This window comes from Methanosarcina sp. (assembly GCF_028693135.1).
In the GTDB taxonomy this organism is placed as follows: domain Archaea; phylum Halobacteriota; class Methanosarcinia; order Methanosarcinales; family Methanosarcinaceae; genus Methanosarcina.
The window spans coordinates 1-46,978 of the sequence record NZ_JAQUVZ010000025.1; the positions used below are offsets into that span (position 1 = coordinate 1).

Consider the following 46,978-nt stretch of genomic DNA (forward strand, 5'->3'; position numbering starts at 1 on the left):
GGTTTCCCATCATGTCCTTGTCTGTCGGGACAAACTCTCCCTTGAAGTCAAGCCCGTACTTCTGCTTGAGCTCCATTGCCTTCATGGGGATCTTCATAAGGTCCCAGTCGTCCTGGGTGCACTTTTCCCCTACTTTTGCCCTGTCGTAAAATTCGTAGCAATCGAATGATTTTGTGAATGTCATGTTCTTCGGCCTCCTCAGGATTATTTCATAACATCAAGTGCAACTTTTGCAGCTTCTGCAGCATTTTCTGCAGTTGCGTCTGCTCCGATTTCCTCGATCCACTTTTTGGATACTGGAGCTCCTCCGAACATGCACTTTACGCTGTCCTTGAGGTTTTCTTCCCTGAGCCTGTCCATGAGGTCTTTCTGGCCGAGCATCGAGGTGGTCATGAGGGCTGAGCCTACAAGGAGAACCTTTTGCCCTTTGTGCTTAGCAGCTTCTTCAACAACGGTTTCATTAAGGACATCTACTCCGAGGTCAAGGATCTCAAATCCGTTTGCTCCGAGCATGGTGGTGACAAGGCGATGTCCTATGTCGTGGATGTCTCCTTCTGCAACAAAGGTGATTGCAAGTCCTGTTTCTTCTCCTTCTTTCCTTGTTTTTGCAAGTTCAGGGGTAAGGACTTCCATTGCATTGTTCATTGCTTTTGCAGACATCATAATCTGGGGCAGGAAAATCTCGGCGGCTTCAAACTTGTCCCCGACAATCTTCATCCCGAGGGACAGGCCCTGTGTAATAATGTCAATAGCTGGAATTCCTGCGTCGAGGGCTTCCCTGGCTAATTGTGCAGTGCCTGCGATGTTCTGGTTTACGATCGCATCACGTAACTTATCAAAAATCTCGGTATTTGTCATCCCATCATCACTTCTTTCTGTTTTATTGTTTTTTGTCCGGTAATGAGATCTTCTTCATTTGCCTGCTGACGGAATCTATTTACCTATTTATTGCATATATAATTTTCTATAAATCGTTTTCTGTATGGGTATATATATTTATCCCTTAATGGATGCGAGATTTAAGGTCCAAATATATATAAAATTTGGTTGAGAGTTTTTTGGAACCCGGGCAAAAAATCCGTAAAAAAATAGAAATATTTTGCAACGAAAAAGATAATAATAAAATTTGATTACCTCTGCCTCACCTGAATAAGGAAATAAACAAAATGAATGCTGCAATGTTTAGCAAAAAACCAAACACGCTTACTGTAAGTCCTGCCTTTGCGGTCGCGTCCTGACCCTGTTTCAGGCGGGATCTGGCGAGGATGATGCCTGCAAGAGCAAAGGGTATTGCAAAGGATGTAAGAAACAGGTTCCCTATTCCGAACCAGAATGAAATAGAAAAAATTACACTGATCAGCCCGAATGCAAGGCTCAAAGTCCCCTTATTCCCTGAAATGCTACTAATTTTGTTCCCTCCTGCCCGAAAATCATACACTACTCATTTAGCAAACCATGAATTCAGAGGTGAAAAGATCAGGTTTACGATTTATTCTTCAATTTTTACCCCGATTTTATCTCCCTCAAGTTTCCATTCATACCGCTTCAGTTCCAGTGAATCGTTCAGGCATTTCCCTGTCCTTACATCAAATCTTCTGCCGTGACAGATACACGTGAGGGTGAACTCTTCCAGCCTGCCTGTATCCATAGGGCATCGGGCATGAGGACAGAGGTTTGAGAAAGCATGGATCTGCCCTTCCGCCTTAAGGAGAAGCACATTTCTTCCCCCGGGTTCAACGTGCAGAAGCTTTCCTTCTTTCAGGCTGCTTTCTTCAGTTGCATAAAACCAGGGAGGCTCAAAACCAGAAATCGAGCCCTTTTCAGGCACATTTTCAGAAGGCATATTACCAATCACCAGATACCGGAATTATGAGATTAAATTTATTCTTTATTTCGTCTTGATCCGGAAGTTCTTTTCAGTTCTTTTTTACATAATTAGAGGCTGGCTGCCTGTATAAGTTTTGCTGAAATCAGACAAGATGAATTAAGAAATAAGAGAGGGTAAAAAGAGTAAATAAGTAAAAAAGGAAATAAAAAAATGAAAAGAGAATAAAAAAGAAAAAGAAACAAAAAGAAAAAGAAAAAGAGAATTTAGATTTTTGAATTTAATGTTTAATGGAGATTTCCATCCTCATTGAGGATTTTTAAAAGCTCAATTATCGAGTAAGATGCCCTGGTAATTCCCATGCTGCGTTTGTCCGTATCCGTGCCTGCGATGTAGAGATTTTTGACAGGAGTCCGGATATCCGCAAATTTTCCGTTAATTGTGACTGCGGCTTTTTCGGGGACCATAATCTGTTCATGCTGCATATCGATGTGTTTCTCGATATTTGGAATGGCACGGGAAATAGTGGCATAGGCTTTTTTGAGCTCATGCTCTTCAGTCTTATCCTTGTCTATTACAAAGGAAAACCCTACCAATTGCCGGTCTTTTGGAGCAAGGGAAGGATCATAGTTGCTGATGGGCATTGCCCAGTATGCAAAGTCTTTAAACCAGATCTCAGAGCCTGTATAGTTGAACTCAGGAAGTTCTTCCTTCAAGCCAAGCCAGATGGTCAAGCTTTTAGTATGCACGATTCCTTTAAGTTCTTCTTTATAAGCCGGTGGTAGTTCCTTTACAAGCCCTGGGAGCTCGGTTGCAAAGCCTGTATAGATAACAAGATCGGCTGGATAGATTTCATCAGCTTCCACACCCGCGATTTTTCCATCCTGCACCAGGATGCTTTTTACTTCGCACTCCTTTTTTATTTCTACTGTTTCCGGAAGAGAATACAGGATGGCATTCAGCAGAGCTTTCAAACCTTTTCTTGGATATCCCTGGGAATAGTTTACCTTGTTTGTAGCAAGCCTCTCAAGGGATGTGAAAGGCCGGGCAACTCTATCCATGCGGGCCTGCAGAGAAGCATGTAGATGGTATGGAAGGATCGAAGATAGAATGGACTCGGCGGACTGGCGTTTTTTTGGCTCGATCTTTCCGATCATGGCATCAAACTGCTCCTGCGTAATGCTGTCCCTGACAAAACTGCTGCCAGAAAGAATACGCTGGGCAGAGGTCTCTCTCATTGACTTGCCAGAAAGAAAACCTGAGATTGTATCCACAAAGTCATAGGTGTCTTTGCAAAGATTTTTTGGAAGGAACTCATAAACTGACTGGTCCGAAAGATCTACTCCGAAAGTTGAAAGGGTAAGGGCTTTCGTAAGGGCCTGTGAAAGGATTAGCCTGTCCTTCCTCGGAAGCACATCAAAAGTCACGAAGTCCTTAAGGTTCGAAGGGACTTTGGTAAAAGTATTTTCAGTCCGGACATAGTAGTGCCCGTATTCCTCAAATACAGGCAGGAAATCAAAGTAATTATCAATCAGCCTCGGGAGGGGACCTTCAATCAGATGAGTTATTGCATGTGCTCCAGTATCCACCTGATACCCGTCTACCATGTAGCTGTTGCAGTTTCCCCCAAGATACCGTTCTTTCTCAAGAACAAGGACTTTCTTTCCATGCTTGGAAAGTGTCAGCGCAGCCAGAAGCCCGCTTACGCCAGCTCCGACAACAATTACATCATGTTTCTTCATAAACCCTCAGCAGGAAACCCCTGAGTCTTTAGCTCAGGGGAGGAATGCGTAAACTTTCCCATCCTGCTCTGTTGAATTAGTGTTGTTGTCCTGGCCTTCAATCGTTCACAAATTTTCTTCACGTTAACACTATCTGATATTTTGTTTCCAAACATATCCGAAATAGCAAAGAATCCGGAAGACCTTTTGCCTTTGACAAACCCCATTCCCTTACTCGTTTTTACAAGATCGAATTTTCTCAGGTTGAACAGTTTCCCGGTAGGTATTTTCTTTTCGGATCTTTTTCCTGTCCTTTGCTGGTAATCCCCCTTGCTAACGTTTCTTTTTAGAAAAACAGACTTTTCTACCTCTACTTTCTGATCGTCCCTGCAACAAATAGCAACAGCATCAAAGTAATGTGTTTTTATCAACTTCAATATCTGCTCTCTCCTGTACTTGGTTTCGTACCCGAAAGTCTCTGCAAAATTCCAGTCAGATTTCCGGATTTGGGATTTGATGATCCCGATTTCAGTTGCATTTTTTGTTTTTGACTTTTTCCCTGAAAGTTTGAATTCTCCATTGTGCAGGGCTTTGTGACAGGTTTCACAGAGCGTAATCAGGTTTTCCGGTGTATCTGTCCCCTTCTGTGACCTGAAAACGATGTGATGGCAATGCAGCCGGGAATCCTTTGACTTTCCCATGCAATGCTGGCATGTGTAGCCGTCCCGGTCCAGAACGTAAGCTTTGACATTGTAGAAGCCTTTAAGGTCCCCTTCCTGATACCCAACCCCGGAAACCTCCGGATTTGTTATTTTGTGAATATCAAAGGAAGCAAGTTCTACCTTCCACTTGATTACAGGAAGCAGGGATTCCACAAATATCTTTTCTCGGAAATGAGCTTCAAGTTTGCTTCGAATAGAAGGAGCCAATCTTCCTTCTTTCTTTGAATTTCCCCGGTTATCAAATCTTGCGGGTCTGTATCTTGTTTTTCGACCTCTTCTGGTTCTCCGGTACATCTTCCGTTGTTCCATCTTTTTTGAAACGTTTTCTCTCAGGTAGATTTCGGACTGATACAACACTTTTCCGTTAGCAATGGCTGCACAGCCCACTACCTTAGAGCCGGTATCCATCCCTGCAGTTACAGGTTGAGTATAGCCACTGCTTCCGAAAAGTAACTTGATTGTGAATGGCGTATTTCTAACAACTTTTGCCTTGCCTGCTTGCAGTAGCTTTCTGGCTTTTGAAGGTTTACAGGGCATCAGTGGTTTTTTGTTTTGATTAATTACGAAAACTAACATATAGTTTTCCTCCGAAGAGTTATGCGTATCCGAATTGTGGACTCCAACTTCGTGAAGTTGGAGTGTTACAGCGTAGATGGAAGGACTTCAACTTCGTGAAGTTGGAGTGTTACAGCGTAGCTGGAACCAGTCAATTCAGGAATCCGTCCTCCTCTCGATCTGATATGGAAAGGTTTAACGATGCAAGCACTGTCCCTACCTCTCAGGACTGTTTAACCGGCATCCTTAGAGCCTTAAACTGAGGCGACATTCAAGGGTAACTATGTATTCTTTCCTATCGTTTACCGATTTTCCGTTCTCCTGATCGGTGATCTGGTCAACTAGGGCTTGTTAGACAAGCCCCTGAGTTTTAGCTCAGGGGTAGTTGACTCCCTAAACTACCTCTATTTTTTCCAGCGAATCAAGTTTTCAGTTAACGCAGTTCATGCGCCATATAATCTGAACTCACAACAGGATTTCATAAACCCTCAGCAGGAAACCCCTGAGTATTTAGCTCAGGGGTAGTTGACATGTGTTGAACATATCCTAACAAAAGTTATTTTTGAAACTTAACGCATTACTTTTAACAGGGGATACATTTGGAATTTCATGATCTGTAATTTATGATCTAACGAAGTTATCTTTAATTTATTATTTTTATGTGTAGCTATCCTGTAGAGTAGTATAGAGAAAAAAATAGTATTTATAATTAATAGTCCACATGATAAAGATTGTTAAAAAATGGCTTGTTTTTTTGCTGGTATCACTTTGTTTTAAATATGTTTTTAATATGGTACGTTTTTTAGTGCTTAACTTTCCCCTCAGGTATAGAAAAAAAGGAAAAAGGTAGATATAGGTGTGGATGCCACACAATTTATTGTTGAACTTATCCCATAAATCAAAATTTGTTTTTTTAACTCTCGTTTTTGAGTAATTGAGTTTACTCTCGGCAGGTCGGCATTAGATTTTGAGACATTTTACTGATGGTGTTTCCCATAAATTATATAAATATGCATTTGGTTTGAAACTGGTTAACATATGATCCAAATCTCACAGAATATAACAATAACCGTGTGTAAGTGCATATCAGCACATATATGATAGAGTCAGCAACACATTTGAGCTGCCATTTCCAGCTCAATTAATAATAAATAAAAAGAGTCGTTTTTTAGACATGTCTGCGGAAAATAGGCCACCAAAGTTACTTCATGGATACCATTATCCCTAGAAGGCTGACAGCCACTGCAATTATAGTTATAAAAACAATCAAAGCTGAACTATCGTTCTTAACCCGTTCATTGCTCTCATAATCCATATTACTAAATATACAGCCATACTTAAAAAAACTTTCGCCAGTTGAAGGGGGCTGATTATTTAATAATAGAATTCATGAGCCTTTTTTATACCTCTGCTAACCACAAAATTCATTTGTTTACTTATTGTATTTATTACAATATTCTTATTGAGTTCTATTTTTTAGAGAATCCAATACTAAGGTACGGGAGCTATGCGGCTCCATGGTCTGGTTACCTCTTAGTGTAAAGACCAAAATGAAAGAGATCTTGAAGGACAACAACTGGAGAATTAAAAAGTTCATTGATTCGGATAGTTCGATGTATTTAGAAGTTACTGAAAAGGAGTCAAAGGAAGTGTGACTTTCTTTACAGGATTGCATACATGATAAATCAAAATGATTCCCAATAACTCGCTTTTTCCTCTCAAGGAGGCGCTTTTCATTTCTTGAAGAATGAATTTCGAGTACCCTTCCCCTGTCGAGGCAAATGAATGCACGGCAAAACAGTTGGTCGACCTGATTTGGTCTATCTGATATTTTCTCTTGCAGTAACATGCAGCCTGATAAAGCTCAATTCTGTTGCTATTTGAGGGGAATTCAGTTACAAGGACCGAAGGGACAACGACCTGAAGCTTGTTTTCCAGAATGAAATGCTGTACAGTCTATTCATGGAATACCTTGAAACCTGCCGCAAGCTTATGGATCTGGGTATAGAAAAATAAGGCATTCCCTGCCAGATATTATTCCCCTAAGAAAAATTTACTCCAGAAAAAGGAAGAACAAAAACAAAAACAACCAGAAAGTTCAGTATAAAAAAATTACTGCAAAAAGTGAAATATACTATAAACCTCAATACAAACATACTTATTTATTTTAAAAAGATGTATGTTTAATAAGACGGAATGAGGAAACATGTCACTAAAGATATTCCATACATCGGATCTTCATCTTGGTATGAAGTTTTCTGGATATCCAGATGTACAGTCTATGTTAACTGAAGCAAGATTCACAGCTTTGCAAAATCTTGTAGATAAAGCGAATGAAGAAAGGTGTGACCTTTTTGCTGTAGCTGGTGATCTCTTTGATCGTGTCTATGTTGACAATAAAGATATAATTCGGGCTGCTCAAATGCTTGGAGATTTTCATGGAAAGCTTGTTGCTGTGCTTCCTGGAAATCACGACTTTATAACCACAGGAACTAATGATCTATGGAATATCTTTGAGGAGAACACCGGGGACAATGTAAAAGTTCTCACAGAAAACAGTGCTGAAAATTTAGACCATTACAATATCGATGGAATTCTTTATCCTGCGCCCTGTTATGCAAAGCACTCAAAGGAGAATTGTGTTGGGTGGATCAAAGAGAATAAAATCGAGGATGATTCGAAGTATCACATCGGGATCGCCCACGGCAGCCTTGATGGCGTATCTCCTGACCCTGATAGCAATTATTTCCCCATGACCCATGAAGAGCTTGAGAATATGGGGATGGACATCTGGCTTCTGGGCCATACTCATATCCAGTACCCTGAAAATCCGGGAAGCATGGACAGGATATTCTATTCCGGAACACCTGAACCTGACGGTTTTGACTGCAGCCACGAAGGAAAAGCCTGGATCTTGGAACTGGATGATTCGAAAAGAATACATCCCACGGCACTTTCCACCGGAAAATATCGATTTTTGCATGAGGAAATTGAACTTGGACCTTCCTGTGACCTCGAGCAGTTGATAAAAGCTTCGCTGAAAGGAAATTACGGGAACACACTGCTCAAGCTAAAACTCAAGGGAAGCCTGGCGATCGAAGAATATGAAAAGCTCTCTCAGGTAGATGATTTCCTTCCGGAAATATTCCATCCTATCATCGATGACGATGATGTAGCTGAAATGATCGACCAGGATTTCATTGATAAGAATTTCACAGAAGGGTCATTTCCCCACAGGCTACTTTCAACACTTGCAGAAGATGAGGACAACTGGGAAGCTCTGCAAACGGCATATGAACTAATCTGTAAGGTGAGAAAATGAAAATTACAAAAATAACATTGAGCCCGTTTGGCTGTCTTGCCAACAAAAAGCTCGAGTTCAATGATGGGGTTAATGTCATAGAGGGACCAAACGAGACAGGGAAATCTACTATTTTTAATGCGATCCAGAAAGTCCTTTTTACTCCCTCAAAACTTAAGAAAAAAGATTTTGAAAAAGAAATCGAAAGGTGGCTACCTCTTGGGGGCGGAGATACTGTAAAGGTAGAACTGGAGTTTGAAAATGAGGGGAACAAATATACTCTTAAAAAGATGTGGGGCAACACTAACTCTTCCGAATTAACGTTACCAAATGGTGGTCTGGTCACAAAAGAGGATACTATTGCGGAGATGCTGGAACCGATGCTCCGTGCCAGGGAAGGCACATACAGATCGGTCCTTATGACCTACCAGTCCGGCCTTTCAAGAACCCTTGACGAGCTTGCCAAAGATGAAGATACGATTTACTCCCTTGGGGACATTGTTAGAAAGTCAATGCTGGAGACCGATGGAGTCCGTATCGATAAGTTCAACGCTGATATTAATGAGCTGCAAAATAACTATTTTGCCAGATGGAATGGTGAATTAAATTGTCCAGAGGATAAAAAAAGAGGCATCAATAACCCCTACAAACGAGGTGTCGGACAGATACTGAATGCATTCTACACAAAGGAAGCCGTAAGGGTTGAATTAGAAGAAGCCCGCATCTTTGAGCAGGAACTCGACAGAATCAATAAAGAGATAGCAGATCATGATAAAGCCATTTCCAGGATGCAGAGCTTTGTGGAAAAGAATGAGCCTATCGTGGATGGTATAAAAGAGCGGCAAACCCAGGAGGCGAAACAAAGCGCTCTTTAAATGGAAATTGACAGGTTAAATGAAGTTGCCAAAGACTGGCCTGCTGTTGAAAATAATATAAAAGTCCTTGAAAGTGAACTGATCGAGATCCAGAAAAAATTAACCGCAGTTCAGGAAGAAGAGAAGATTGCCAGGTCTCAACAGGAAAACAAAGATCTGATCCAGAAATTTGCCCGGGTGCAAGAGAAGAAAAAAGTCTTCGACGAAGCAAAGGAAAAGCTTGAATCTGTAAAGAAGCTGACCTCAGAAGAGCTTGAAAAGATCAGGGAAGCCCACAATAAACTGGACCGCCTTAAAGCCAGAATGGATGCCGGAAAGCTTGCTATCAAATTTGAGGCTAAAAAAGGCATGGAGATATCTGTCCGGAAAGACCTGGAAGCCCCGTCATCCCAAACAATTGCAGAAAATGAATCTGTCCAGTTCGAAGCCGGAGGAAGGCTCAGACTTGAGCATACAGATTGGAATATTGAAGTTACTTCAGGCGACAGCAATGTCGAAGAAGTAATAGCAGAATACGATTCAGCTGTGCAGGAAAATGCTGCTCTGCTCCAAAAGTACGATGTACCTTCACTGAAGGAGGCAATAACTGCCAATGGAATCTATCAGGAACATTTGAATGCGGTCAATTCTGCAAAATCCAACCTGAAAGGAGAACTGGGCGAAGATACATACGAGGGACTTGAACAAAAGATAAAACAGCTCGGTCCGGAAGTAGCGACCAGGGATATAGCCACAATTGTGGAAGAAAGATCAAGTTTCCAGAACAGTTCCAGAAACCATACTGAGAAATTAAAAGAACATAAGCAAAAGATCGCGGGTTACGTTTCAGCTCATGAAAGTAAAGAAAGTTTAATGGAAAAACTTGTAGAAAAGATGGCTGAAAATAAAGAGGTCGACAAGAAGATCAAGAAGCTTGCCCCCCTGCCGGAAGGAATCGATGATCCTGATGAGTTTCTTCAGGAATATCAAAAGACGAAAGTCAATCTCAAATCCAAAACAGAAACCAGGAACCAATTGCGGGAAAGTAGAGCCGGAATGGAAAAACCCGACATATCCTCCGAGGAACTCCAGGTCCTCCTGAAAGAAGCCGAAGATAAATTCCAGGCGGTCCTCAGAAAAGGCAAAGCTATTGAAAGGGTAATGCAGGTCACTTCACAACTCTCTGAGGATATGGATTCTGATACATTCGGTGATCTGAGAAAAGACATGGAAGAATATGTATCCCTGATGACCAGCAACCGCTACAACAGGATCGAGATGGACGACTGCCTTCCTGAAGGCTTTGTCCGCGACGACGGAGAACTCCTTACCTATGACCTGCTTTCTGCAGGAACCAAGGATGTCCTGTCCCTGGCTCTGAGAGTCTCAATGGCAGAGCATTTCCTGGGAGATGGCGGTTTCATGATAATGGACGATCCACTTGTCGATATGGATCCCGAAAGGCAAAAGAACGCAGCTGAATTGCTGAAACAGGTTGCGGAGAAAAAGCAGATACTGGTGTTTACGTGCCATCCCTCGCATGGGAAGTTACTGGAGGGGAGTCGGCAGGAAGTTTGAATTTATTATGTGGTGTATTGTAGATAGCGTCGGAAAAGTCCGTAATTTCCTAAAATTTGCCCAATTTGATCATTGTACATAAATTTAATAATTTCGCATGATGCCGATTTATTAATTTAAATTTCAATGACTGTGTGCGATAAGTTATAGATTTCAGACTTTTCCGACGCTATCATTGTAACTTTATAATATGCATTACTGACTTTTTGGATAGGCTCTTAATAGTGGCAATTTTCGAGAAAACCCCCCATGACGAATTTAATTATTTCCACTTGCAGATTCACTTAGTTTATTGTATTTTTCGATCGCTTCATCAGCCTCATCATATCTATTTAGCCTCATAAGTGATTGGCCTTTGAACAGGTACACTCCAGCGTCATTTTTTCCAAGGTCAATAGAAGTATTAAAGGATTCCAGCGCCTTAGAATAATTCCCTAGCATAAAAAGCATTAAACCCTTTGCGAAATGTAACACACCATCATTTTTATTCAATTTGATTTTTTCTTCTATATCTGGTAACGATTTTTTTGCATGCTGAACTGCATTATTGCAATTATCAAATTCTTTTTTGACATGTTCATTGTCTGGATTTAACTCGAAGACTTTTTTAAAGCATTGAAGTGCCATTGAGTGATCATACATTCCCATGAATGCACATCCAAGATTTAGCCATGCATATTCATGGTCAGGCTTGATACGAATAGCGTCCTGGAGGTCTTTAATTGCCCCATCATATCTCCCTTGTTCAAAATAGAGAACTCCTTTCTCATGGAAAGCATCGTAATCATTTTCATCGATAGATAGAGCAGAATCAATGCACTGTTCAGCTTTGTCAAATTCCTTTTTTCTGATAAGTATCTGAGCTTTTCCAACTAAAGCATCATTATTTTTTGGATCGATCTTTAATGCCTCACTTAATAAATCAAAAGCCTCATCATCTTTCCCCTTAGTGACATATTCCATTGCCTCCTCAAATAGTGCAATATCTCCATGTTTCTCTTTAAATGTCTTGTTAAATTCCTCCATATTTTCGGAACCGTAGATGAGTTCAATCACTGCATTCAGATGACTAACGGCTTCATGTCTAAGTTCAATCACCTCTTTTTTGCCCTTGACTTCTTTATGGAATACCTTATTTCGATAAGGAGCTAAAAAGGCACATGCCGCCTTTATAACTTTATATTTTTTCCCTACTTTTTCCTTAATGTGCTTATTCACAGAGTCTATGACGGGGTGTCCATTAATCCCATAAATATCAAATCTTTCCCATGTGCCGAGAGGAACTGACTTTTGCCTTTTAGAGTTCTTGGTTAGTTGGCCAGTTTTCAAATAATATGGGAGATCCGAATAGTACGCTTTTGGGATTCCGTAGTATTCATCTGTAGAAAATTCATCAAATACATTGGACCTAACATCAGTCCAGACCTCTTCATTGAGCAATATTTCCAATCCTTTTGCGTAATAGCCAAGAGGTGGAGAAAAGTCGAACTCTTCCTCTTCGTTAATACTCCTGTAGAGGTCAAGAGCTTCCCTTTCTGCAGTCTTTAGTGAGAGTCTTGCAGGACGACACTTCACACTTTCGAGGCTGAGATGTTCGTCAAGAAAGATTCCTAGGTCAATTTTTAATTTTTTTACCTCGGTGTTTTCCGGAGCAATTTTGAAGGCTATTTCTAAACATTTCCTTGCTTCTATAAGGTTCATTTTTTCAATATAAGCATCAGCCATTCTGTGCATAAGCATAGCACGTTCAAGTGTAGGTAGAGAATAGTAATATGATTTCTCTGCCTTCTGATAACATGAGATTGCGGCATCAAAGTCACATGCATCAGAATATAAGTCCCCTTTTCTGGAGGTAAATAGAGCTCGATTGTTTTCATCGAAATTTTTTTCATTTATTAATCTGTCAACAGCCTCAATTGCTTTTTCAAACCAACGTATTGAAACATATGCCGACACTGCATAATATGTAGATTCTTCAATCGGAAGATACTTCTCTATTTCAGGGGTTAAATCATCGAGTATTTTTACAATTTCTTCTTTTTTAATCCAAAATAGTTCGGAAACAACATTATTGAGTAATGTGCCGATTGTTCTTCCCAGTTCTTCATCCTTAAAAATTAAAGGAAATGAAGAAATTTCATCTCTTAGTGATTTTATTCCTTCGTCGTCATTTCCCTCCAAAATCAAACATATCCCAAGATAGCCGGCAGTAGATCGAACAAATTTATCTTTTTGCTGGTACTTTCTCTGATATGATTCAAAATACATCCTTGCCTTATCAAAGTCTTGAGTTTCAAAATGAGCCCTTGCAAGGAATATAGGTAGGTCTTCAGATGTACCTTCATTACAGTTTAAAAAAACAAACTTTTTGATTATCTCTAAGGCCCGCGTGAACTGGAATGAATTGAGTAAAGGTTCAAATTTTGATAATATGAAAGGTATTTTTTCTAATTGAGCTTCCTTTTTCAATATCTCAATATTATATTCTCCTGCTGTATTGACACATTTTTCTAAGAAAGTCAGTCTTTTATGTATATGATCCCAAAGTAGAGAATTGATGTCCCTCCTACCTAAAATTTCATTGAGAATCTCGTACTCTTCATTTGGATTAAATGTATTATGATATCCTATGGAGATTTCGAGGAGAAGTTTAGTTTTTTCATTATTGTTTAGCAATTTAAGGTCCTTTAAAACCTCCTTCATGCGTTTATTTGCTTCAATTTCATGCCCGAGATGGTAATCCATTTCTGCAATGTACTTTTTTACAAGGAGGGTAAGATATTGCGTTGAAAACTTAGTTTTCCTTACATGTAAGGAGGGTTGGAAGATAGAGTTGTTATTGTCAATATATTGAGAAATAATTTCATACGCAGCTTCATACCACCCTTTTGCCTCCTGATAGTTTTCCATATTTTTGCAACAGTATGCCATGTCATCAAGAAAGAAAAATCGATCGATATCCGATTTTACACGATTAAAGCAGTGATTAAAAAGTATGAATGCATCACTAAAATAACCCCCATCACACAGTACATTTGCAGATGCATCAATTTCTTCGATGGAAAGGGAAGAAAGATTATTTTCATCAATCTCAAATGTGTATTCTTTGTTTAGAATTGCAAGCTTTTCCTGCTCCTCTTTTGCCCCAAACCAAAATTCAGCTACAATAAAGAGAGCAGCGTTAGTGAACCTAATGTACTGTATAGATTCATGTTTTTTATTAGAATCTAGTAGTAAAAACTCAGATTTCTCCATCCAGGGAAAAGCGGGTGCATCAACCTCAAAATTAGTAGCGATAATATCTCGAGTGTCTTTTTGAAAGGAAACACATCTTAGTAAGGACATTTCATATTCTTTTCTCTCAGGATTTACATAGTAATCCGAGTATCTCAGATGGCGATAAATATAGTATTGGGATTCTTGATCACGTTTTCTATTAAACGATTTTCGGATGTGGTCAGTAGCCTCTATAAATGGCATTTTCCCAAAAGCATGATATGCCTCTATGAAATGGATTATTGTCCGAATTGCAGTTACTGCAACATCGTCCTGAATGCTGACCGCCTGCTTGTAGAGGTACTGGTAAAATTTTATGCTATTGGAATTGTCTATGGCTGTAATAAAAGTAGTAAAATCTTTCTTGTAGTATTCCACCTGGTTAGCGATAATCTCTTCTAATTCCTGATTCTCAATTATGTCAATTTCTTCAACGCCTGTGTAGAAAGTGGCGTTACTGCATGTAAAGTCACAAAATAATTTTGTTATGTATTTTTGGATTTTCTTAATTAACTCTTTATCTTGAGAGATGGATTCAAGGACGAACTGCTGGAATCCCGGGTCTCTTTGCATCCTGAACAGAAACAATTCATTTAAGTTATTTTCAAGGTTAAGAGCCTTTTTTTCTTCATCACTTTTTTCCCGGATAATATCAGCGAATGTAATACTTTTTTGTAATAGATGGGTTTCATAGAGAAAGAATTTCATTGCATCTTCAGTGATATGCATAGTAGATTTCCCCTATAATGAAGTCAATCAAATGCGATCAATTTGCCCAATTATACAGTCCACCACGCCGCTCGTATTTATCAACATTTACAATATTCTGAATTCCTTTATTAAGTACTTCGTCAAGACAGTATTTAGAAATAACTCTTCCTTCATTAATTATAACATTTCCAGCCGGCGTCACTATGAAATACGAATTCTCCATGTCGTCGGCGGATTCAAAAACCGGGGCATCTCCATTTTCAAGCCTGAAAAGTCTATGCCTATCTACAAAATATTCGAACTGTTCATTTGATATTGATAAATCAGCTAGAGCGTCATCATTCTCACCCCGAAGATGGAGCATCTGGAAGACTTTCCACCTTTCCGGATTTAAATTGCGGATGATTGGGCGCATGTTCTCAAGGTATGTCAGGCGGGTTACTGTGGTGTTTACTTTTAAATGAATGCCTGCTTCATGAATTTTATCGGCAATTTCGATGCAATGGGTCACGTGATCACCGTATCCTCTGCATAACTTTTCTTCAATAACGTCACTTCCAGAATCAACCGACAGACCAATCCAATCAACAAGTCCATCCATTTTATCGATAATTTTCCCACTCAAGAGATAACCGTTAGTTGTTATGGAAACCGTCATACCAAGGCTTTTAGCGTATGAGCAATAGTCCAGTAGTCTGGGATGCAGTAGAGGTTCACCTCCTGCAAAATTGATTTTTTCCATTCCCGCATCCTTGAGTTTCGATATAACTTTTTTTCCTTCCTGGAACGGAAGATGACATTCCCCCAGGTTTTTTGCAAAACAGAAACGACAGGAGTAATTGCAAACCGATATTAGGTGCCAGTTTACGGATTTGATTTTTGTATTCTTCATCAACAAAAAATTAGTTTCTATAAACTTAATTATTTTTTAGATTTTCCTGTTATTTAATAGATGTATTTATGAATTAATAGAGCATTATTTGACAACGAGACTCTTAAAGGAAATCAGCTATGACTGAAGGACACAAAATACACATAATGAGTGCAGGAGAAAATATACACAATACATTTCCCATAGCTGTCAATAATATTTCACCTGCTACAGAAGTTTATGTGATCGTTGAAAAAAGGGTTTATGAAGATTCAGATTACCCTAAAATCCAGGAAACCCGAAGAAAGATCAGAGAATCAATAAAACAATTGAAAACAATAGCTTCCCCCTTTGTAAAAAATGGGGTACACGAGATAGTCATCGAGGAAGATACCCTTGATTATATAAGGGATGTTGTTTTCAATATTTACAAAAAGAAGAGCGATGCTCAGTACTATTTCAATGTATCCGGGGGTACAAAAGCACTTTCAATCGGACTTTTCATGATGGCCTTGTGGATAGAGGCAATCCCATATCACGTAGACATGGAAAGTAAAGCAAAAACAATTGCAATTCCCAAGGTGCATATACACGACTTCCAGACTAACCCTAACAGAGTTAGGATACTTGAGATTCTCAGCAAGCAAAAATCGGGTACTATGCCAAGAAAAGAGTTATTCCGAGAGCTTTCAAAGCAATATATTCCTATAAGAGATACAGGAAAAGCTAAAAGGGAACTGAAAGACGGTGTTTTTAACTCCATGACCAAAGATCTTCTTAGATGGAAGCTTATTGGAGAGGAGTTCAGGGAGAAAAGCAAAAAGGAAAAGATATATTTCATCACCTCGGATGGTGAATTTACATTGAAGTTTGTTAACCTTTCTGAGAAATAAAATGAAACAGCTTCTGCAGCGCTTTTTAAACCAGAAAACCTGAAAAACGTAAAGTAGCTAAGAACGACTTGGTTTTTGACCGCAAAACTCCAATCCATTCCATCGTGATTTGAGCAAAAATCGAGTATAGAGAGTTTGTTATATATATCGAATGTTTTCACGGAAGGTAAGAGGAACCAATCTATTGAAAATTATGACACCTGATGCCGAAAATTCGTTTACTTCAGTGTGGTACAGACTAAGGTTCTCCCTGTTTTAATTCTTAATAATTGCTTGGAAAAATAACTTACAACTTTTGTTGACCGTACCTTACCTGTACTGCCTCTTTTGAGCCTGCAAAATATCTTGCTTTATCGACTCAGGCACATCTACTACCATGGTCTCAATACCAAACCTCTTTAAACATGCTCCATGCCAGCCATTGCCAGTAAATTTACGTGCAGCTTCCTTATCAACAAAAGCCAGTATTTTCTTAAATGACCCCCCTAAATGTTGTTCAAGAAAAAGCATTTTGAGAGCGTTGTTCATTATTTTATGAGTCTGTGCTGCTTTCGTCTCACCGATCCGTGCTGAGGCTTCACAAATGATATTGGGATCTCTTGAAAAACCTGTGACGACTACATAAGAGTCACCCACTGAAATTTTCTTCTCAGGGAAATTGTCTGGATCTAATCCGAGTTTGCGTGCGATTTCTTCCCTTATGTATTCATGAGCATGAGTCTGTTCCGAGGAATCTCCATCTTTTTTGTTGTTGCTTTGCATACACAGACCTCAAATCAATCTACCATAGCTTTCACTAAAGCATCTCGAACATCCGAGTAAAACTGAATATCAATTTTGGTTGCCATGTCATCGGAGAGGTCGAAAAGCTGACGACGACAAGACACGGGCATAAGCAGGGCAGTTGCACCTTTTTCTACAGCAATCTCTGCAATAGTCACAGGGTTATGGATAGGCTCAATGGAACCTCCCAAAGCAACCTCACCGGTGATGATCAAGCCGCCACGAACGCTCCTTCTTAACAAGGATGTACAGAGAGCAACCAAAGACGCCATTCCAAGCTTTGCCCCAGATTTTGAGACGTCAAAAGCGCGTAACTGGACTGTAAATTCATGATGGCGTGGATCTTTATCTCCCACCAGTTGCATAAATCGGGAGTAGAGGTTCTGTTCAGCATAGTTCACACTCTCACGAAAAGCTGGTGGAACCGGTTTGTTGAGGATTTTAACACCTGATCCTGGACCCTCATTTACTTCGATACGGTACAGCCCAGGGTGTTCGTCGATACTGCCAGGACTGAGAGCCCAAACCTGTCCTGGTTCCAAAGGATCTCCACCAATGCTATTTTCGCTCTGAAGCTCAGGTGTAGAAACGAACTTTTCGATTCCATCTGCTCCCAGGACATAGCTGAAATGAGTGTTCCGGAACTCTGCTGCACCGATCCTCTTTTGCTGCTCTTTAACACGGCGTCTGGATTCCATTGCAATCCGAACAGCCCATTCAAGTTCTTCTTCAGGAATGTCTGTGTCGCCTCCGGGATAGAGAAGTTTCAAAAGCCCGCTAACTGTCTTATTCACTGCATTAGTGTCACGACCGCTGAGTGCACCTCCATAGAACACACGGTTCTGGAGCAGAGACACTCGGCTCTGATTGCGAAGTTGGCTCCAACACTCCGAAAGGAAATCGCTGACCAGACCAAAGTGATCAGTGAGCAATTCCTTGTTGATCTTGGGCACATCCCATCCTGGCAGATAAGCATGAATACGATCCATGAAGGCAGTATCATCTCGGATTTCCGGAGGCATGGGACCAAAGAGATGGCTAACGCGTTGTTGGTGCTCAACATCTACCTCAAAATTACCGACCAAGACCATGCTTCCATCGGCACGGATACTCTCCTTGCCCCGGCTGAACTCACCGGATTCCATGTATCCTTTCATGATATTGACACCATCCTTCTGATCGAAGGTGATGCCAGAAATTTCATCAAAACAGACTACATCATACTGGCAGACAAGTCCACGCTGACCGTTGGAGTTATTCACAAACATCCTTGCTACTGTGGCTTTTCCGCCTGAGATCAGATGAGCATAAGGTGAAACTTGCTGGAATAGATGACTTTTTCCGGTGCCGCGAGGTCCTAATTCCACAAGGTTATAGTTGCGTTCTACGAAAGGTACCATCCTTAGCAGGACTGCGTTCCTGGCTCTTTCAGAAAGAGTAGCTGGTTCAATACCTATACTTCGAAGTAAAAAAACTTTCCAGTCTTCGGTGGAGAATTTTTTCCTGGCCTCAGCCATAAAGTTCAGGACATCTCTTTTAGATAACTGAATCTCTCGAAGGCTCTCAACTCCGAAAGGCCGTCCCTTGCTTTCCTGGGCAATAGCTGCATCATATTTGAGAGAAATCTCGGCGTAGAACCCTCCAGTTAGCATCCTTTCGTGTTCACTTACCAGCTCAGCACTGATCCGGGCATCTGTTAGCTGAAGGCTAGGGAGTGTTGCTACATAGGAGTCAGTTTTTGCGTCCAGGCGGGCAGTGATGAGATCGATGATCTTCACTTCACCATTTTCCCTTGCTCTGGACTTGAAAAGCTCTTCTTCTCCGGCCCTTACGGTTCGAGAATTGAGCTGACGCTGGACGATCTCAAGTCCCTCCTCAATCTCATCATTATCGATGCTCGCACAGTAACGCCCCAGAAGGAACTCCACGACATAGGTAGGTACTGGGAATTGACGGCTAAAAGTCCGTACAAGGTCTTTCCGGACCAGATATCCATCAAGAGATGAGGCTGCCAGCCTGTCTATCTGATCCAATTCGTTCATTCTTTACCTCCACCGATGACTGTATCAGTTTGGGCCACAAGCTCACCATTAGAATTGAGTAAAACGATGGTTGCACTGACTCCTTCCAGTTCTTCTTTTTCAACGACTACAGAAGCTGTTCCGTTATCTTTCAACGGCTTTACGCTCAAAATTACACTGGAAGATGAATCTCCTGGCTGCGTGCGAATATCAAGTCGTAAGTCGGAGAATTCACCATCAACTGTGACATAGCAACGTAATCCATTCCAAACGATGTCCGTAAATTCCACGGAAACAGCTGAAGCCTTGGATATTCCAGATGAAACGTTTAGCTCCAATGTCAGGCATTCCTGAAGGCTCAGGCCACCGTGGGCATATTCCATATTATTGCGGAAGCAACTAATGCCATCCGCCAGAGCGAAATATTGATTGGTGTTCCAGTACCAGGGATAGAGCCGCTCGCTTGTTGTGGCACCGGGTTTGATTGAGGCACAGCGGCCCCATTTGCTATCTGCCAGTACACTGGGTAAATCGGTCTTCGGCAAGCCACCTGGAAGCAGGAGCCATCCGTGATCGGTGACTATACGAACATTCTTCCATCCATTTTCAAGAAGGCGGATTATCCTGTCCTGAATCTCACTTAGCATGTTCTCAAGGTGTTTGGAGAGTTTCCAGCCCCTGTCGTGACCTTCATGATCGATATTGCCGAATTCGCACCAGGCATGGCTATTCCCATTACCATTCGATGACCGCTCAAGAATTTCCCACCCGGCATCGGTTAACAACTTTTTCAGATGGTAACCACCTTTGAGAGACTGACCCGTTTCAGCAACACAGGGCTCAAAGTCGGTGTTGGTATCTTCACCTTTTATCTTATCCTTCACCGGAGTCACAGCAGGCTTACCGGTTGCTGTAATGCTGGGGAGAGCTGCCCATGCTGTTTTTTCGTCCACCTTATATCCTTGAGAAGTAAGCATCTCCACAAGCCTTTTAGCTGTATCAAATCGAAGCCCATCCACAAAAAGGACGCATTCTCCATCTTTGTAATGAGGCGTTTTGCAGCTAGATGCACTACCACCCGGATACCCGGATTTTTCCACAACCTTTTGAAGGTATCTGGCGGAGTCTTCTGCCCATGGGGTATAGATGGACTGAATCACCTTCTTGACCACCTCGAAATCTTCCTCACTTTCCACGCAGGCAAGAGTTTTCATCACGGCATCATCTGCTTTCCAACCGGCATTCATGTAGCCGGCCATAAGGTCCTCAATGGTGCCTGCAGCTAGAGGGGTGGTTGTGGAGGAAGCAAGAACGGAGAGGTATTCCATAGCAAGTGCAAGCGGGGCTTCACTCAGCTCAGCCCACACCATAATGCGCCTTGATTTATGCTCATTTTCAAACTCTGAAAGCTTTTTACGGACCTCGTGAGGTGGTAAACCCGATAGAGTGCCCAGAGCTATGCGAAGTTTGTCTTCATTGTTTTCATTCCACTGTGGCCAACCATCAAATTTGCTTTCCCTTGCATACCATTGGAGTGTCCCAGTAGGGGGTTTGCATCTGCGGATTTGGACAGGTATATTTGGATAACGTTTTGGAGCTTCCCTATACCGGTCCCATACCGGATTCCAGGGCCCTTCATGATAAGCCAGTTTAGATGCTCCAATAAGAATTCCATCCTTTTCCGGATTAAAGGCGAACTGGGACTTGCAAATATCCACGAAAGCTTTCCATTCGTTTTTGCCATGTTCAGCGTGGAAGGTCTCCTCATGATCGAGCCATTGAAGAAGATCACGGACGGGGTCACCCCCGGTAAGCAGGGTATTAAAGTGGTCCTTGTCCAACCGTTTACCTTTGAGAAGTTCTACCTCTTCATCCAGCAGGGGATTAAGCGCCATTTGCATGGCATTCTTGGTGTCGTTGTCCAGAGCGACATCCAAGCCCAGGCCTCCCTGGTCAGATTTGAGGAACGCGAGGATGGTCCAGTCCTTGGCATTGACCTGCGACCAGATCACTCCAAGATACTGGAGTGCAGCCATGGGCTTTAGCTGGTCAGGACAGCTTTCCACAGCCCGCAGGTCCTGGCGGCTGAAGCCTGGCATGTAGAAAATAGGAATCTTGTCACTCTGCAGATTAACGTCATCAGCTTTGCCTGCGATCACACAGCGCAGCCAGATAGCGGGTCCTGTTCGCTTTTCCGGATCGTAATCGCCAAGGACAAAGAGCTCAGGCAGCTCATTCTGCAGGTGGGGTATCACAGCCTCCCACTGCTTGTCGCTGTCCGGCCATAGGATGCAGGCAGGAGCTACTTGTACATCTGAATTGTATACAGAAGCCTGACGAATACTTTTGATAAAATGTTCTATGAAACGCATTTATTCCTTCTCCTTCAGAGCAAAAAGGTTTAGCATCTGATCTAGTTGAGAAATAGAATCTTTATTTACGGATTTGATCATTTCGCTGCCTCCCTTGCCTCTCTCTTTTGTTGCAGACTCAGATGATAGTCATTGATTCTATCTCCTTCTTTGCCTTTATAGCTAGGATGCTTTTGAGGGTCGGGATTATACCAAGGAGCGGATTCAACATCCTTTCCTCTATCTTTATTCCAGTTGATGTTAGGCTTTTCTTTGAGAACGCCTGCACCTTTCTTTCCTACATCAGTCACGCTCATAAAAGGCCGAATGTTCATGCGTACTCCATCATTGAGGTCAGGGTCCCAGCCTATGGGCTGCTTTTCAATAGGTTTCCAGCGGACAAAAATATCATAGGGAGCTTCACCTTCAAGGATAAGTTCAAGTTTTTTCTTTAGGTTTTCAGCTGCATCAAGCTTCTCTTGTGAACCATCAACACCATTTGCTATATCCTGTTTCTGGCGGCTGATCCAGTCTCCTAAGTAGGTGTAAATCAGTGTTTCAAGCAATTTTTTGTCCAATTTGTGGTAGTTAACTAATGCTGCAAAACCATCTCTTAATCCGTCCCATATATGCCAGATAAATGGACGATGCTGGAAAATCTTACAATGCTGGGTAAAGAACTTCTCCCGTAGCCAGGTTTCCAATGGTTTATCCGCATGATCTGCTTGTTTTAGCAATTTCGAGAGCTTGTCATTGCTCCATGAATCACCATATGCGGCGGCTAGCAAGTTTAAGAGCTGATCAGCAGCTGAAGTCTCTCCCCGAACCGGCGGGATGCAGACAATTCCATCTTCATCAGCGTAGGAAAAAAGATCGTCGCATTTTTTAACCCAAGCTCTAGCTTCATCGGAGAGTTCCATATCCGCATCCAGCTCGGCGGGCCAGCGGTAGCCAAGAAGACGGGCTACAGCTACCTGTAAAGGTTCACCACTCTTGGCCGGATGGCCGTGGAAGATCCATTGGGTTGGGTCTTCGGAGTAGGGTTTAGGCAGGCCGTGTGGGTATTTTTCGGCGGCTACTTTTGTCCAGTGGTCGAGGTCGAAGGGAACTTTGACAAGTGTAGCATTGGTTACTTTTAGGCTTTGATCAATCTGCCGCACTGCTTCATTATATTCATAGCTTTGGCAATAAGCCCAGATGGGCAAAACTAAGCTTTGGTCTGCTGGGTATATTACTGCAATATTGGAATCAAATGTCGCACCAGTATAAAGGGAAACAGGTAATATTCTCATTTGGCTTATAGCAATACCCCATTTACCCCAAGCTCTATTTCCCCGCTGATCACTATCATGCAATTTTTCTCGACGGATCCAAGCATCTTCTCTTATATGACCTTCTTTCAGATCATAAAATAACACAAGCTCTTGACCACCAAATTGTTTGTTTTCCCCAACAGTAGTCTGTTGAAAAACCCAGAGTTCACCATACTCAATTATTTCCCAAAACTTTTTTTGAAATCGGGGAGAGTCTCCATTAAGTACACCTGCAAAACAATCTGAATATCGAGAGAGAAGTGTTTCAGAATCTAACTTATCTAACACCACTCTTGAATCTGGATTCTCCAACTGTTTTGCCTGTTCAACTCGCCTAATGTCCCAATTTCGAAGCGTTTCTGCCTTTTCGGCAGGCTGGCGAGGTTCGGCTGCATCGAGGCTAGAAATCATGGAGGGAGTAATATTGCCCCGACTGATGCTGATGAGAATAGCTTTTACCACTTCACCTGAAATAGTTTCAAAGGCCCCTGACCCCAATCGGGCAATCAGATTCCAAGTATCTTCTTTCAGCAGTTCTATGCGGAACTTCTTGTAGCTGTTTAAGAAAAACCAGTTCTGAGGCAGGACTATGGAAGTGCTGCCGCCTCTGGTACAGTATTCTAGGCAGCGGGCGAGGAAAACGGTGGCCAGGTCGTTCCTTGCTGCTGGATATTTTTCTTCGCAGTAATCCTTGAGAAGGTCGCTCTGCTTGCCACGGAATAAGTAAGGTACATTGGTGACTACCCAGTGGTATTTTCCGGCTAGAAGGATTGCCGCTTTCACAACTCCCTGAGCTACCACTCCCATTTCCGTTTTTTCGTCGTCTTTCTCTCCAGAGAGTACTCTGCTAAGAAGGGGTGCAAGCTCTTCCCATTTCATTTCTATGAGTGTACCCCTGAAAAGGCTAGCCTCTGGGTTAATCAAACTTCCCAGGACGGGGGCGTTTTTAAACTGTTTGTACAATTCTTCAAGGCCCATCCGCAGGTTATTGTTGTCGCCTGCGAGTTCCAGCCATTCTTCCTTTTTGGTGCTTATGGAAAGTCCCGAACATGCCATATGAAGTTCCGGAATAGTGCGATATCCTCCAGCTCCGGGGTAACGCCAGGCGGTAAGGGCAAGGGCAAAGGCTGCCAGTTCCACGCAGCGTTGGTCAATCTCCAATCCATGAAGGTTATCACGCAAGACTGCATCCACAGCTTCCTGGGCTGACAATCCCTCCATTTCCATCCTTATGGGCACAAGCATAAGGAAAGCAGCCACAAGGAAGTGGCCTGATCCACAGCAGGGATCGAGGGTCTTAAGTTCACTGAGATTTTCAGGCCATCCATCAAAAGTCCCTGCAGCAGGTGCCCATAAACCGTCCTCTATTTTGACGAAACGCAGATACTCCAATGGCACACCAGATAAAGACGCTTTTTGCCGAAGTCCCTCTTCACTGGTTGCAGTTTTAAAGTCTTCCTCGGTCAATTGACGTGCTGCCCACCAGGCTCCGAGCGAATTATCCAAAAGAAAGCTAACCATATATGGTTCTGTGAAGAGCTGTGTGACAGCAGGCAGTTCCCGAGCGCCTATTTTTACCTCAGATTTATTGACTTCATCTTTCTTCTTAGCCTGCCAGAACTGGTAAACCCAGCCCATGGAATCGGAAGCAGTGAATACCTCGGAAGGAAGGTTTGCCAGTAACCTTTCCAACTTCTGCTGATGTTCTGGTGGCAATATGAGCTGAAATACAGGTGAATCTGGTCGGAAGATCTGTGGAAGCATCCGGGCAGCGTAACGGGAAGCCAGTTCCCAACCGTTCTTTGCACCTTCATCAGCTGCTAGGTCTTCACATTCTTCGAGGGTTACAGCCACCGGATCAACTGGATCGGGATACATGAGCAGATTATTCTCTGCCAAGAATCGGGCAAAGAGCATACGGTGCCAATGTTCGTAAGCTACTTCTTCAACGAGACGTTCGATTTCCTGTGTTTCTGCCTTAGGGTCCCGCTGATCACCCAACTGGCGGCCGTGGGCACGCAGTTTACGGCGAAGTTCCTTCTGATCTTCAGTAAGATAAGGAAAAGGAGAAGCTTCACCAACACCAAGCTGCTCCAGTGATGCCCGAGCAGCGGCTTCGGCAATATCCCTGGCTTCCTTTACTGTTCTTTCGAGTTTGTTTCTCAATGTTTTTTCAAGAGGCTGCATTCTCAAATCCCCCTAATCAATTACCGAATCACAACTGGTCCCTTGCCCAGGGCTGTCTTGATCTGTTCTTTTACTTCCTGAATCCATGCCTCAATATCATGTTCGGTTTTGAAGGTGCGGCGTGGGAGATCGATAGTCTGCGTTTTCGGCTCAAGTGATTTGGCTGCCAGTTCTCTTGCTCTGGAAAACCGGTTGCTTAGGGCATCAATCCGATCGCTCCAAGAATTAATCGGGTACTTTTTCAGTGCCTTCAAAAGTTCATCGTGTGTGCCAACAGTAATTTCCGGGGCATCTGTAATATCACACTTAACCAGCAGTTGCTCGCATTCATCCTTAGGAAGTTCCTTCCAAGAGGAATCTGCTTCAAGCTGTTGTTTCTGTTTGTCCAGTTCATCTGCATAGCGCTTTTGTTGAGCCATCAACTCCTTGCGTAAAGCATCTTCAAGAGACTTAACAAGAGTTTGAATCAGGTCTGGGTCAGCCAGTAACAGGCGTTGATGTTCTATGGTTTCAGCCTGTTGACGTGCTTCCTTGGCAGCTTTCATTTCTCCAGCGTGCCGAAGTAGTTCCTGGAGACTTATCCAGGAAGGCCAGCGTCCCTCGATACGCTCAGCCAGGTTATTCCAAGAGTCGATAGCTTGTGTGAGTTCATCTTTACGATTATATAAAGAAAGAATCTGTTCGTTTCCGACGGTCAGGCGAATCTCGTCCAGTGATGATATGTTCGGTCGTTCAGGCCTGGGAGCTTCACCCCCGGCACTGTTGGCTAAATCCTTCATATTCTGAAGAAATTCAGGAATAACTGCTGGTTCTTCGCCCTGTTTGACCTGGCAGCCCAGCTTTTGAAGGAGTTTGCGGACCTGAATCCTCTGAAGAGTTGTCACCGTGGACGATTCTACTTTGAACATGACTTTGCCTATGGCTTTTCGTTCCAATTCCCTGTGATCAATACTCTGCCCGCGTTCGTCCTGTGCCCTTATGAGGCCTGCTACTAGAAGCACTTGGATTCCACCATCTACGGCGTCCCTCGACCACCCGAAGGTTTTGTTTTCAAAATTGCTGCGGATATCTACACCTTTCTTGCCTCCTGCAATAAATCCCATAATAGCCTTACATACCGAATTCGTAGCCGGTTCACCTTCGTAACCCACTGCTTTGAGAGCATCCGGTGAACCCTGTTTGGCTCGGTCATATACCTTTTGCCATCCAGTGTGGTCAGCAATTTGAAACTGAGGGTAGAGGCGCTGGAGGGAATTTGTAGCGGCTTCAAGTATCATACTCTGCAGGTCGCTTCCAAGGATCTCGTTCCCTCCAGCTTGAAATACACGGGTTCCAGAGAAAGCTTCATTCAGTAGTTCGTTTATCTTGCCTTCAGCGTTCTGCTTTGTGGTTTCCATAGCAGCACGAGCTTCGGTTCCTTCGGGTGTATTGGGTACACCTTTCTTATCTAAAGTGGAGCTGGCAGCCTTGTAATCCATGAGATGGTGACGCAAATCGTCAGCTGAGAGTTTAGGGATAAAAACGAAAACAGTAGGAGACTCGTTGCCCGCCTGCAGTGCATCTACACGGACGGATCTTTCGTCTTCTGGTCCCCAACCATCATGGATCCAGACACATATTTTCTCGTTGCTGTCTGGAGGCAACTGCGTATCAAATATTGGAGAAATATTACGTGGGACCTTAGAGACACCTTGTATAAGAGAAATCTTTTTGAAAATATCACCGAACTTACTGCGAATACGACCATCACGCTCCATATCGATACGAGTAGCCTCATTTGCTAGCTGGCTCCTCTGACTTAAGAATTCATCATTCCAAGCAGCACTCTCTTCGGTCTGAATGCGGTATTCATCCCCTACTCTTATCAATAATTCACATTTGTTCAGAAGACCTGGCAGCTTACTCCTCAAGTAACTGCTGCCCTGAGAGAGATCCTCCACCATCAAATCCGCAAGAGTATCAATAGTTGCCTTGATTCCAATTTCTTTATTACTTCCAGCAAGCCTATTGATAAAGAAAACTAAACCACAGGCTCTGGCCATAAGCCGTTCATCCTCAGAGCCCTCAATCCAGCTCATTGTTTTCGCATGCACCTTCGGGGGGATGCCCCGAGATGTCAGCAACTTGTCAGCAGAATCAAAGTAGAGATAATCAGCCGTGACAACATGTCCCAGTGCATCATCAAGCTGGGTCTGGATGACTTTGTGGGCTATGCTAAGCTGGTTACGAAGCTGACTGTCTGTACCTGTCTGGTCGAGCACTCTCAAGGTGTTTTCCCAGAAGCGGCGCCGAACCGGAAGGATTGGATAGTCCTGGGAAAAATACTGAATATCCTCCTCTCGGTGCCCAATAGTTGTCCCCGCAAGATGCCTGGAGATTTCCCCCAGATTGGTTTGCATCACTTGCTCAATCGTAGAAATGGCTTGGGGCTTCTTGGCCAAAATAACCTTGCGGATGACAGCATCTACATCGGAATCTGAAAGTTCAACACGAACCGTAAACCTGCCTTCCAGCTTTTTCAGGTTTGAAGTTCCGGTTACGGCTGTTTGCCCAGTCCCGATGAAAAGAAGCTTGCCACCAATGTTCTTACAGCAGGCTTCTACAGCTTCCTGAACATCCATAGAACGCTGACTGCTTTCGCTTATATACTGCTGAACCTCATCAAGTATAATAAGAGTAAGCGGGAACTTTCCCTCATTTGTCAGAGCTTGACGGATAGCTTTGATCATGTCATCGCTACTGATGTCCTTGACATAAGGAAAAAGATTCTTGAGAATTTCTGCGCAGGTCTCAGTTGATGCGAATAAATTGGGCTTGGATTCTATGAGCGCCGCATGAAGACCTTCAGCCACATATAAATTGTCCAGTTCCTCATCCCAATCGTACCCATTTTGCTCCACATACCCACGTACCGTCTCATAGATCTCTTCATTCTTCAGCCACATAACAAAGCGGGCCATAGGGTACTGCTCGGGGAGATCAACTGACTTAAAGACGATTCGGAGAAGTGCCAACCGGACGCTTTCACTTGAACCTGCTCCTAAGGTTCCGGAAGCTGCATGAAGTCCACCATACCTCTTTGCTTGGGTACTGAGTTCTTTTAGCAGGTCATTTATGTTCTTAGGGAGATCGGCAATACCGCGTGCAGTAGCCCTATCCTCAAAAGTCACATCTATCCACAGAGAGCGAAGCATTTTTACCAGGTGAGACTTCCCTGATCCATAGAAACCACTGACCCAAACTCCTGGTTGCTGTGCTTCATTGATATTTTTCAGGTAAGTCTCCAGAATATGCTCTAAACCCTTTTGATACTGTCCATCACAAACAAAGGTATCCAGCTCGTAACGGAGCACCTCCATAGCCTGGCGGGTCTTGTCATCATTTACGGACGCTACACCCTCGTTTACGAGCTTTATACTGGCCGGATCTTTCTGGTATATTTCCCTATTTTTCATCTATAATCCCCCTGAGGACTTCCATGAACTCTCTCTATTTCTCAATATCAAATTGAGTATTTGATAATTTGATTGATTTGTCTTTACCTTTGAGTATTTTGTAAGCTGTATCAATAATAAGTTTGAACTAAAGTAACTTAAATTCTACACTATGGTTTTCATTTTTCAGATAAACAATCATTTAATAGTAAACAAAGAAAGACAAAAATAAAATTTGTAATACATTAAGCTATTTCAAAGATTTTGTTGAAATATTTTATCAAAATTCCTTGTCTGCAGTAATTGATACTGCAAGGTAGTTCCATCCGTCATATCCATCGAGTAGACGGTAATTGTTGTTTTCGTAGCTCCCTGGGAAGAAAACCAACAGCCTGCCTTCAACAAGTGGAGCGAGCTCTTCCACAACAGCTTTTACCTTTAAAAAATCGAAAAGTGAGCCAACACCCATTAAAGCTACTACTGATCCTTCAGTTACCGCATTAGTCTCAAGGAACTTCTCAAACTCCTGCTTAATATAGACAAGATACCGATGCATCAGTCCATTAAGAAGATGGGGCTGCTGAAAGTATTTTTTTGCATAACGCTGTTTAGAAAGCCAATCAGCAAAGGTATCTGTTAGATCAAATAAGGCCCATCCATGATCTAACTTACTGGTCTCAATTTGAAACTCGTCAATAGATGCCCTCAAGCGAAGTTCGTCACTTTCATTATATACACAAAAAATGACACGCTGAGCCGCAGCTGCATCACTCCTCCATGGGATTGCAATACGACTGCTGTATGATTGTACAAGTCGCTTAATTTTGCTCACGAATCCACTCCCTTTCCTGCTCTGTAAGAAGATTTGGGAATAAAACTTCCATAACATCTCCTATCCGCTTGAATACTATCCATCCGCGACGAGATGCCTCTTCAGCCAGCTCAATAGAACGGTTTATAGAGCAATCAAGAAGACAGGCATACTCTGTCCTGAACAGCTCTTCTCCTCGAACTCCGGTTAGATATCCAAGAAATAGAGCGTAAGAAACAGATCCTGGAGTTGCACTGGCTCTGGAGCGTACCTTCTTTGCTTTTCCTATAAGATGACCGGACTTTGTCCATGTGGAATTAAGGTTCTGAGCCAGCGATTTCAGGGTTGCTTTGCTGAAACGGTCAGGAAATTTTTTTTCAATATATACTTCCAAGGTTTCACGATTGACTGTTTCTCCTTCCTTATGCTGCATAATGAAAGGTGCACTCATCCTAAGAAGCGCATCTCGTGAGTATGCACATATTAAAGCCAGAAGGGGTTGACCATCGGTATCTCGCTCCCAGAAATACCTGAGGGCTCGAAAAATAGTAATTGAAGAGTCGAGTGAATATAGTTCTACAAGGTGTTGACCTGTAAGCTTTCTTGTTTTTCCGGAGCGTTTACTGAGGCAATTGTCTTCCTCAATAGCTTTGATATAATCAATTTTGGAAGCAGACGGACTGCTAACATAGGATAGTAAAAGCTTTAGATCTTCCAACATCATTGTGCGGGAAGTATGTACGCCGCCTTTCTCAAACCGAAATCCAAAGCGGGATAAAGTGCTAATTTTAGATCGATCCATATTTACACATACTTTGTTGTTTTTTGCTTAGGGAAACCATTGGTTATTTTAATAAGTACATTTCCATTGCCAGAAGATCTTATACACAGGAATTATTTTTTGTTAATCAGCTTGGTACCTTATTTTGTTATACTAAGATACGAAAATATGCATGTTTACTTTACAGACACTTATTTTTCTATAAATTGAATTTGGATATTACGATTCGAAATACCTTTTGAATTAATATTTACAGTATGACTTTGTTGTTATATTTAGAACTTATGATTTTGTATTGAGAATATTTACTTAGTGGAGAGTGAGGAATTGATCAAATCTGACAAGATTAACACCTTTCTTGCGTTCGTGTAGAATTGAGTTCATCTTCATGAATACGATTTTCAGTAACTCTTCCTCACTACCAATATTTATATCAACACTAAATTCATAAAACTGTCAACAGTGATTTAACTTTTCAATAAGAGGCATACAAAATGAGTCTTTGGCTGGTAAGAGCAGGCGGACATGGTGAACAGGAACAGGTAGCCATAGAAGAAAACGTGATCACCATCGGCTGGAATGAGTTTTCAGGTTTTTCAAACTTAAAAAGAAAAGAGGACCTGACCGAAATCTACAGAAAAGAGTATCCAGGTGCCAGTAAGAATAAGGCTGGTAATGAAATAGGGCAGATCTGGAGATTTATCCACGACATTAAGAAAGGCGATCTGGTTGCTCTTCCGCTTAAAACAGAATCGTCTATAGCTCTGGGTGAGGTTGTTGGGGATTACGAATACAAAGAACTGTCTAATAATGTCAAACACATCAGACGTGTTAAATGGTTGAAAACGCTTCCAAGATCTGCTTTTGACCAGGACCTGCTCTACTCTTTTGGAGCCTTCATGACCGTGTGCAAGATCCAAAGAAATGGTGCCAAAGAACGTGTCTTGAAATTGTTACATGGAAACACAAAGCAAATTGAGAGAGAAGAAGCAGGTGAAGAGCTCCAGGAAGAGACCATCGATATAGAAGAATATTCCCAGGATCAAATTGTAAAATATATCGAAGCTAAGTTCAAAGGTCATGGTCTTGCAAGGCTGATTGATGCGATACTTAAAGCCCAGGGTTACGTTACAAGAGTCTCCCCTCCAGGTAAAGATGGAGGTATTGACATCCTTGCTGCTCCAGGTCCTTTGGGTTTCGACAGACCAAGAATCTGCATCCAGGTAAAATCGTCAAATGTGCCTGCAAGTGTTCAGGTATTGAGAGAACTTCAAGGTGTGATGTCAAAAGTAAGAGCTGACCAGGGATTGTTTGTTTCTTGGGGAGGCTTTAATTCTGAAGCAAAACAGGAAGCAAAGGATGCATTCTTCACGATAAGATTATGGGATCAGGGGAACATACTTCAAGAGATTTTTAAGTATTACGAACGGTTTGATGATGAGTTGAAGGCAGAGTTGCCATTAAAAAGAATATGGAGTCTGGTTATTGAGGAATAATTTTGGGCTGTTTCTTGAGAAAGGGAGATCAATAAGTTATGAAGTATTCTTTAAAAAGAAGATCAATCGCCGTATAACAAAATATTGTTACGCCGGCAATTCTTAAACAATAAAGCCCAAATTTGACAAATTCAACCAGTTTATAAAGAGACTGTCTTCTATTTTAACCCAATGTTTTCATTTTTTAGTCGGAAAGCCGATTTGACAGTTAACATAACCAAGAACACTGATATTAATTTTGACTGTCAAACTTGGGTTTCAGTAATATTTTTCAAATTGCCTTAGCGTTTGTTCAAAGATCTCGTCCCCTTTCGGAGTCTGCTCTTTACAATCTAATATTATATCTCTTTCATTCATATATTTTGGATTAGATTCCCTAAACACTTCTTGGTCACTATTAATTAGCCTCGATATAAATTCACAGAATGTTTCATATGATCTTGTTTGATCTTCATTAAGTTGTAAGATATTAACCATTTTATCTTTGACAAAATCATAATATGGCTTATAGGAGCCTTCATACTGGAATCGCATGTATTCTTCAAAGAATTCATCAATTTCGTGGTCATTAACCTTTGTAGAAATAAAATCGTGCAGAAACTTCTTGTAACATATTTCAGAATAAAGTTCAGGAAAACCTTCATTTATCTTTTCACTGGCTCTGTATCTATCATAAACTATAAAATGATAAAGTTCGTGGTAAAGAGCTTGATAGAACTTTGGGCTAAATACTAAATCCGATGAATCTTCAAGATCATACGGCATCATTATAAAATCTGATTCAAAAGAATAAGTTTCATTGTGTATATGGCATCCGTAGCCGCCCATTTCTTGATTGTTTATAACGTCATATTCTTTATCAAGTAAAAAAACTGGATATGTATCAATCGCTACTTTACACTTAATAGGTCTGTAAAAAGCATATCTTCCGCTAATTTGATCTCTTGTGCATTTCCTTCTGAGTTTATTAAACAACATCTGAATTTCGTTTATATTATTATACATTTCTTCAGAAGAGATTTGATTTATAAGCTCCAACTTTAACTTATTTATTTCTGAAAGTAAAGCATCAGAATTTGTATTTTTAAATTTTTTCCGGTGCTCGATAACCTCCTCTTTGGTACCGAAAATTACTTTCAAATCTCTTCTATAATCAAAACGATGTAAGTAATCCAAAGCAAAAGGTTCATGATGCCAATCATTTAAAAGGTTATTAACTATTGAAATTCCGCGACAAAAAGTGTGACAATCTCCTTCCTCTAATATTTTGTCACGTAAATTTCCAGTGATGGATATTTTAACTCTAGATTCTTTCCAATACCCCATCTGGTTATCAATTACGTTCCTTTCAATAACTGAACTTATTTTTGAGAAGGAAGAATTAGCCTCTAATTCATTTGAGGATATAAAATCCCCATTAAAGATTGATTTTGGAAAAATTCTAGAAGCAACAGTTGTAAAACCGTTCTCATCAATTGGAGCATCTGCATATGTACCTGGTAGACAGTTAAAGTTGTTTGCGTTTGGATCTATTTTGAATATGTCTATGCCCTCTTTACTTAAATAACGAATAAAATCATCTTTACTTATGTTACTAAATTCCGGTTTTTTAGATCCCCAGATTTGAAAGGATTGGTATAATTTGTCTATTTGAGTATTTACATCAAAAGCAAAAGTACAAGCCTCATGAAGAAAATTTTTAACTAGATTATCTTGTACTATGTGATTTTTGAGTTTGTATTTACCTTCTCCAACTAACTCAAAATCGGAATCGCGACTAAGTGTCGTTTTTATTGAAGTAATTTTTTCTATATTCTTTTTATAAAGACCTCTTTGGTTTATTATTTCCCTAATATCCTCATAATGAAGTGGCACTCCGCCAGCTTCCACTAATACGCATTTAATGACATCTTTAATTGTTTTTATCTCAGTTGACATCAATATACCCTCTAACGATTCAATGAATTTGAAGACATTAAAACAAAAATTATTTAGGAAGTAATCTCCAACTTCTCATATTTAGAATTATTTATTGCACCACCCACATATCCCCTTATAATCGCAGAAATAACAATTAGGCTCTTCCTTGATCTCAAAGTCCTCCTTCATTATATCCGCAACCGCCTTCTTGATCCTCACAACCACGGCTTCCACATCTTTCTCAGAAATATCCACGAGGCGGAGTTCTTTAACTTCGGGGTTTACGTAGAGGTGACCTGCCTGGGTTGGGAGTTTGCCGTGTTTTTCTTTTACGGCGAGGCAGTAGAGGGCGATCTGGACATCTTCTTTGAGCTTTTTTTTGCTGGTGGGGGTTTTTCCGGTCTTGTAGTCGATAACGATGTATTCGTCGTCAGGGGTTTTGTCGAGGCGGTCGATGAATCCTCCGAATTGGGCGCCGTCGAGGGTGAGGTCGAAACGTTCTTCGACTTCTATGGTTTCGTTTTTGCAGGTTTTTTCAAGGTTGAGCCAGAACTCCAGCATCTGTTTCATTTTGCCGAGTTCCTGCTGTTCCTGGGTGTCCGAGGCGAAGGTTGTGCCGTCCCAGGAGTCGTCAAGCATTTTGTGGGCGAGGTTGAGGTCTATGGGGTTGCCCTGCATCTTGAGTTTGGAGAGCTGTTCGTATACCGAGTGGACACCGGTTCCTACCTGGAAGTAGGTCTTCTGGGGAGTCGGGATGTTGAGAACGGAATTGTATTTGAACTTCAAAGGACAGTCCAGGTATTCCTTGATTTTGGAGGCGGAAAAGGACATATCAGGGTCAACGAGGGGAGGGACGCGGTTGACGATCAGGTTTTCTATTTCCTGGGGTTCCCTGGGGTTTACTCTTAGCAGGTCAGCCAGGTCGAAGGTGGCAAGATTTCCATTGAGTTCGACCTCCTTAAGCTGTGCGAGCACTACAAGGGATTCCAGAGCTTCTTTGATCTGACCCTGCCTGGTGTACATGTTGACCAGCCGCTGGTACTCATCCCTCTTGACCTTCAGGGGAGATTCCATTGCAAGCTCTTCTTTTGCGCCGGAGGCTTCGGTCTCTATATACTCAACAAGGGGGTTGGACAGGTAGTTGATCTGGTTCAGGAATTCGCTGGGCTTCGAACTTGTCTTGTTTCCGGCGTATATCTCCGGGAAGACAAGGTACAGATGTTCCTTTGCGCGGGTCATTGCGACATAGGTGAGCCTCCTTTCCTCTTCAAGGTGCAGCACTTTCTCCTCTTCGTCACTCTGAACGCCTTTTGCAAGCCCTGAAGGTACCGTAAAAGGCTTTTTCATGTAATTCAGGGGGAGGTGCCTTGCAGCCACATCGCAGACAAAAACGGCTTTTGCTTCTTTGCCCTTGGACTGGTGTATGGTCATGACCTTGACCGTATTCTCTTCACTGGACTCTCCGTCCTCTATGTCAAGCCCGAAAACAAGCCCTACGTGTTCCATAGCGGTCTCAAACTCAGAGCCCCCATCGACGAGTTCAAGGTCTTCCACCATCTCTACAAGCGAGTTAAGGATTTTGATGTTCTTTCTGGACTTTGCCGTGTCCTCATGCAGCTGGGAACGGTAGAGGTCCGTTTTTTCCAGCAGTAAATACTTCACGGTATCGGACGGAAGATGTTTCTTCTTAAAGGCCAGCATCTCCTCTATTCTCGCCAGTATTGATTGGACAAGGCTTTTCTGCGTGATGTCGATCTCATCAAGATGATCGGTAAGAACAGAGTATATCCCGTCGCCTTCCAGCTCATGCTTCCTGCTGAGCTTGCGGGCAAGGATATTTATCTTCTGGAGGTTATGTTCGGTCAAACCTTCCCTTGAAAAGAGCTTCGCAAAGGCAATCCCGTTGTTGAATGGGTCCGCAACTACACTTATGTAAGCCAGAGCTTCCTGGATTATAGGAAAACTCGGCAGTTTCAGGCTGCCAACATACTCAACAGGGATCATTTTGCTCTTCAGAGCATCGTTGAATTTCTTCCCGTCCGCCCTTTTTCGGGTAAGTATGTAAATGTCGTTTGGCTCAAGCCCCTCTTCATTCACAAGCCTGTTTACCTCATCCGCCACCCATTCGGCTTCACTGATATCATCAGGGGTCTTTACAACCTTTACCCTGTCCCCGTCCCCGTTATGGGAGACAAGGTTCTTTTCCTGTCTCTCCGGATTGTGCTTTATGAGCTGCTGGGATATTTCAACGATCTGTGAAGTGGACCTGTAATTAACTTCAAGAGGGACCTTTTCCAGGGACTCATAGTATTCCTGAAGTTGCCTGATATTGGAAATATATGCCCCCCTGAACCTGTATATGCACTGGTCGTCATCCGCAACACAGGTCAGGTTATTTCCATCAGCAATCAGGTTTATAAGGTAAAGCTGGGCATAATTCGTATCCTGGAATTCATCGACCAGAACGTAATCGTAACGCTTGCTTACCTGTTTTCTTATCACTTCATTCTCTGCCAGGAGATCGCAGGCGATATTTATCATGTCATCATAATCGATGAAGTTATTATCTGCCTTGTACTGCTGGTAATGTTCGAAGAATTTGGCAAGGTCGCTGAGAATTAACAATTCACTTTTTTGCTCCTCATCAATATCAGGTTCCGATGCCAATTTATTATCAATATAATCCTGCAGGTCAGAAGGAGATACAAGGTGGTCCCGCATCTGGGATACGCCTTCAAGCAAACTGGTTATAAGATCATAATGGTTTGAAGGAATTGCGATGTTTTCAAAGCCAAAAGAGTCTATATTGATGATTCCCCAGACGTGGGAATGCTCTTTAGAAATCAGCCTTACATTATGGTTTATTCCAGCATAAAGGAAAAATTCCCTGATGAGTTCATTGCAGTATGAGTGGAATGTAGAAACAGTAATATTGCTTTCTGCCCCAATTTCTTTTTCGATTCTTTCCTGCATCTCTCCTGCGGCTTTTTCCGAGAAAGTTAATGCCAGGATCCTGGCAGGGGATATCCCATTTTTAGTAAGATTGACAACTTTTTCAGTAATAGTCAGTGTTTTGCCAGACCCCGGTCCTGCAAGTATTAGCAGCGGACCATCGGTATAACCAACGGCTTTGGATTGACCTTCATTAAGTCCCCTGGATTCCATAATAAATACTCCTATAGCCCACCACTTTACCAGTCAGTGTTTTTGAAATTGTGATCGCCAATATAAATATGAAATAAGTTATATTAGTTGGAATGGATTAACTGTTTAAATAACTATCTAACACATACGCAATTCTGCCAAGGTCATTTCTTGATAGTTCAGCGTAGAACTGTTTATCTCCATAGATCATGTTCATAACCCAGTTATCATTGGCAGACATCACAAAATCCATCATCAGGTTTTTTCCATCTATATCTTCTACCAATGTCTCTTTCTGTATGAAAGGTGGTACCAGGATGGCTCTGAATTGATTGATCATTTGACCAGCAACAAACCATTCCAATTTGAACTGTATCAATGTATCAGGAGTTTCCAGTTTAAACTGCTCATTTTTGATACTCAGATCAATCCTTTTCCTTTCAATTCCTAATTCCCATTCCATACTTTTACCTCCTTTTTCCGGATCTCATTTTGTAGCTCGATAGTTTTCAATATTGCTCAGTCGCTTTGCGTTATGCTGGCAAGGGCGCTTTTTGCAACTCTCCTAACATCCGGGTCTTCATTTTCATCCTTTGCTAACCTTTTGAGCGGTACGATTGCCTTTTTGTCTCCCATCTGAGCCAGGCTTTGAGCAGCGTAATATCTGGTCTCAACATCGTCATCGTACAGTGCATTGATAAGAGGTGCGAATGCTAAATTACCCATCTTGGAAAGGATTTGAGAAGCAGGCTCCTTGATGGCAAGATTTTCCGCTTTAAATGCTTCAATAAGCAGTTCAACGGTCCTTTTAGTTCTGAATTTCAAAATAGCTGACATTATGACTTCATGTGCAGAAAAATAGAAACCTCCTCCACGTGAATCCAGCACCTCTATCATAGGTGCAACTGCCCTTCTATCCCCGATTTTACCAAGTGCCTCTGCAGCCGATGCCCTGACCTTATAATCCTTGTCTTTCAAAAGGTCCATAAGGGGAAAAACCGCTTTTTTATTTCCAATCTTTCCAAGTGCAACTGCCGCGCATTTTCGAACATATATATCGTCATCATTCAGAGATTCAATTAATACATCGATAGATTCAGGATCCCCTATTTTTCCAAGGGCCTCTGCTGCACATGCCCTTACATGATAATTTGTACTGTCCCTTAAAATTGCTATAAGAGGCTTTACTGCTTGATAATTTACCATCAGGCCAAGCGTCCTTGCAGCATTAGATGCTTTCACATCATCCTCAAGTTTTAACATTTCAGTGAGTGGTTCAATAGCAGGCTCGCCTATAGCACTGAGTGCTTTGATTAAACCCCACTGGATGTTAGCATCACTTTCATTAAAAGATTCCAGGATAGGCTGGATTGCAGGTTTTCCAATGGACCCCAGAGCCTCAGTTATCTCAGAATGTACCATAATGTAATGATCATCCTCCAATGCATTGATTAAAAGATATATGCCGTTTTCTCCCATGGAAATGAGCGAACCTAATGCACCTTTTCGGATTGATGCTATTTCGCTGTTCAAATTTTGAATCAATTTTCCAATATCCTGTGAATCATTCATATAATCACTTTCATATTATTCATCTATTCAACGCACGCTTCTCATATCAAAGTATGATTAAGCCACAATTCCACCTAATTTATTCCAAATGACTTCTTAATTTTTTTCATTCAACTCCCATTTTCAACCCCCTCCCATAAAAAGAACTTAATTTTTTTATTAATATGGTCAAGTTTCCATTTGGCCCGTCTTATGAATAAAATTTTGTATGTTATTTAAAGTATTGATAAAAGACATATCAACTTTGTGGTCTTTTTTATAGACTGGGCAGGGATTTTCGCAGAATTATAAGATTCATGCACAACTTATTGATATTATGGATTCTGTTTTCTCAGCTGATACCATAAAATTATTCAATCCCAGGGTTTACAGTTACCACTAATTAGTACAGTGTTTTCTTACAAAAAACGCATTGTATAGGCGCGGCACCTTTAGAAAATATAAAAACTGTCTAAACTCAAAACAAGCTTTTTCAGGAAGATCTTTTCCGATGGTTTTTAATGTGTTTTCAGCGTGGGTACCATAAACTGATCTAATTTTCAGGGAGATAAAATACGCTTCCTACGATACCCTGGTTTATATTCTTCATCTCTGTAGATTCTTTTTTGGAAAAGGCCCGTGCTGCGCACGGTGACAGAAAGACCGGAGATAGCCATTCAATCTGCTCCGGTCTATTCTTATCAGAATTTTTTCCGCCGATGGGATTAGATAAAAGTCATATATTGCACTTTTATTCTACCTTTACCTCACCGTTCTCCTCAGCGCTTTTTCTAATTTATCGAGCCCGAGATCAGCCTCTTCATCGGTCATGACGAGGGGTGGAGAGAAGCGGATTACGGAGTCTCCGCAGGGGAGGAGCAGGACTCCTTCTTTAAATGCTTCCCTGACGATCCTGTCTCTTCGGTTAGGGTCTATGGATTTGTCGGATTTTACGATTTCTGCCCCTATCATAAGGCCGAGGCCACGAACGTCTCCTATGCAGGGGAAATTCTCCTGCAGCTCCCTGAGGCGCTGCCGGATATGCGCTCCCATTTCTCTGACATGGTTTTCTATGTTTTCCTTTTCCAGAAATTCAAGGGAAGCGAGAGCTGCAGCTGAAGATAGGAGATTTCCGCCGAAGGTGTTTGAATGGACGCCGGGAGGCCAGTCCATAAGGTCTCTGTCTGCAAGCATTGCGCCTATAGGGAGGCCTGAGCCAAGGGCTTTTGCAAGACAGGTAATGTCAGGCCTCACCTCAAAGTTTTCCATGGCAAGGAAGGGGCCTGTCCTGAAACAGCCCGTCTGGACTTCATCGGCTACAAGGAGAACGTCATTATCCGTGCAGATTTTTCTTACTTCCTTGTGAAACTCCGGGGGCGGGACTATATAGCCTCCTTCTCCCTGGATTGGCTCAATAAAAACGGCAGCAGTGTCCTCGGGGCTCAGTTCTTTCCGGAAAATGAGGTTTTCAATCTGCTTTGCACACTCGACTCCGCAGGAAGGATATTCGAGATTAATGGGACAGCGGTAACAGTAAGCATAGGGGGTGTGCACTGTACGAATGGTAGGGAAATGTTCCTTTTGCCTGAGTTTTGAGCAGGTCAGGGAAAGAGCACCCAGGGTTCGGCCGTGGAAAGCGTTATAAAAAGAAATAAAGTTCTGGCGCTTCGTCTTCCAGAGAGCAAGTTTCATTGCAGCTTCTACAGCTTCGGTGCCGCTGTTGCAATAAAAGACCTTTGAGTAGCCTGAAAGTTCCCGTAGTTTTTTTGCAAGCTTTAATGGAGGCTCGGCAAAAAAGTCCCCGTATCCGCAGTGGACCATTTTCTCCAGCTGGGCTGAGATGGCGGCTTTAACCTCAGTATTTGAGTAGCCTGCATTCATGACAGCAATCCCTGCAATGAAATCTATGTATTCCTTTCCGTCTATGTCTTTGATTATGGAACCATTTGCTCTGTCAACAACCAGGGGATAGGGGCGGGCTACACATGCAGATATTACATTGCAGTCCTGCCCTATGATCTCTCTGGCTTTTGGGCCAACCACATCACTCAATCCATTTTCCTGTTCGAAAAAGTCAATTTCTGTTTCCAGCTTCCTCATCGCGTCCTCTGATCGTTCTGTTTTTTCCAAATTTTTCCATTTTTCAAGCCTTTCCGGTTTATCGTTATCCAGAATGCTTCCCCCCTCTTCCCATATTTTATTCCGTATCTATCTGAGCTTTCTGCAGCCTACCGCTGTAGTCTACGTACACGGCTTTTACTTCTGTGAATTCTTTGATAGCTTCTGTCCCGGCTTCTCTGAATCCGTTTCCGGTCCCTTTTACGCCCCCGAAAGGAAGATGGACTTCGGCACCTATTGTAGGGGCATTGACATATGTGATCCCTGCTTCGATCTTTTTAATCGCCCTGAAGGCGTTTCCAATGCTTTCGGTGTAAATTGCCGAAGAAAGCCCATATCTGGTGTTATTGGCAACTTCAATTGCTTCCTCAAGCCCTGAAACCATAATGATGCTGAGCACAGGCCCGAAGATCTCTTCCTGTGCAATTCTCATATCCGGCGTGACATCCGTAAAGATAGTCGGTTCAAAAAAATAGCCCGGAAGCCCGGGATCTATAGCATTTCCTCCACAGAGGAGAGTTGCACCTTCTTCTTTTCCTATCCTGACGTACCTCTCAATTTTCTCAAGCTGGGCTTTATTAATTACAGGCCCGATATCCGTTTCAGGCAGAAGCCCGTTTCCTACTCTGAGAGATTTGGTTTTTGCAAGCAGCCTTGAGATAAACTCGTCCTTTATTTTTTCGTGCAGGATAAGCCTGCTTGTAGCTGTGCAGCGCTGGCCTGTTGTCCCGAACGCCCCCCAGAGCACACCTTCAAGAGCAAGTTCAAGGTCGGCATCATCCATGACAATTACCGGGTTTTTGCCTCCCAGTTCCAGAGAAACCCTCTTTATCGTTTTTGCACATTCCCCCATGATCCATTTTCCGGTTTCAAGGCTTCCTGTAAATGAAATTGCCTTTATTCGGGGGTGCTGGACGATGGCTTTTCCAACGCTTCCTCCGGGTCCTGGCACAATGTTTACCACTCCCGGAGGCAGGCCTGCTTCCATCAGGATTTCTACAAGTTTAATTGCAAGCAGGGGCGTGTCGCTTGAAGGCTTGAACACGATAGCATTTCCTGCAATAAGGGCTGGCATGATCTTCCAGCTGGGAATTGCAATAGGAAAGTTCCAGGGTGTTATCATGCCCACAACTCCTATCGGCCTGAGCATGGTCATGCAGAACTTGTCCTTGAGTTCGGAAGTTGTTGTCTCCCCAAACATCCGCCTGCCTTCCCCTGCGGCATAATTGGTAATGTCTATTGCTTCCTGTACATCCCCCCTTGTTTCGGGCAGCACCTTTCCCATCTCTTCGGTCATGAGTACGGCAAGATCTTCCTTTCTCTCCTGCAAGATGCGAGCCGCCCTGAAGAGCACTTCAGCCCTTCTGGGAGCCGGAACTTCGCTCCATACTCTTAACCCCTCCTCAGCAGACTCAACTGCCCTGTCCACATCCTCTTTTCCGGCTACCTGTACCGTAGCAAGGTTTTCAAGAGTAGCAGGATTGATATCATCAAAAGTTTCTCCGGTTGACGAGTCTTTCGACTCCCCATCTATAAGCAATTTGTACTCCAGAACCACAAAATCCCCTCTTAAAACAATGAGTATAATACCACATAAATATATCCAGAAAACGTTTTCGGCTGAACATAAATAATTTCAGAGTATTCTACTGTTATTTCTAAAAACTTGCCCACAGTAATAGCAGAGATGAATAAACTTTATTATCAAATATTATTGGAAAATAAGGAATTTTGTGGAAAATAACAAAACCTCATTTAAAAATGGTTAACTAAAAAATGGTTAACTAAAAAAAAGGTTAACTAAAAAAAGGTTAACTAAAAAAAGGTTAACTAAAATTGCGTGATTAGACGTGGTTATTATTAGATGTGGTTATTTATACATATTACATGACATAAGCTAAAGCTGCTTCTTTCAGAGATTCAAATTCTTTCTTTATACTCTTCATCAACCTGATTTAATCTAACAATCTGCCAGATCCGCTGTGAAAGTTCGGAGCACTGAGCTTTAGGATCTCCTCTTTTCTGAATAAAGGAATCTGCGCCATTTTCGATAGCTTGGCTCATTAATTCTTCTTTGCCCGCTCCTGTAAACAGGATAAAAGGGATATTAATTCTCTTATCACGGATAGTTCTCAGAAATGAAATACCATCCATATAAGGCATATCATAATCCGAAACTACTACATCATAGGAGAGCTCATTTAACTTCTCAAGAGCCTGTCCTGCAGATTCCACTGTATCGGAGTTTATGTCGTGGAACACTTCTAAGAAAGTCTTTGACAGCTCCAAGAATACTGGATCGTCGTCTACAAGCAGTACTTTCATGGGGGTTTTCTCCGTAAAGTTATGATTTTGCAGTATTAACAAAGGAACTTTCGCATTCCTCGTGTACTGGTAAAAGATTTTATTGTTCAGTTATATTTTTGGTAGTTTCGATATAAATCTGAGATATGCAGAGATAAGGTATAATTTCATACTTATATCCCCTTTTTCAAGCTCAACCCCGGCAGACAGGAATTAAGTGTTATGATATGTATGATTTTGAAATACCATTAGAGCATACTTATCAATATAATTTTTATGCTGTAAGTAAGAAGGTATTTTAATTAATATAAAAAGTTAACTTACGCAAATAACTTTATACATAAACTGTCACAGGATTTTCTGATTATTTGATCTATTTTCTACAAAGAATTTTTTTTCTTTTGAATAAATAATGGAAGATGCGAAAGAAATAAGATCGAAAAGGTATGGGCAAAAAAACAAGAACAAAAATTAAAAAGTAGAGGTAAAAGAATAACTGGACATAAATAAAAGGAACAGAAACAACTGAAAATGGAATAACGGAAAAACAGATGCAGAAAAAAGGCCAGGGATTTTATCCCTGATTGATAAAGTTATCTATCTCTTTTTTCAGCATATGGTTCAGGACCTTTCCGTCAACCGTTCCTCTGTACTCCTTCATGACAATGCCCATGAGAGGACCAAGGGCAGCAGGGCCTTTGTCTTTGATGAAATCTCCTCTTTCCCTTACCATATTTTTTATGAAGTTTTCGACTTCCTCAGGGTCAAAGGCGCTCAGGCCAAGCTTTGAAATCGCCTGCTGAACTGTCAGTTCTGGCTCTTTTGCAAGGGCGGCCAGGAGGTCCTGACTAGCCTCTTTTGCAATTTCCTGATTTGAAATAGCTGCAAAAAGCCCTTTGAAGTGTTCATCTATGAGGTTTTCGGTCTCAACCCCGTTTCTTCTGATCTCAGGGACGATTCCTACAAGGGTTCGGGCAATCAGGGTTGAATTAACATTTGCGTCCTTCCTGTAAGTTTCCAGGAGGGTCTCGAAGAGGGGCAGATACCTTGAGTAAGCCATTTTATCGGCAAGCTCTTTATTCAGGCCGCTTTCGGAAGCAAACCGCTTTGCCCTTTCTGTCAGGAGTTCCGGAGACTCTATGGAATCAAAATATTCCTGTGAGATCTCGATCTGGGGAACATCGGTTTCAGGGTACATCCTTGCCGCGCCGGGAAGAGGGCGCATATAAGCAGAATTTCCTTCCGGAAGGGCTTTTCGGGTCTCTTCAGGGATTCCCTCAAAGGCTTCTTTTGCCCTTATAATTACTGCCTCAATTGCAAGCCTGGATTTTTCAGATTCGTCTGCAACCATGACGAAAGCATCCTCAGGACCTGCACCAATAGCATTTCTGACAGCCTGTATTTCCATATCAGTTATTCCGTAGTTGGGAAGTTCGTCTGTGTGGAAAATTCCTCCCACACCTGCGGTCTTTGCCCTGTCCGAAAACTCAGTCCCGAGCCTTCGACCTGGCTGGACTTCCCTGCCTACAAGCCCGTTGAATTTCTTCAGGAGGGCAGCAAGTATTGCCCCTTTCTTTACACCTTTTTGCAGAACTTTGGACTTTGTGTCCATGAAAAGCCCTGTAATATCATAGATCTCCTCGCAAACAAAGGCATTTCTTTCAAGAAGTTCCTGCCTGATAAAAAGCAGGTTCAATTGCCTTTCAACTTCCCTGCGGACGATGTCTTCTATGAGGTCAAGGGCTTGTACTCCTTTGATTTCGACTCTTGCGCCTCTGGCAATTGAGATGTTAACGTCCTGCCTGATCGTGCCAAGCCCTCTCTTCACCTTCCCTGTAGACCTTAGAACCATCCCTATATACTCTGCAACCTCACGGGCTTGCCTCGGGGATTTGATATCAGGCGCAGTTGCAATTTCGACAAGTGGAATCCCAAGCCTGTCCAGGGAGTAGACTATTGAGTCCCCTATTTCCTCTATTTTCTGGGCAGCTTCCTCTTCCACACAGAGGCTGTCAATCCCACAGTACCCTTCCGAAGTTTCAATGTATCCATCGCTTGCAAGAATTGCAGTCCTCTGAAAGCCGCTGGTATTTGACCCGTCCACAACGATCTTTCTCATTACATGCATCTGGTCGACAGGCTTCATGCGGAAAAGCTTTGCAACTCCCAGGGAAATGTCCAGGGCTTCCTTATTGAGTTCTCTTGGAGGCTCTTCATCATTTTCGATAAGGCAGGTCGTATCATAAGCCTTATAAATATACTTTCTCCTGATCTTTGTCTGCTCCACCGCAGCCCTGTCCTTTTCTCCCATCTCGCTTTCCGTAGCTCTGAGATACCTGAAAAACTCAAAGTCCGAATCCCCAATGTCCCTTATCAGGGTAGGACACCTGCAGAACAGTTTCTCCTTCGAATCCAGCTGCTGGTGAATTTCAAGTCCGGCTTTCAGCCCAAGTTCACTATAATCGTATTTTTCCATATTTTCACCCGAATCTAAGCAGGAAGCGCCTTAATCCTTTTTAATTCTCTCTAATTTTTCCTTTATTTTTTCTTTAGTTTTCCTTTAATTTTCCTTTAGTTTTCCTTTAATTTTTTCTTCAAATCTAGCTCTTTTTGCTCTCCCTTCACTTTTAAGTCCATCGGCTCGCTTATTCCTCCTCATCATCCAACCCTGTCTCTGCGCTTGATTCCTCCCTTAGCTCTTTTAGGTGCTGCGCTGGCATTTATCGGTTATTGTCAATAAGAAACTTAATGTAAAAGGTGCGGTAGAATGTATAAAGGTATCTCTGTATATAAGAGTCAACTACCTCACGCTCAAGAAGTGGGGCTTGCAAAAGCCCTGGTTGACCAGCCTGAGTCTTAAATGACTACGTTGGAAATGTCATGATACATACTAATGCTTCCTCAGTTTGTAGCTCTATCGTGTAGCATTAAAAGTCCTGAGAGGTAGGGGCGGTGTGTTACACCTGACAAGCATATCCAACATTGGCGAAGGGAGACGGTTTTCCAAAACCGTGTTACCTGCTACGGAAATTCGATTCCAAAGCAGAGTGGAGAAATCCAAACGTGGAACGGAATGCCAGAAAGTTGACGGCATTCCTCCCTGCGCTAAAGCAACAGGGCTTCCTGCCTGTCACATGTGAAGTAATTATTAACTCTTTTTAGGGCATAAAATGGGTTAGTAGAGCTTGATTGCTCTTAGAAAATGATAATTCTTGTAAAAAGAGTTACCTTAGAATTCCATTTTCCCAGAGAAGAGCTTCTGTTGGATTGTGACGGTATTTCTGAAGTGTACCTACGGGAATTTTTGGCTTTTTGGCTTTTTCGAGGGGCACGCAAAACACTTCTGATGGAGAATCCGGACTTCCACCAAAACCCAATACTACATGAAAGGGAATTGTTCTTTCATGAGCATAAGAAAAATATCTGTTCATCTGTTCAGGGTACGACCAATCAAAATATCCATTTACCAGATGAGACCGATATTTGCACTCAACACAAAAAATTTCATTTGTCTTTCGGTCTCTAATCACCAGATCCGGGTTGCAGTCGGACTCAACAAAACGGTTGTGCTTTCTGCTCATATCTGTAGTCCATTCTACGATTGAAAAAAATCTATCGTCAAATCTATCAACAACATATTTTTCGAATTGATCTCCTTTTTCAACATTTTCAGATTGTAGATTTGACTCAAAATAACTTTTCTGATATTCATTAGAATTTAACTTATAATTTTTGAGGTTTTCTAGCCGCCTGAAGGATTCGACTTCATAAGCTCCTGGTGGGAAACGTTCTTTCGAAGGAAAACGCATTTTAGGGGATGATATTTTTGGATCATTATATTCCCTGTTTGTAGTGCCCTCATTTCCAGGTGAAGAATTAAATTGAGAAGATTCTGATTTTTTGTTATTATAATATGCAAAATAGACGACAAAACCTATTAAAGCAAGGGCAGTGTGCTTAATTTTCTGTAAAATCTACTCTCTACCCCTTACTCTTCTTTTTTGATTACTGTTCCATTACTATATACTTGTTTCCTGTAATCCAGTCTTCATTTATATCAATGAGTATTGAGACTACCAGTCTCAATACTGAATCTTGGTTCGGAAATGCTCCAACTACCTTGATTCTTCTTTTGAGTTCCTTGTTGGTCCTCTCCATCATATTTGTTGTCCTTATTTTTTTCCAGTGTTTTTCTGGAAACTGCATATAGTTCATTACATCATACTGAAAACTTTCAAGGGTATCAGCTGCGCTTTTATACCCCAAACTATCCAGTTCCATAATCAGGTCATTCAACTTCTGACGGTCTACTAATGCTTCTGTTATCTTATCAGCCACTTCTTTCTGCTTCTTTTTTGGCACTTTCTTGAGAACTTGTCTTGTCAGATGTACATGGCACATCTGCCAACTTGATCCAATAAAGGATTCTCTTACTGCTTTCTGTATTCCTTTATGGC

31 protein-coding genes are annotated in these 46,978 nt (G+C 42.0%); 6 read left to right on the top strand and 25 right to left on the bottom strand.

The features are described from left to right. The 6 genes from PHF18_RS11525 to iscB all read right to left on the bottom strand — a co-directional run. Positions 1-184, bottom strand: a 184-nt coding sequence (locus PHF18_RS11525) for a monomethylamine:corrinoid methyltransferase (protein WP_300102876.1), incomplete at its 3' end; no start/stop codon positions are given. Between the two features lie 20 nt (positions 185-204). Next, complete coding sequence (locus PHF18_RS11530) at positions 205-858, bottom strand: methyltransferase cognate corrinoid protein (protein ID WP_300102879.1); 654 nt, start codon at positions 856-858, stop codon at positions 205-207. A gap of 283 nt (positions 859-1,141) precedes the next feature. Continuing rightward, complete coding sequence (locus PHF18_RS11535; protein WP_300102882.1) at positions 1,142-1,378, bottom strand: hypothetical protein; 237 nt, start codon at positions 1,376-1,378, stop codon at positions 1,142-1,144. A 111-nt stretch (positions 1,379-1,489) separates the two neighbouring features. Beyond that, a complete protein-coding gene (locus PHF18_RS11540) occupies positions 1,490-1,843 on the bottom strand; it encodes a Rieske (2Fe-2S) protein (RefSeq protein WP_300102885.1) in 354 nt (117 codons plus the stop codon). Between the two features lie 269 nt (positions 1,844-2,112). After that, positions 2,113-3,567, bottom strand: a complete 1,455-nt coding sequence (locus PHF18_RS11545) for an NAD(P)/FAD-dependent oxidoreductase (protein WP_300102888.1) — start codon at positions 3,565-3,567, stop codon at positions 2,113-2,115. After that, a complete protein-coding gene (gene iscB, locus PHF18_RS11550) occupies positions 3,564-4,844 on the bottom strand; it encodes an RNA-guided endonuclease IscB (RefSeq protein WP_300102891.1) in 1,281 nt (426 codons plus the stop codon). Before iscB ends, PHF18_RS11545 begins: the two co-directional genes overlap by 4 nt. Positions 4,845-6,340: 1,496 nt before the next feature. Here iscB and PHF18_RS11555 point away from each other — a divergent pair. From PHF18_RS11555 to PHF18_RS11570, 4 genes are all read left to right on the top strand, one after another. Further along, positions 6,341-6,478 (top strand): hypothetical protein, encoded by a 138-nt coding sequence (locus tag PHF18_RS11555; RefSeq protein WP_300102894.1) that lies wholly within the window; start codon positions 6,341-6,343, stop codon positions 6,476-6,478. Positions 6,479-7,029: 551 nt separating this feature from the next. Further along, a complete protein-coding gene (locus PHF18_RS11560) occupies positions 7,030-8,145 on the top strand; it encodes a DNA repair exonuclease (protein WP_300102897.1) in 1,116 nt (371 codons plus the stop codon). Continuing rightward, positions 8,142-8,999: an AAA family ATPase gene (locus tag PHF18_RS11565; protein WP_300102900.1), complete on the top strand. Its 858-nt coding sequence runs from the start codon at positions 8,142-8,144 to the stop codon at positions 8,997-8,999. The genes PHF18_RS11560 and PHF18_RS11565 overlap by 4 nt, the downstream gene beginning before the upstream one ends. After that, positions 9,000-10,556, top strand: coding sequence for a hypothetical protein (locus PHF18_RS11570; RefSeq protein WP_300102903.1), 1,557 nt, complete (start codon positions 9,000-9,002; stop codon positions 10,554-10,556). Between the two features lie 258 nt (positions 10,557-10,814). Here the strand turns inward: PHF18_RS11570 and PHF18_RS11575 are convergent, their stop codons facing one another. Both PHF18_RS11575 and PHF18_RS11580 read right to left on the bottom strand, forming a co-directional pair. Beyond that, positions 10,815-14,561 carry a tetratricopeptide repeat protein gene (locus PHF18_RS11575; RefSeq protein ID WP_300102906.1) on the bottom strand — a complete coding sequence of 1,249 codons (3,747 nt, stop codon included), beginning with the start codon at positions 14,559-14,561 and terminating at the stop codon, positions 10,815-10,817. A gap of 37 nt (positions 14,562-14,598) precedes the next feature. Next, positions 14,599-15,435, bottom strand: a complete 837-nt coding sequence (locus PHF18_RS11580; protein ID WP_300102908.1) for a viperin family antiviral radical SAM protein — start codon at positions 15,433-15,435, stop codon at positions 14,599-14,601. A 119-nt stretch (positions 15,436-15,554) separates the two neighbouring features. Between PHF18_RS11580 and PHF18_RS11585 the strand changes: the two genes are divergently transcribed. Then, a complete protein-coding gene (locus PHF18_RS11585) occupies positions 15,555-16,307 on the top strand; it encodes a DUF6293 family protein (protein WP_300102910.1) in 753 nt (250 codons plus the stop codon). A gap of 309 nt (positions 16,308-16,616) precedes the next feature. Here the strand turns inward: PHF18_RS11585 and PHF18_RS11590 are convergent, their stop codons facing one another. The 7 genes from PHF18_RS11590 to PHF18_RS11620 all read right to left on the bottom strand — a co-directional run bounded on the left by PHF18_RS11590 (position 16,617) and on the right by PHF18_RS11620 (position 30,009). Next, on the bottom strand, positions 16,617-17,069 hold the full coding sequence (locus tag PHF18_RS11590; protein ID WP_300102912.1) for a hypothetical protein: 453 nt from the start codon (positions 17,067-17,069) through the stop codon (positions 16,617-16,619). Positions 17,070-17,083: 14 nt separating this feature from the next. Beyond that, a complete protein-coding gene (brxL, locus tag PHF18_RS11595; protein ID WP_300102914.1) occupies positions 17,084-19,132 on the bottom strand; it encodes a BREX system Lon protease-like protein BrxL in 2,049 nt (682 codons plus the stop codon). Then, positions 19,129-21,483, bottom strand: a complete 2,355-nt coding sequence (gene pglZ, locus PHF18_RS11600) for a BREX-1 system phosphatase PglZ type B (protein ID WP_300102916.1) — start codon at positions 21,481-21,483, stop codon at positions 19,129-19,131. The genes brxL and pglZ overlap by 4 nt, the downstream gene beginning before the upstream one ends. A 77-nt stretch (positions 21,484-21,560) precedes the next feature. Then, positions 21,561-24,962: a DNA methyltransferase gene (locus PHF18_RS11605; protein ID WP_300102918.1), complete on the bottom strand. Its 3,402-nt coding sequence runs from the start codon at positions 24,960-24,962 to the stop codon at positions 21,561-21,563. A gap of 20 nt (positions 24,963-24,982) precedes the next feature. Beyond that, the gene (gene brxC, locus PHF18_RS11610; RefSeq protein WP_300102921.1) at positions 24,983-28,417 is read right to left on the bottom strand and encodes a BREX system P-loop protein BrxC; all 3,435 of its coding nucleotides are present in this window, start codon (positions 28,415-28,417) and stop codon (positions 24,983-24,985) included. 259 nt (positions 28,418-28,676) lie between these two features. Next, positions 28,677-29,228: a BREX protein BrxB domain-containing protein gene (locus PHF18_RS11615; RefSeq protein ID WP_300102923.1), complete on the bottom strand. Its 552-nt coding sequence runs from the start codon at positions 29,226-29,228 to the stop codon at positions 28,677-28,679. Next, positions 29,215-30,009 (bottom strand): hypothetical protein, encoded by a 795-nt coding sequence (locus PHF18_RS11620; RefSeq protein ID WP_300102926.1) that lies wholly within the window; start codon positions 30,007-30,009, stop codon positions 29,215-29,217. Before PHF18_RS11620 ends, PHF18_RS11615 begins: the two co-directional genes overlap by 14 nt. 473 nt (positions 30,010-30,482) lie before the next feature. Between PHF18_RS11620 and PHF18_RS11625 the strand changes: the two genes are divergently transcribed. After that, positions 30,483-31,484, top strand: a complete 1,002-nt coding sequence (locus PHF18_RS11625) for a restriction endonuclease (protein WP_300102928.1) — start codon at positions 30,483-30,485, stop codon at positions 31,482-31,484. 258 nt (positions 31,485-31,742) lie between these two features. On the opposite strand, the gene PHF18_RS11630 is transcribed toward PHF18_RS11625, so the two are convergent. The 10 genes from PHF18_RS11630 to PHF18_RS11675 form a co-directional block, all read right to left on the bottom strand. Continuing rightward, a complete protein-coding gene (locus PHF18_RS11630) occupies positions 31,743-33,422 on the bottom strand; it encodes an HTH domain-containing protein (RefSeq protein WP_300102931.1) in 1,680 nt (559 codons plus the stop codon). 87 nt (positions 33,423-33,509) lie between these two features. Beyond that, positions 33,510-36,569: an ATP-dependent DNA helicase gene (locus PHF18_RS11635; protein WP_300102934.1), complete on the bottom strand. Its 3,060-nt coding sequence runs from the start codon at positions 36,567-36,569 to the stop codon at positions 33,510-33,512. Between the two features lie 97 nt (positions 36,570-36,666). Beyond that, positions 36,667-37,011 carry a hypothetical protein gene (locus tag PHF18_RS11640; RefSeq protein ID WP_300102937.1) on the bottom strand — a complete coding sequence of 115 codons (345 nt, stop codon included), beginning with the start codon at positions 37,009-37,011 and terminating at the stop codon, positions 36,667-36,669. A 56-nt stretch (positions 37,012-37,067) separates the two neighbouring features. Continuing rightward, the gene (locus PHF18_RS11645) at positions 37,068-38,120 is read right to left on the bottom strand and encodes a HEAT repeat domain-containing protein (RefSeq protein ID WP_300102940.1); all 1,053 of its coding nucleotides are present in this window, start codon (positions 38,118-38,120) and stop codon (positions 37,068-37,070) included. Positions 38,121-38,861: 741 nt separating this feature from the next. After that, positions 38,862-40,199, bottom strand: coding sequence for an aspartate aminotransferase family protein (locus PHF18_RS11650; RefSeq protein ID WP_300102943.1), 1,338 nt, complete (start codon positions 40,197-40,199; stop codon positions 38,862-38,864). Between the two features lie 97 nt (positions 40,200-40,296). Next, positions 40,297-41,775, bottom strand: a complete 1,479-nt coding sequence (locus PHF18_RS11655) for an aldehyde dehydrogenase family protein (RefSeq protein WP_300102946.1) — start codon at positions 41,773-41,775, stop codon at positions 40,297-40,299. 362 nt (positions 41,776-42,137) lie between these two features. Then, positions 42,138-42,542, bottom strand: a complete 405-nt coding sequence (locus PHF18_RS11660; RefSeq protein WP_300102949.1) for a response regulator — start codon at positions 42,540-42,542, stop codon at positions 42,138-42,140. 553 nt (positions 42,543-43,095) lie between these two features. Next, complete coding sequence (gene gatE / locus PHF18_RS11665) at positions 43,096-44,997, bottom strand: Glu-tRNA(Gln) amidotransferase subunit GatE (RefSeq protein WP_300102952.1); 1,902 nt, start codon at positions 44,995-44,997, stop codon at positions 43,096-43,098. Between the two features lie 748 nt (positions 44,998-45,745). Further along, positions 45,746-46,330, bottom strand: a complete 585-nt coding sequence (locus PHF18_RS11670; protein WP_300102955.1) for a hypothetical protein — start codon at positions 46,328-46,330, stop codon at positions 45,746-45,748. 196 nt (positions 46,331-46,526) lie between these two features. Then, on the bottom strand, positions 46,527-46,978 hold a 452-nt coding region (locus tag PHF18_RS11675), incomplete at its 5' end, for a transposase (RefSeq protein WP_300102957.1).

Bases quoted from the DNA above. Each gene is read 5' to 3' on its own strand.
- PHF18_RS11530 (WP_300102879.1), bottom strand. From the start codon at position 858: ATGACAAATACCGAGATTTTTGATAAGTTACGTGATGCGATCGTAAAC.
- PHF18_RS11540 (WP_300102885.1), bottom strand. From the start codon at position 1,843: ATGCCTTCTGAAAATGTGCCTGAAAAGGGCTCGATTTCTGGTTTTGAG.
- PHF18_RS11545 (WP_300102888.1), bottom strand. From the start codon at position 3,567: ATGAAGAAACATGATGTAATTGTTGTCGGAGCTGGCGTAAGCGGGCTT.
- iscB (WP_300102891.1), bottom strand. From the start codon at position 4,844: ATGTTAGTTTTCGTAATTAATCAAAACAAAAAACCACTGATGCCCTGT.
- PHF18_RS11555 (WP_300102894.1), top strand. From the start codon at position 6,341: ATGGTCTGGTTACCTCTTAGTGTAAAGACCAAAATGAAAGAGATCTTG.
- PHF18_RS11560 (WP_300102897.1), top strand. From the start codon at position 7,030: ATGTCACTAAAGATATTCCATACATCGGATCTTCATCTTGGTATGAAG.
- PHF18_RS11565 (WP_300102900.1), top strand. From the start codon at position 8,142: ATGAAAATTACAAAAATAACATTGAGCCCGTTTGGCTGTCTTGCCAAC.
- PHF18_RS11570 (WP_300102903.1), top strand. From the start codon at position 9,000: ATGGAAATTGACAGGTTAAATGAAGTTGCCAAAGACTGGCCTGCTGTT.
- PHF18_RS11575 (WP_300102906.1), bottom strand. From the start codon at position 14,561: ATGCATATCACTGAAGATGCAATGAAATTCTTTCTCTATGAAACCCAT.
- PHF18_RS11580 (WP_300102908.1), bottom strand. From the start codon at position 15,435: ATGAAGAATACAAAAATCAAATCCGTAAACTGGCACCTAATATCGGTT.
- PHF18_RS11585 (WP_300102910.1), top strand. From the start codon at position 15,555: ATGACTGAAGGACACAAAATACACATAATGAGTGCAGGAGAAAATATA.
- PHF18_RS11590 (WP_300102912.1), bottom strand. From the start codon at position 17,069: ATGCAAAGCAACAACAAAAAAGATGGAGATTCCTCGGAACAGACTCAT.
- brxL (WP_300102914.1), bottom strand. From the start codon at position 19,132: ATGAACGAATTGGATCAGATAGACAGGCTGGCAGCCTCATCTCTTGAT.
- pglZ (WP_300102916.1), bottom strand. From the start codon at position 21,483: ATGCGTTTCATAGAACATTTTATCAAAAGTATTCGTCAGGCTTCTGTA.
- PHF18_RS11605 (WP_300102918.1), bottom strand. From the start codon at position 24,962: ATGCAGCCTCTTGAAAAAACATTGAGAAACAAACTCGAAAGAACAGTA.
- brxC (WP_300102921.1), bottom strand. From the start codon at position 28,417: ATGAAAAATAGGGAAATATACCAGAAAGATCCGGCCAGTATAAAGCTC.
- PHF18_RS11620 (WP_300102926.1), bottom strand. From the start codon at position 30,009: ATGGATCGATCTAAAATTAGCACTTTATCCCGCTTTGGATTTCGGTTT.
- PHF18_RS11625 (WP_300102928.1), top strand. From the start codon at position 30,483: ATGAGTCTTTGGCTGGTAAGAGCAGGCGGACATGGTGAACAGGAACAG.
- PHF18_RS11630 (WP_300102931.1), bottom strand. From the start codon at position 33,422: ATGTCAACTGAGATAAAAACAATTAAAGATGTCATTAAATGCGTATTA.
- PHF18_RS11635 (WP_300102934.1), bottom strand. From the start codon at position 36,569: ATGGAATCCAGGGGACTTAATGAAGGTCAATCCAAAGCCGTTGGTTAT.
- PHF18_RS11640 (WP_300102937.1), bottom strand. From the start codon at position 37,011: ATGGAATGGGAATTAGGAATTGAAAGGAAAAGGATTGATCTGAGTATC.
- PHF18_RS11645 (WP_300102940.1), bottom strand. From the start codon at position 38,120: ATGAATGATTCACAGGATATTGGAAAATTGATTCAAAATTTGAACAGC.
- PHF18_RS11650 (WP_300102943.1), bottom strand. From the start codon at position 40,199: ATGAGGAAGCTGGAAACAGAAATTGACTTTTTCGAACAGGAAAATGGA.
- PHF18_RS11660 (WP_300102949.1), bottom strand. From the start codon at position 42,542: ATGAAAGTACTGCTTGTAGACGACGATCCAGTATTCTTGGAGCTGTCA.
- gatE (WP_300102952.1), bottom strand. From the start codon at position 44,997: ATGGAAAAATACGATTATAGTGAACTTGGGCTGAAAGCCGGACTTGAA.
- PHF18_RS11670 (WP_300102955.1), bottom strand. From the start codon at position 46,330: ATGCGTTTTCCTTCGAAAGAACGTTTCCCACCAGGAGCTTATGAAGTC.